Origin of the sequence: Rhizobium sp. Leaf453, from assembly GCF_001425605.1 — a bacterium.
In the GTDB taxonomy this organism is placed as follows: domain Bacteria; phylum Pseudomonadota; class Alphaproteobacteria; order Rhizobiales; family Rhizobiaceae; genus Pararhizobium.
Window position 1 is genome coordinate 1 of record NZ_LMRG01000003.1, and the last position, 57,671, is coordinate 57,671.

General features: G+C 61.4%; 43 protein-coding genes, 1 tRNA gene and 1 pseudogene (1 of these 45 running past the window's edge). 21 read left to right on the top strand and 24 right to left on the bottom strand.

Annotation, left to right across the window (positions count from 1 at the left end; all coding sequences use genetic code 11):
* Positions 1 to 160: 160 nt before the first annotated feature.
* The 9 genes from ASG68_RS05715 to ASG68_RS05755 form a co-directional block, all read right to left on the bottom strand.
* Positions 161 to 1,354, bottom strand: coding sequence for a saccharopine dehydrogenase family protein (locus ASG68_RS05715; RefSeq protein WP_062603943.1), 1,194 nt, complete (start codon positions 1,352 to 1,354; stop codon positions 161 to 163).
* Positions 1,355 to 1,471: 117 nt separating this feature from the next.
* The gene (locus ASG68_RS05720; RefSeq protein ID WP_082478556.1) at positions 1,472 to 2,977 is read right to left on the bottom strand and encodes an aldehyde dehydrogenase family protein; all 1,506 of its coding nucleotides are present in this window, start codon (positions 2,975 to 2,977) and stop codon (positions 1,472 to 1,474) included.
* A 181-nt stretch (positions 2,978 to 3,158) separates the two neighbouring features.
* Positions 3,159 to 3,506 carry a cupin domain-containing protein gene (locus ASG68_RS05725; protein ID WP_062577481.1) on the bottom strand — a complete coding sequence of 116 codons (348 nt, stop codon included), beginning with the start codon at positions 3,504 to 3,506 and terminating at the stop codon, positions 3,159 to 3,161.
* An 88-nt stretch (positions 3,507 to 3,594) separates the two neighbouring features.
* Positions 3,595 to 3,951: a cupin domain-containing protein gene (locus tag ASG68_RS05730; RefSeq protein WP_062577483.1), complete on the bottom strand. Its 357-nt coding sequence runs from the start codon at positions 3,949 to 3,951 to the stop codon at positions 3,595 to 3,597.
* The gene (locus ASG68_RS05735; protein ID WP_062577485.1) at positions 3,944 to 5,236 is read right to left on the bottom strand and encodes a nucleotide disphospho-sugar-binding domain-containing protein; all 1,293 of its coding nucleotides are present in this window, start codon (positions 5,234 to 5,236) and stop codon (positions 3,944 to 3,946) included. The genes ASG68_RS05730 and ASG68_RS05735 overlap by 8 nt, the downstream gene beginning before the upstream one ends.
* A 32-nt stretch (positions 5,237 to 5,268) precedes the next feature.
* Positions 5,269 to 6,333, bottom strand: coding sequence for an ABC transporter ATP-binding protein (locus ASG68_RS05740; RefSeq protein WP_062577487.1), 1,065 nt, complete (start codon positions 6,331 to 6,333; stop codon positions 5,269 to 5,271).
* Positions 6,330 to 7,121 (bottom strand): ABC transporter permease, encoded by a 792-nt coding sequence (locus ASG68_RS05745; protein WP_156373954.1) that lies wholly within the window; start codon positions 7,119 to 7,121, stop codon positions 6,330 to 6,332. The genes ASG68_RS05740 and ASG68_RS05745 overlap by 4 nt, the downstream gene beginning before the upstream one ends.
* 5 nt (positions 7,122 to 7,126) lie before the next feature.
* On the bottom strand, positions 7,127 to 7,963 hold the full coding sequence (locus ASG68_RS05750; protein WP_062577491.1) for an ABC transporter permease: 837 nt from the start codon (positions 7,961 to 7,963) through the stop codon (positions 7,127 to 7,129).
* A gap of 187 nt (positions 7,964 to 8,150) precedes the next feature.
* Positions 8,151 to 9,206 (bottom strand): spermidine/putrescine ABC transporter substrate-binding protein, encoded by a 1,056-nt coding sequence (locus ASG68_RS05755; RefSeq protein WP_244484118.1) that lies wholly within the window; start codon positions 9,204 to 9,206, stop codon positions 8,151 to 8,153.
* A 308-nt stretch (positions 9,207 to 9,514) separates the two neighbouring features.
* Between ASG68_RS05755 and ASG68_RS05760 the strand changes: the two genes are divergently transcribed.
* From ASG68_RS05760 to ASG68_RS05770, 3 genes are read left to right on the top strand one after another with little or no spacing between them, the layout of a single operon-like run.
* A complete protein-coding gene (locus tag ASG68_RS05760) occupies positions 9,515 to 10,444 on the top strand; it encodes a GntR family transcriptional regulator (RefSeq protein ID WP_062609159.1) in 930 nt (309 codons plus the stop codon).
* A 14-nt stretch (positions 10,445 to 10,458) separates the two neighbouring features.
* Positions 10,459 to 11,724: a glycosyltransferase gene (locus tag ASG68_RS05765; protein WP_062577498.1), complete on the top strand. Its 1,266-nt coding sequence runs from the start codon at positions 10,459 to 10,461 to the stop codon at positions 11,722 to 11,724.
* Positions 11,725 to 11,736: 12 nt separating this feature from the next.
* A complete protein-coding gene (locus ASG68_RS05770; RefSeq protein WP_062577500.1) occupies positions 11,737 to 13,215 on the top strand; it encodes an aldehyde dehydrogenase family protein in 1,479 nt (492 codons plus the stop codon).
* Positions 13,216 to 13,268: 53 nt separating this feature from the next.
* Here the strand turns inward: ASG68_RS05770 and ASG68_RS05775 are convergent, their stop codons facing one another.
* Positions 13,269 to 13,487 (bottom strand): hypothetical protein, encoded by a 219-nt coding sequence (locus ASG68_RS05775; RefSeq protein ID WP_062577733.1) that lies wholly within the window; start codon positions 13,485 to 13,487, stop codon positions 13,269 to 13,271.
* 170 nt (positions 13,488 to 13,657) lie between these two features.
* Here ASG68_RS05775 and ASG68_RS05780 point away from each other — a divergent pair, with 170 nt between their 5' ends.
* On the top strand, positions 13,658 to 15,178 hold the full coding sequence (locus tag ASG68_RS05780; RefSeq protein ID WP_062577501.1) for an FAD-dependent monooxygenase: 1,521 nt from the start codon (positions 13,658 to 13,660) through the stop codon (positions 15,176 to 15,178).
* 7 nt (positions 15,179 to 15,185) lie between these two features.
* Here the strand turns inward: ASG68_RS05780 and metH are convergent, their stop codons facing one another.
* From metH to ASG68_RS05800, 4 genes are all read right to left on the bottom strand, one after another.
* Positions 15,186 to 18,959 (bottom strand): methionine synthase, encoded by a 3,774-nt coding sequence (metH, locus tag ASG68_RS05785; RefSeq protein ID WP_062609160.1) that lies wholly within the window; start codon positions 18,957 to 18,959, stop codon positions 15,186 to 15,188.
* A gap of 159 nt (positions 18,960 to 19,118) precedes the next feature.
* The gene (locus ASG68_RS05790; protein WP_062577735.1) at positions 19,119 to 20,276 is read right to left on the bottom strand and encodes an AGE family epimerase/isomerase; all 1,158 of its coding nucleotides are present in this window, start codon (positions 20,274 to 20,276) and stop codon (positions 19,119 to 19,121) included.
* A 54-nt stretch (positions 20,277 to 20,330) separates the two neighbouring features.
* A complete protein-coding gene (locus ASG68_RS05795; RefSeq protein ID WP_062577504.1) occupies positions 20,331 to 20,822 on the bottom strand; it encodes a heme-degrading domain-containing protein in 492 nt (163 codons plus the stop codon).
* An 18-nt stretch (positions 20,823 to 20,840) separates the two neighbouring features.
* A complete protein-coding gene (locus tag ASG68_RS05800; RefSeq protein WP_062577505.1) occupies positions 20,841 to 21,737 on the bottom strand; it encodes an ROK family protein in 897 nt (298 codons plus the stop codon).
* Between the two features lie 201 nt (positions 21,738 to 21,938).
* On the opposite strand from ASG68_RS05800, the gene ASG68_RS05805 reads away from it, so the two are divergent.
* A tRNA-Arg gene (locus ASG68_RS05805) sits at positions 21,939 to 22,015 on the top strand.
* Between the two features lie 221 nt (positions 22,016 to 22,236).
* On the opposite strand, the pseudogene ASG68_RS05810 reads toward ASG68_RS05805, so the two are convergent.
* Positions 22,237 to 23,465, bottom strand: a pseudogene (locus tag ASG68_RS05810) (cystathionine gamma-synthase family protein).
* A gap of 118 nt (positions 23,466 to 23,583) precedes the next feature.
* Positions 23,584 to 25,335 (bottom strand): cation:proton antiporter, encoded by a 1,752-nt coding sequence (locus ASG68_RS05815; RefSeq protein ID WP_413813992.1) that lies wholly within the window; start codon positions 25,333 to 25,335, stop codon positions 23,584 to 23,586.
* A 236-nt stretch (positions 25,336 to 25,571) separates the two neighbouring features.
* On the opposite strand from ASG68_RS05815, the gene ASG68_RS05820 reads away from it, so the two are divergent.
* The 12 genes from ASG68_RS05820 (at position 25,572) to ASG68_RS05870 (ending at position 40,248) form a co-directional block, all read left to right on the top strand.
* Entirely contained in the window at positions 25,572 to 26,159 is a 588-nt protein-coding gene (locus tag ASG68_RS05820; RefSeq protein ID WP_062577508.1) for an ANTAR domain-containing response regulator, read from the top strand.
* A gap of 34 nt (positions 26,160 to 26,193) precedes the next feature.
* Positions 26,194 to 27,492 (top strand): ABC transporter substrate-binding protein, encoded by a 1,299-nt coding sequence (locus ASG68_RS05825; RefSeq protein WP_062577509.1) that lies wholly within the window; start codon positions 26,194 to 26,196, stop codon positions 27,490 to 27,492.
* A gap of 356 nt (positions 27,493 to 27,848) precedes the next feature.
* Entirely contained in the window at positions 27,849 to 29,255 is a 1,407-nt protein-coding gene (locus ASG68_RS05830; protein WP_062577511.1) for a CmpA/NrtA family ABC transporter substrate-binding protein, read from the top strand.
* 35 nt (positions 29,256 to 29,290) lie between these two features.
* The gene (locus ASG68_RS05835; protein WP_062577512.1) at positions 29,291 to 30,376 is read left to right on the top strand and encodes an ABC transporter permease; all 1,086 of its coding nucleotides are present in this window, start codon (positions 29,291 to 29,293) and stop codon (positions 30,374 to 30,376) included.
* Positions 30,377 to 30,386: 10 nt separating this feature from the next.
* Complete coding sequence (locus ASG68_RS05840; RefSeq protein ID WP_062577513.1) at positions 30,387 to 32,150, top strand: ABC transporter ATP-binding protein; 1,764 nt, start codon at positions 30,387 to 30,389, stop codon at positions 32,148 to 32,150.
* Between the two features lie 5 nt (positions 32,151 to 32,155).
* Positions 32,156 to 34,606, top strand: coding sequence for a nitrite reductase large subunit NirB (gene nirB, locus ASG68_RS05845; protein WP_062577515.1), 2,451 nt, complete (start codon positions 32,156 to 32,158; stop codon positions 34,604 to 34,606).
* Positions 34,606 to 34,941 carry a nitrite reductase small subunit NirD gene (gene nirD, locus ASG68_RS05850; RefSeq protein ID WP_062577517.1) on the top strand — a complete coding sequence of 112 codons (336 nt, stop codon included), beginning with the start codon at positions 34,606 to 34,608 and terminating at the stop codon, positions 34,939 to 34,941. Before nirB ends, nirD begins: the two co-directional genes overlap by 1 nt.
* A gap of 245 nt (positions 34,942 to 35,186) precedes the next feature.
* On the top strand, positions 35,187 to 37,844 hold the full coding sequence (locus ASG68_RS05855; protein ID WP_062603950.1) for a nitrate reductase: 2,658 nt from the start codon (positions 35,187 to 35,189) through the stop codon (positions 37,842 to 37,844).
* Entirely contained in the window at positions 37,816 to 39,306 is a 1,491-nt protein-coding gene (gene cysG / locus ASG68_RS05860) for a siroheme synthase CysG (protein WP_062577521.1), read from the top strand. The genes ASG68_RS05855 and cysG overlap by 29 nt, the downstream gene beginning before the upstream one ends.
* Positions 39,306 to 39,617: a hypothetical protein gene (locus ASG68_RS05865; RefSeq protein ID WP_062577522.1), complete on the top strand. Its 312-nt coding sequence runs from the start codon at positions 39,306 to 39,308 to the stop codon at positions 39,615 to 39,617. Before cysG ends, ASG68_RS05865 begins: the two co-directional genes overlap by 1 nt.
* A gap of 74 nt (positions 39,618 to 39,691) precedes the next feature.
* On the top strand, positions 39,692 to 39,829 hold the full coding sequence (locus ASG68_RS31125; protein WP_156373946.1) for a hypothetical protein: 138 nt from the start codon (positions 39,692 to 39,694) through the stop codon (positions 39,827 to 39,829).
* 206 nt (positions 39,830 to 40,035) lie between these two features.
* On the top strand, positions 40,036 to 40,248 hold the full coding sequence (locus ASG68_RS05870) for a hypothetical protein (protein WP_062577524.1): 213 nt from the start codon (positions 40,036 to 40,038) through the stop codon (positions 40,246 to 40,248).
* A gap of 18 nt (positions 40,249 to 40,266) precedes the next feature.
* On the opposite strand, the gene ASG68_RS05875 is transcribed toward ASG68_RS05870, so the two are convergent.
* Positions 40,267 to 40,683, bottom strand: coding sequence for an META domain-containing protein (locus tag ASG68_RS05875; protein WP_244484119.1), 417 nt, complete (start codon positions 40,681 to 40,683; stop codon positions 40,267 to 40,269).
* 154 nt (positions 40,684 to 40,837) lie between these two features.
* Between ASG68_RS05875 and dxr the strand changes: the two genes are divergently transcribed.
* Positions 40,838 to 42,031: a 1-deoxy-D-xylulose-5-phosphate reductoisomerase gene (gene dxr, locus ASG68_RS05880; RefSeq protein WP_062577528.1), complete on the top strand. Its 1,194-nt coding sequence runs from the start codon at positions 40,838 to 40,840 to the stop codon at positions 42,029 to 42,031.
* A 3-nt stretch (positions 42,032 to 42,034) separates the two neighbouring features.
* Here dxr and ASG68_RS05885 read toward each other — a convergent pair whose 3' ends face one another.
* The 5 genes from ASG68_RS05885 to ASG68_RS05905 form a co-directional block, all read right to left on the bottom strand.
* Positions 42,035 to 43,153 (bottom strand): serine hydrolase domain-containing protein, encoded by a 1,119-nt coding sequence (locus ASG68_RS05885; protein ID WP_062577530.1) that lies wholly within the window; start codon positions 43,151 to 43,153, stop codon positions 42,035 to 42,037.
* A 90-nt stretch (positions 43,154 to 43,243) separates the two neighbouring features.
* On the bottom strand, positions 43,244 to 44,461 hold the full coding sequence (hemA, locus tag ASG68_RS05890) for a 5-aminolevulinate synthase (protein ID WP_062577532.1): 1,218 nt from the start codon (positions 44,459 to 44,461) through the stop codon (positions 43,244 to 43,246).
* 224 nt (positions 44,462 to 44,685) lie between these two features.
* Positions 44,686 to 45,483, bottom strand: a complete 798-nt coding sequence (locus ASG68_RS05895; RefSeq protein ID WP_062577534.1) for an FAD binding domain-containing protein — start codon at positions 45,481 to 45,483, stop codon at positions 44,686 to 44,688.
* A 17-nt stretch (positions 45,484 to 45,500) separates the two neighbouring features.
* The gene (locus ASG68_RS05900) at positions 45,501 to 47,849 is read right to left on the bottom strand and encodes a xanthine dehydrogenase family protein molybdopterin-binding subunit (RefSeq protein ID WP_062577536.1); all 2,349 of its coding nucleotides are present in this window, start codon (positions 47,847 to 47,849) and stop codon (positions 45,501 to 45,503) included.
* A 121-nt stretch (positions 47,850 to 47,970) separates the two neighbouring features.
* On the bottom strand, positions 47,971 to 48,459 hold the full coding sequence (locus ASG68_RS05905) for a (2Fe-2S)-binding protein (protein ID WP_062577539.1): 489 nt from the start codon (positions 48,457 to 48,459) through the stop codon (positions 47,971 to 47,973).
* A 454-nt stretch (positions 48,460 to 48,913) separates the two neighbouring features.
* Between ASG68_RS05905 and ASG68_RS05910 the strand changes: the two genes are divergently transcribed.
* Positions 48,914 to 49,168: a glycine zipper domain-containing protein gene (locus ASG68_RS05910; protein ID WP_062577541.1), complete on the top strand. Its 255-nt coding sequence runs from the start codon at positions 48,914 to 48,916 to the stop codon at positions 49,166 to 49,168.
* Between the two features lie 66 nt (positions 49,169 to 49,234).
* Here the strand turns inward: ASG68_RS05910 and ASG68_RS05915 are convergent, their stop codons facing one another.
* On the bottom strand, positions 49,235 to 50,527 hold the full coding sequence (locus tag ASG68_RS05915) for an NAD(P)/FAD-dependent oxidoreductase (RefSeq protein WP_062609169.1): 1,293 nt from the start codon (positions 50,525 to 50,527) through the stop codon (positions 49,235 to 49,237).
* A gap of 34 nt (positions 50,528 to 50,561) precedes the next feature.
* Complete coding sequence (locus ASG68_RS05920; RefSeq protein WP_062577543.1) at positions 50,562 to 51,911, bottom strand: glutamine synthetase family protein; 1,350 nt, start codon at positions 51,909 to 51,911, stop codon at positions 50,562 to 50,564.
* Between the two features lie 298 nt (positions 51,912 to 52,209).
* Here ASG68_RS05920 and ASG68_RS05925 point away from each other — a divergent pair, with 298 nt between their 5' ends.
* Entirely contained in the window at positions 52,210 to 54,132 is a 1,923-nt protein-coding gene (locus ASG68_RS05925) for an autotransporter assembly complex protein TamA (RefSeq protein ID WP_156373948.1), read from the top strand.
* Between the two features lie 97 nt (positions 54,133 to 54,229).
* A protein-coding gene (locus ASG68_RS05930) for a translocation/assembly module TamB domain-containing protein (protein ID WP_062577548.1) crosses the window boundary here: on the top strand, positions 54,230 to 57,671 show its 5' portion. 2,279 nt of this gene lie beyond the right edge of the window; 3,442 of the gene's 5,721 nt are visible here — the first part of the coding sequence; it begins with the start codon at positions 54,230 to 54,232; the stop codon falls past the right edge of the window.

Here is a 57,671-nt window from a genome sequence, read left to right on the forward strand (position 1 = left end):
CGACATTTCCAAAAAAATGAACTTTCTTACAAGTTACTGAAATTAAACACGAATTTCAAACAACAACCCAAAAACATAGGAATCCGGCGCACAATCACAAAATCCAAAGGGCAATTTCTTGCCCAAATGGTCAAATTCGCGTGGGCGTGAAAAAGGCGCCCTAAAGCGCCTTGATGCTGCTTCTCACCCGGAACTTCCGCTTCTCCAGTTCAGGGAAGAAATCGGCTGCCGTGAAGTATTCTTCCGGCGCCCAGACGCCAGGTCGCTTCGGGTTCTTCAAAACCAGCTGTGCTGCAATCGACGCGCTCATAGAGGTGCCGGCGTCGACATAGGGCGCATACATCTCGTCCGGTGTGACGATCACCTCATAACGGACCTCGACCGGCTTGCCGTCCTTCAGGCCCCTTCCGATGGCGAAATGGATTTCCGAGCTTTCCTGCTGCGGGATCCGGTGCGGATTGCGGGCGATATTGCGCTGTATGACGGCGTTGAGCACATCGAGCGGCTTGACGGTGACACCGCCGACCTCGACGGGATCGTTGAAATCACCGAAACCCGCCTTCACCAGACCGACCCAGGCTTCATGCTCGCGGTGCGGCAGATGCAGTTTCCAGGTGAACTCGCGAATACCCTTGTCTCGAATGCCGTCGGCAAGCGGCACGGTCAGCTGTTCCGAATGCGGCGAATACATGAATTCGCAACGCCCCCAAGGCTCCGGCAGGTCGATGACTTCCCTGCCCCCCATCGGCGGGCACTCCACATGACGACCGTCGAGGAACTGCGTGCTCGGATGCGCATATTCGGCCAGCACGGTCGAGACGCTGTAGGGCGGCATCAGGATCGGGTTCTCCTCGCCGGTCAGTTCCGCCGCCCAGTAGAGATTGATCTTCTCGATCGTGTCGAGTTCATCGGCGACCGCGCGGCAGATGACGTTGGACATGCCGGGATCGGCGCCGACGCCGACGACGGCGGTGACGCCCGCCGCCTTGAAGCGCTCGTGTTCGGCGATCTGCTTGACGGTGAAGGTGCCGAGGCCGCCGAGATCCATATAGGCGACGCCTGCCGCAAGCGACGCTTCAAAGATGCTCATCTGGAAGCCGAGCAAGGTCGGCACGCAATTGATGCAAAGATCAGCACCCGAAATCGCCTCGGCGAGACGCGCGGGGTCGGTCACGTCAAGATCGAACAGGTCCAGCCGGGGATCGCCCAGATCGGCAACCAGGCTTTCCATGCGCGGACGCGATGTGTCGCAGATGCGGATCGTGGTGATATCGACGATCGCGCGGTCGGAGACGAGATCACGGACAATACCGGCACCCATCAGGCCGGCGCCACCGAGAATGGAGATTTTCATAACTTGGGTGTCCTTTTCGAATTCTCGCCCGGCGGGCCATCAAGAGCGTGTCAGGAGCGACGCTCCCCTCATCCGGCGCATCGCGCCACCTTCTCCCCGATGGGGAGAAGAGAAACTTCAGACGTGCTTGCGCCCGCCTTCCTCGTAAAACCAATCGTCGGGATAGGGGTACCACCATTCGTGGATCACCGGCTTGTGGTCGATGATCACCATCTTCGAGCGGCGGAAGGCATCGAGTCCCTGGCGGCCGAGTTCGCGCCCCATGCCGGACGCTTTCCAGCCGCCGAACGGCAGTGCATCGTTGTCGATCATCGGGTTGTTGACCCAGACCATGCCGGATTCGAGGCGCTCGGCCGCTTCCATCGCCTCCTCGAGGCTGGTGGTGAAGACCGAAGCGCCGAGGCCGAAGGGGCTGTCATTGGCAAGCCGTACCGCCTCGTCGAAATCGGCGACACGGGCAATCGCGGCGACCGGACCGAAACATTCCTCCTGCATGATCGCCACGTCCGGCGTGCAACCGGTGAGGATCGTCGGTTCATAGAACCAGCCGACCGGTTCACTGTCGGGGATCTTTCCGCCGAGAACGACGGTCGCGCCCTTGGCCTTGGCATCCTCGACCAGGCGGATGACCTTGTCGCGCGCGGCCTTGCTCACCAAGGGACCGATCTCAGCACGCGTCAGGCCATTGCCGACGCGTAAGCGCCGTGTCTCGGCGGCAAACTTCTCGATGAAGGCGTCATGGATGCTGTCGACAACGAAGAAACGTTCGGCCGAGGTGCAGACCTGACCGGACAGATGGAAGGCGGCCGTGACAGCACCGGCGGCGGCGACATCGAGCGGCGCATGGGCGGTGATGATCATCGGATCGCTGCCACCGGCTTCGATGACGGCCGGCTTCATCTGGCTGGCTGCAGCGGCAGCGACTGCCTTGCCGGCCCCCACCGAGCCTGTGAAGGCGACGGCATGCGTCAAAGGCGAGGCGATCAGATATTGTGCCACATCGGCACCGCCGGGAACACAGGCGATCAGCCCCTCTGGCAGCGGTTCGAACACGCCCATGAATTCCAGCGTCGAAAGCGTCGTCGCCAGCGCCGGCTTGATGATGCAGGCATTGCCAGAGGCAAGCGACGCCGCGACCGTCCAGCACATCAAGAGGATCGGGAAGTTGAACGGCATGATGTGGACGCTGGTGCCCAGAGCCTCATAACGGGCATACTGGAACGAGCCTTTCTGTGTCGTGCCCGCCACCTTGCCGGCCTCGTCCCGCGCCATTTCGGCGAAATAACGGAAAGCGCCGGCACAATTGGCGACTTCGCCGATCGCTTCGGGATAGGGCTTTCCCATTTCCCGCGACATCAGTTCGGCGCAGATCCGCATGTCCGTCGCTTCAATCCGGTTGGCGATCCGGTGCAACACGGTCGCGCGGCTCTTGGCGTCCAGACGCTTCCATTCCGACTGGGCCGTTTTGGCAGCCAGCAGCACGGCATCCAGTTCGGCCGCCGTCGTTTCCGCGAATGTACCCTCCGGCTGAAGTGTTGCCGGATTGACCACCGTGTGGCGTTCACCCCTGGCGGCGATATAGACCGGATGCCGGTAGAACACGGGTTCGGCTGGATTGAACATGGGTTTTTCCTGTTAACGCATTTGCCTTGGCGAAATCCCCCTCACCCTGCCCTCTCCCCGCTGGGGAGAGGAGGTCCAGAGATCGCCGCGCTACTCTTCTCCCCAGCGGGGAGAAGGTGCCCGAAGGGCGGATGAGGGGCTTCTCGCTCAAGACGCGCGGAAAGCCCTCCCTCCCGATCCCCTACCGGATCATGTAAACCTTCTTGATCGTCTCATGCACGGTGCAGACGCCCTTCCAGTCCTGGGGGAAGAAAGCGGCCGTATCGGGCGTGATCTCGATCACCTCGCCGCTCTCGTGCACATAGGTGCAGCGGCCTTCGAGGAAATGGCAGAACTCGTCGCGGGTGACGTGGCAATTCCATTTGCCGGGCGTGCAGATCCACAGGCCGCATTCGGATTGCCCGTCCGGCCCCTTGTGGATCAGCTTGCCGGTCGTGCGGCTTTCGCCCTCGATCATCGTCGGGATGATGCCCCAGTCCTTGAGGTCGGTCTCGTCGAGCGGGTTGCGCATCAGCGGTGTTGCGGTCATCGGATGTTTCCTTTCGTTTTTATTCAGGCAGTTTCCGCGCTCACAAGAACAGCCGAAACACTGCCGCAGTAATGTCGAGACAGGCCGGTCAGACCAGCATGTAGATATTGCGCATGGTTTCGATCACATGGCATTCGCCGGTCCAGCCGCCGGGAAACATCACCACCGTGCCCGCCTCGACCTCGATCACCTCGCCGTCATCGGAGCGGTAAACCGCACGGCCGGCGACAAAATGGCAGAATTCGTCGCGCGGAATCGACAGGCGCCAGCGGCCGGGCGTGCAGACCCAGATGCCGGATTCCGGCTGGTTGTTCGGCCCCTTGTGGACAAGCCGGCCTGTCGATTTCGACTGGCCTTCGACACTGTCGGGTTGCAGGCCCCAGTAGACGAGATCGTCGTAGGTCGAGGCATTGTAGATGTGGGGAGCGGAGGATGGTTCAGCCATCGAACTTCCCCGTCTTTGCAAGCTGGTCGAGAATGCCGGCCGCCTTCTGCGGGCCATTCTGGGCCTGCATGTGGGCGCTGGTGGCTGCCAGTTTCGCCTTCATCGCCGGATCGTTGACGCAGGCATCGAGTTTGGCCGCCAGTTCCGCGTCCGTCCAGTCGTAGCGTGGCATTTTGAAGCCGTGGCCGGTTTCGTCGACGCGGGTGGCGTTGTCGTGACCGTCCCAGACATAGGGCATGATGATCGCCGGCTTGCCGAAATAGAGGCACTCGGTGAACGAGTTGTTGCCGCCGTGATGGATGGCCGCATCGACCTGCGGGATGACGGAGGGCTGCGGGAACCAGCTTTCGACGATTATATTGCCGGGCAGATCGCTATACTGATCCTTGTAGTCACCGACATTGACCAGCGCGCGATGGGGCAGCTTGCCGATAGTCGCGATCAGCCGTTTCAGCAGATCGGTATCGCCGGCACCAAGACTGCCGAAGGATATATAGAGAAGAGGCTTGTCATTGTTCTCGGCAAAGACAGGAACCTCGTAGGGCTTTTCCTTGCGCACGCAGCCTTCGAGATACTGGAACTGTCTTGGGTCGAGCGGATGTTCGCGCTCGAACTTCACCGATTCAGGATAGAGCAGCAGGTTCATGAACGGCGATGCTTCGAAGAACTGGCCGATCGGATAGGGCGCCTCGCCGGTCGAGGCGAGGAAGCTGTTGAAATCGTCGTGGATCGGCTTGATGACCTCCTCGAATTTCCTGCGATAGGCGGCATGGCCCGCGAGATCGTCCTGGCGGCATCCGGAGAGGTGCGGTGGGATCTTCGGGTCCTCGATCTCGTTTTCCGAGCAGGAGATGATCCGCACCCACGGCTTGCCGAACTGCTTGATCGCCGGAAACAGGATGACATTGTCGACACAGATCAGGTCCGGTTTGATCTTCGCGAGAACACCGGGCAGGTCCTTCTGCGCCCATTTGGCGCTGTCGACGATCGCTTCCCAGCAATCGCGGACATAGTTCTCAATCTGGTCATAGGGGCTCTTGCGGAAATTCGGGATATGGCCGTTGATGAAGTCTTCCCAGAATTTCGCCATCTGCTCGGGCGGCATCGGCGCCGACAGGTTGACCGGGTGGGCCTCGAAACCATAGCCCTTGTAGACATCGACAAAGCCGGGGTCGGATAGGAAGACCGCCTTGTGGCCGAGCGCTTCGACGGCCTGGGCAATGCCGACGGAATTCAGCGCCGGGCCGAAGGCTGCTTCGGGAAAGAATGCAATCGTCTTGGACATGGGTTCCCTCTTGTTCTTGTTTGGGCCGTGGCTTACGCCGCAGAATGGAAAAGCCGCGCCTTGGCGGCATCAATGCCGAGCCCGATCCGGTCGCCCGGTCGGTAGCGGGCACCGGTTTCGGCAGAAACACGGACTTGGATGGCGTTCGGAGATGCAGCGGTACGCACATGCAGCACCCGGTCAAGGCCGTGATAGGCGATCTCCTCGATCACCCCATTGAAGCCCGCATCGGCGCTCGCAACAGTGATGTGCTCAGGCCGCACGGCAAGCGATGCCGAACCGCTGCGGTCACTTGGAACGGGAAGCCGCAAACCGGGAGCCTCGAACTGGCCCGCAGGGGAAACGGCGCCTTCGATGAAATTCATCACGCCGATGAAATTGGCGACGAAGGGGTCGGCGGGCTGTTCGTAAATCTCTTCCGGCTTGCCGCATTGCAGGAGACGCCCATCTTTCAGGATCGCCATGCGGTCGGCCATGACCAAGGCTTCTTCCTGATCGTGGGTGACGATGATGAAGGTGATGCCTGCTTCGTGCTGCATGCGCTTCAGCTCAAGCTGCATCTTTTCGCGCAGCTTCTTGTCGAGCGCACCCAAAGGCTCGTCGAGCAGCAGCACCTTCGGACGCTTCACCAGAGCTCGGGCTAGCGCCACACGCTGCTTCTGGCCGCCGGACAGTTGCTCCGGTTTGCGGTCCGCGAAGCGCGCGAGATCGGTCGTTGCGAGGATTTCATCGACGCGGCGGTCGATTTCGGTGCGCGACAGCTTCTCCATTTCCAGCCCATAGGCGAGGTTCTTGCGCACGCTCATATGCGGGAACAGCGCATAGGACTGGAACATCAGGTTCAGCGGCCGCTTTTCCGGCGGCAGCGGCGAGATGTCCTGACCTTCCAGCAGCACGCGCCCGGCGGTCGGCATCTCGAAGCCGGCCAGCATGCGCAGAAGGGTCGTCTTGCCGCAGCCGGAAGGCCCGAGCAACGCGAAGAACTCCTTCTCGCGGATATCGAGCGAGACGCGATCAACCGCCGTGATCGGCCCGTAATTCTTGACGATCTCCTCGATCTTGAGGATCGGTTTTGCAGATGGTGCAGCAGCAGTCATTGGATCTGTTCTTTATTGAGCCATTGCGAAAGCAGGAGCGCCGTGGCGCTGACCGCCATGACGATGGTTGCGAGCGCATTGACTTCCGGTGTGACGCCGAAGCGGATCATCGAATAGATCTGCATGGGCAGCGTGATCGACGAACGGCCGGCACCGGCGGTGAAGAAGGCGATGATGAATTCATCGACGGACAGGGTGAAGGCGAGCAGCGCGCCGGCGATGATCGACGGCAGAAGCACCGGGAATGTGACCCGCCAGAAGGTCGTCCAGCCGGACGCGCCGAGATCGCGCGAGGCTTCGACGATCGAAAAATCGAAATGCTTCAGCCGCGCCCTGACGACGGAGCAGACGAAGGCCAGATCGAAGATGATGTGGCTGAGGATGATCGTGTGCAGCCCCATCGTCAGGTTCAGCCGAGAGAAGAAGGTCAGCAGCGCCACGGCCAGCACGATATCGGGAATGACCATTGGCGCAAAAGCGAGCGCTTCGAGCCCGTTGCTCTTGCGGGCGCGGGTTTCCATGCCGATGGCAAGCAGCGTGCCGAGCACCGTGGAAATCAGTGTCGCGAAGATGGCGACGACCAGCGTGTTCCAGGCGGCATGCAGGATTTCGTTGTTGCCCATAAGCGCGGCATACCAGTGCGTCGAGAAGCCGGACCACGAGGTCGGAAGACCCGACTCGTTGAAGGAGAGCATCACCAAGACCGCGATAGGCAGATAGAGGAAGCCGAAAACGAGGAGAAGAATGATACGGCCCGGAAGGCGCTTGGGGGCAATGCCGCTGGACATGGACATTAGGCAGCCTCCCCCTTCCGCTCGCCGCTGGCATGGGACGTGGCGCGCGCCTGCAGGAACAGCAGCGCCACCATGATGGCGATCAACACCATGCCGAGCGCGGCGCCGAAGGGCCAGTCGTTCGCGGTCAGGAACTGGTCATAGACGAGATTGCCGATCATCTGGAAGCGGCCGCCGCCGAGCAGCGCAGGCGTCACGAAATTGCCGATCGACAGCACGAAGACGAAGACCCCGCCGGCTGCCACGCCCGGAAGCGTCAGTGGCAATGTCACCCGCCAGAAGGTGCGGAAGGCGCCCGCTCCGAGATCGCGCGAAGCTTCCATCAGCTCCGGATTGAGCCGGGAAAGCGTGGAATAGATCGCGAGGATGACGAAGGGCAGATAGTTGTAGACGAGGCCGGTGATGACGGCCGCTTCCGTATAAAGCAGCGACAGCGGCTCGCCCTGATAGCCGAGATACGAGATAAATCCGTTCAGCAGCCCTTCGCGGTTCAGCAGCACGATCCAGGCATAGGTGCGGATCAGGTAATTGCTCCAGAAGGGCAGGACGGCGAAAAACAGCAGCATCGGCTGGCGCACTCGCGGCGCGCGGCTGATGGCGTAGGCCGCGGGATAAGCGATCAGGATGGCGAGAACGGTGGTCGTCAGCGCGATCCGGGCCGAATTCAGGAAGATTTTCGCATAGAGCGGATCAAAGACGCGGACGAAATTTTCAAGGGTGAAGGTATATTCGATGCCCCCCCAGGTACCACGCTGGAAGAAGGCGTAGCTGAGAACGAGCAGGCACGGCGCCACCATGAAGGCAAGAAGCCACAGCACGGCGGGTGCCGCCAGCATATTGGGTCTTGTCGTTTGATAGGCCACGCAAAGCTCCGCCGCGACCGGAACAGCCGGCTACGTCTACTACTGATCTGTCTTTACTGTCTGAAACATGATCCCGTGGCGGCGAGCCGCCACTCAGCCGCCACGGGTTGGTGGGCTACACGACGCCCCTGACGTCGCACCGCCACACAGTACAATGGGCCTAGTTGGCGGCCTTGATCTCACTGACGGCGCGGGAATATTCCTTCTGCGCGTCGCCCAGGTCACGAAGAAGCTCGTATTTCGTAAGCTCCGCCGCGGTCATGCCCATATTCGGATATTGTTTGACCAGATCCGGGCTGAGGCTTTCCATGGCGGCCTTGTTCGGCACCTTGTAGAGAATGTTCTCCGCTGCCCAGGCATGATTCTTGGCATCGAGAATGAAGTTGATGAACTTCATCGCCTCGGCCTGCTTTTCAGAGTTCTTCGTGACGACGATGGTATCGACCCAGAGATCGGAACCTTCCTTCGGCACGACGAACTTGATGTCCTTGTTTTCGGTGATGCCGTAGTTGCACCAGCCATCCCAGGCGTGAACAAGCGAGGCCTCGCCGGAAACCAGCTTCGAATAGAAGGTCGTGTCGTCATAGGCGAGCAGCGTCTTTTTGGCTTCGATCAGCAGGTTCTTGGCTTCCTCGACCTTGGCCGGATCGGTCTCGTTGACCGAATAGCCCTTGGCCAGCAAACCGGCGGCCATCAGCCAGCGGTCGGTGGCGAGCATGGTGGTCTTGCCCTTCAGGTCGTCGGAAGGCGCCAGCAGATTCATCCAGCTATCCGGCGCGTTCTTTACGACATCCGAGCGGTAGCACAGGCCGGTCGTGCCCCAGGTATAGGGAACGGAAAAGGTCGTACCCGGATCATAGGCAAGAGCCGCCGCTTCCGGATAAAGATTGGCGAGGTTCGGCACCGCAGCCTTGTCGATCGGCGCCAGCATGCCCTGATGGTTCAGGATTTCCGCAAACGGCGAGGAGACGAACACGATGTCATAACCCTTGCCCCCGCCGGCCATCAGCTTGCCCATGACTTCTTCATTGGTCGCATGATTGACGACCTCGATCTCAAGCCCGGTCGCCGCCTTGAAGGTCTCGGCGATGTCCTTGGCCATGTAGCCATCCCAATTGGATATCACCAGATCGGCCGACATCGCCGTTCCCGCCGCAAGGGTCATGGCGGACGCCGCGACAAGACCGGCCAGGCGCAATTTCACTGACGTTTTCAAGGACATCTCCCGTTGCTGGCGCAATCTGGACGCCGGCTGGGCCAAGCGTTCGTGGTCTGCGCTAAATCCATCGTCCCGGGAGGTCTCGCGATCCGACGCTCAGCCTGTCCCGAGGGTTCAACCTCTGTTCCCGAAGCGGCCCGCCGGTTATCCGGTCTATGTGTTCGCTTCGGCAGGCAGTATTATTTATAAAAAAAATACGTCAATACAGAATCGTGCACACCATGAAAATTTAACAAATGCCCTTGCGAAGCCGCCAATGACGATGCAGCATAAGCTCAAATATATGGAATGCAGGGCGATTGATGATGGGCACGGAGACAAAGAAGGTAAATCATCGCCATGTCGAACTGGCGCAGAAAATACTTGATATTGCCACTGAACGCGGAATGAGCCGCGGTGAGCGACTGCCGGAACAGGCACTCGCCTCCCGCTGCAACGTCTCCCGCACACCGATCCGCAAGGCACTACAGTTCCTCGCCGAAAAATCCCTCGTCACGGCGGAAGTGGAAGGCGGCTACCTTCTGGCAATCGACCCCGCCACCTTTCCAGGACTGGAGGATATTGCCGAACCGGCCGAAGAAACCGAACTTTACAACGCTATCCTGCGTGACGTGGCGGCCGGGAGGATCAGTGATTCCCAGACGGTCGCCAGCCTGCAGCGCCGCTATGAGGCGTCGCGCAATGCGGTGCAGAACGCGCTGACGCGACTGGCGGAAGACAATCTCGCCGAGCGCGCCGCCGGCCAGCAATGGCTGATCAAACAATTCGCCATCAGCGGTGATGCTATCGCCAAGAGCTTCGAATACCGGCTCTCCTGCGAGCCGCTTGCGCTGACCATGCCCGGCTTTCGCCGCGACATTGCCGCCATCACCTCCCTGCGCCAGTCGATGGAAATCCTGCGCTCGATGACCGAAAGCAGCTTCGACCAGAAACTGTTCGAGCGCACCGATTTCGATTTTCACATGCTGATCGCCAAAAGCTGCGGCAATCCCTTCATGTCGGAGGCGCTGTCGAGCCATCACCGCCGCCGCCGCTCCAGCCAGCCACCGGTCCATGTCAACGCTTTCCGGCTGATGCAATCGAATATGGAACATATCCAGATGCTTGAGCAGATCGAACGCGGCCAGCTTGATCTTGCGGCCGACCTGATGCGCGTGCATATCCAGCTTTCCCATTCCCAGCGACCTCGCCTTGCCGGACGCGGCGTTCCGCCCATCTTCAAGGTCGTCGGCTAGATAGCGGTGCATGCATGACCCAGCCCAAGGTGATCGCCTTCTTTCCGGAAGCCAGTTACGGCGCCGCGCTGAATTGCGTCGGCATCGCCCAGGAACTGCGCCGGCTGGGCGCCCGCCCGGTCTTCATCTGTCATCCCGGCTTTCGGGGCGTCTTCAGTGAATACGGCTTTCCGGAATACCAGCTGCAATCGGCAGGCGCCGAGAGCCAGACGGATTGGACCGACTTCATCAACCGGCATCAGGACGCCTTTCGCCAGACGCCGCTGGAACAGGTCAAAAGCTATGTTGCGCCCACCTGGGACGCCATTGTCGATACGGCAATCTCGGCCGAGGAACCGCTTCGCCAGCTTCTGGCGCAATTGAAGCCCGCAGCCATCGTGCTCGACAACGTCGTCATGTTTCCGGCCATCGCCAATGCCGGCGTGCCGTGGGTTCGTGTCATCTCCTGCGCCGAGACGGAACTGCCAGATCCGCAGGTACCGCCCTACCTTTCCGGCTGTGGCGACAGGCCGAGTAGCGAATGGGCGGCTTTTTCCCGCGCCTATTCCAAGGCCGTGGCACCGGCGCAAAAGCGCATGAACACCTTCCTCGCGGAATGCGGTCTCAACTCGTTGCCGCCGAGCGAATTCCTTGAAAACTCGCCCTTCCTCAATCTCCTCCTCTCGCCCGATATCGTCCGTTTCGATCGCCAGACACCCCTCGATCCGAAAAAGTTCATTTATCTCGATGGCTGTGTCCGGCAGGAGGCGCCCTATACGCTGCCGCACTTCGCTTCGCATCAGGATGCACCGCTGGTGCTGACCAGCTTCGGCAGTCTCGGCGCCATGGACGTCTCGATGATCAAGCGGATGATCGGCGTCTTCGAGACCCTGCCCTATCGCTTCATCGTCAATGTCGGTCCCTGGCGCGAAGACTATTCCGGCATTCCGGACAATGTCTTCCTCGACAGCTGGTTTCCGCAACCGTCCGTCGTCGAGCAATCGAGCCTGTTCATCCATCACGGCGGTAACAACAGTTTTTGCGAGGCGCTCTACTTCGGCGTCCCATCGCTGGTCATGCCATTCTGCTGGGATGGTCATGACAATGCCCGCCGGGCCGAAGATGTCGGCGTCGGCAGGCGGCTGGACCGATACCGCTGGAGCGACACCGAACTGGCGTCGACCATCACCGGCCTGCTCGACAATCCCGCCCTGCGCGATAAATTGTCCACCAACTCCACAGCGATGAAGAAAGCCGCCGGCGTGACGGTGGCAGCCCAGGCCATTCTCGACCTGATCTGAAAAGGACGCGACATGCAGGACAGGCTTTATATCGACGGCGAATGGGTGACGCCTGAACGAGGCGGTACGTTCGATGTCATCAATCCCGCGACCGAAGAGGTGATCCACAAGGCGCCGGCCGGGACGAGCAGCGATATCGACAAGGCCGTCAAGGCCGCCCGCTACGCCTTTGATACCGGACCATGGCCACATTTCACCGGCGCTGAACGCGCCGTCTACCTGCGGGCGATCGCCACGAAAATCACCGAAAAGCGTGAATTTCTGGCGAAACTCGAAGTTCTCGACAATGGCAAGCCGCTGCCGGAAGCGCTCTGGGATATCGACGATGTCGCCGGATGCTTCACCTATTACGCGGGGCTGGCGGAAGAACTGGACGCCCATCCGGAAGAGACCATCCCGCTCAGCGAGCCGCGCTTTTCCTCGCGCGTGGTCCGCGAGCCGATCGGCGTCGTTGGCGCGATCACGCCATGGAACTATCCGCTGCTGATGGTGGCGTGGAAAGTGGCGCCTGCGCTGGCCGCCGGCTGCACCATGGTGCTGAAACCGTCCGAACTGACGCCGCTGACCGCGCTCGAACTCGGCGTCATCGCCGAGGAGGCGGGTCTCCCGGCCGGCGTACTCAACATCGTCACCGGCACCGGCATGCAGGCTGGCGAACCGCTGACGGAGCACCCGCTGGTCGACAAGCTGGCCTTTACCGGCTCTGTTTCCACCGGCCGCAAAGTGATGATGGCGGGCGCGCAGGATATCAAGAATGTCAGCCTCGAACTCGGCGGCAAATCCCCCTTCGTCATCTTCGCCGACAGCGATATCGAAAAGGCCGTCGAGTGGATCATGTTCGGCATCTTCTGGAACCAGGGTCAGGTCTGTTCGGCCACCTCACGGGTTCTGGTCGAAGCAAGCATCTACGATGCCGTTCTTTCGCGGCTCTGCGAGGAAGCTGCGAAAATCAGGATCGGCAACGGCATGGAGGATGGAACGCTGCTCGGCCCGATCGTTTCCAAGGGTCAGTATGACAAGATCCTGTCGGCGATCGAGCATGCCCGCATCGACGGCGCGACCGTCTCGCATGGCGGCGGCCGCCCCGCCGGGCTGAACAGCGGTTACTTCCTGGAGCCAACCGTACTGACCGGCATGAGCGAAGGCAGCTATGTCTGGAAGGAAGAGATTTTCGGCCCGGTCGTCTGCGTCAAGCCGTTCAAGGATGAGGACGATGCCATCCGCATGGCCAATGACAGCCGCTTCGGCCTCGCCGCCGCTGTCATGTCCAAGGACGTCATTCGTGCCGAGCGCGTCGCCGAAGCCTTTCGAGCCGGCATCGTCTGGGTCAACTGCTCGCAACCGACCTTCGTCGAAGCGCCCTGGGGCGGCTACAAGCAATCCGGCATCGGCCGCGAACTCGGCCGCTGGGGCTTATCCAACTATCTGGAGACCAAGCAGATCACCCGCTTCAACAGCGACGAGCCTTGGGGATGGTACATCAAGAACTGAAGCATGCGCGCTCATGCGTCTTTGGCTGAACGTGTCCTTATCAGCATCTCACATCAGTCGATTCGTTTGAATGTCCATTTGACGACGTAATCGCCGTTGCGTTTCACCTTCGTCTTGGTCCGCAAACGCACCGGTCCACCAAGCGCGGCTTCCGCGTCCTCGAAGGCCTGGCGGGCTTCAGCCATGGCACGGTGGTAGACGCTGTTGTCGCGTTTCGGGCTGTCGGCGATCGCTTTGAGAAGGGCGACGGTGTCGAGCTTGTCTTCCACCATGATAATATGTTCCTTCCCGGTCTGAACGTCCGCCTCGTCATGAACGGGCACTGGTCCATATATCAAGCGGCGAGCGTTTCTCAATCGGAACCTCCTGCCTTGAAACCGTAGACGCTTGCCACCGAAAGCCGTAAATAATCCCATCAGATTTATTCCGGGAGAGGTTCGTCATGGCTGAAGCAGACGTTCTGGTTGTCGGAGCAGGCCCGACGGGCCTCGTCATGGCGCTCTGGCTCAATGGGCAGGGAATCAAGGTTCGAATCATCGACAAATCGGAAGGCCCCGGCGAAACCTCGCGGGCCATGGTCGTCCATGCCCGCACCCTGGAACTCTACCGGCAGTTGGGGATCGGCGACGCCGTTGCGGACGCCGGGCGGAAATCCACCGGCATCAAGATGTGGGCCGGCCGCAGGCCGCGCGCCAACATTTCGTTCGGCGATGCCGGCGAAGACATCACGCCCTATCCCTTCGTGCTGGTCTATCCGCAGGACCTGCACGAGCGCTTTCTCGTCGAGCAGTTGCGAAAAAGCGGCATCGAGGTGGAGCGGCGGACGGAGCTTGTGGATTTCACCGATGACGGCAGCATCGTGACAGCGCGCTTACGCGGCCCTGACGGGCAGGTCGAGACCTGCGAGACGCGCTATCTAGCCGGATGCGACGGCGCCCGGTCTGTGGTCCGCAAGACGCTCGGCGCCAGTTTCGAAGGCGGTACCTATGATCAGCTGTTTTACGTCGCCGACGTGGAAGCCGAGTCCGACAAGACCGACGGCGAAGTCACCATCGTCTTCGAAGGTCCGGAATTCATGCTGCTTCTGCCCTATGGAACCGACAAGACCCGGCTGATCGGAACGATCCGCGAGGATCGAATCGACAGGGACAAGGCACTCACCATCGAGGATGTTGGGCGTGAGGCAATCAGCGCCATCGGGCTCGTCATCAACAAGGTCAACTGGTTCTCCACCTACCGCGTCCATCACCGGATCACCGAACGTTTCCGGCATGGCCGCGTCTTCCTACTGGGCGATGCCGCGCATGTGCATAGTCCGGCGGGCGGACAAGGCATGAACACCGGCATCGGCGATGCCATCAACCTCGCCTGGAAGCTCGCGGCCGTGCTGAAGGGCCAGGCCGATGACAGCCTTCTCGACAGTTTCGAGCTGGAGCGGCCAGTTTTCGCGCGCAAGCTGGTCGAGACGACCGACCGCGTTTTCAGCGCCGTAACCGCACAAGGCAGCATCGCGGAATTCATGCGCACCCGCGTCGCGCCGATCTTTGCGAAAGTGGCCTGGAGCCTCGATCCCGCCCGCGAAGCCATCTTCCGCCTAGTCTCGCAGACGACGCTGGACTATCCGGAAAGTCCCTTGAGCGTCGGCAAGGCCGGAAAGGTCGAGGGCGGCGACCGGCTCCCCTTCGTGCGGTTCGACGGGCGCGACAACTATGATTCGCTCTCGGCTATCGCCTGGCAGGTCCATGTCTATGGCGCAGCTTCGGCGGAACTCAAGGCAGCTTGCGCCGACCACAACATCCAACTGCACGCGTTCGAATGGCGAGAGGAATTCGGCGACGCCGGCCTTGCTCGCGATGCGATCTACCTGCTGCGGCCCGACACTTATGTCGGGCTCGCCGATCCCTTGGGAAGTGCGGACCGGCTGAACGGCTATCTGGCCGAACGGGCGATCCGTCCGGCCTGATTCGCTGCTATTCGGCTGCTTCCACCTTCGGGGCCGGGACGTAGTTGAGGATCGGCCCCAGCCAGCGCTCGACCTCATCAATCGGCATGTCCTTGCGGGTAGCATAATCCTCGACCTGATCACGCTCCACCTTCGCGACACCGAAGTAATAGGCGTCGGGATGGCCGATATAGAGGCCGGACACCGATGATCCCGGCCACATGGCAAAGCTCTCGGTCAACGTGACGCCGATTTCCTCTTCCGCCTTCAGAAGACTGAAGAGCGTGGCCTTTTCCGTATGGTCGGGCTGGGCCGGGTAGCCCGGCGCCGGCCGGATGCCGGCATAGGGCTCGCCGATCAGGTCTTGCGGGCCGAAAGCCTCGTCGGCTGCGTAGCCCCAGAGCTCCTTGCGGACAAATTCATGCATGCGTTCGGAAAAGGCTTCGGCGAATCGATCCGCCAGCGACTTGACCATGATCGAGGAATAATCGTCATTGGCACGCTCGAACCGTTCTGCAATCGCCACTTCCTCGATGCCTGCGGTGACAACGAAGCCCCCGATATAATCGCGGACACCGCTGTCCGCTGGTGCGACGAAATCCGACAGCGCGACATTCGGCCGGCCATCCCGCTTGGCCATCTGCTGGCGCAGGGTAAAGAAGGTCGCAAGCTCGTCGCTGCGGGTTTCGTCCCTGAACAGACGAATATCGTCCTCGACGGTACCGGCCGGCCAGAAGCCGACGACTGCCTTCGGCGCGAACCATTGTTCCGCGATCACCTTGGCGAGCATGGCCTGTGCATCGGCAAACAGCTGACGGGCAGCCTCGCCCTGCCGCTCATCGTCGAGGATTTTCGGATAGACGCCCTTCATCTCCCAGGTCTGGAAGAACGGCGTCCAGTCGATATACTCGGCCAGTTCTGCAAGATCCCAGCCCTGAAACACGCGCGTTCCAAGAAAGGATGGCGCCTTCGGCTGATAAGTGCTCCAATCGACCTTCTGGCTATTGGCGCGGGCCTTTGCCAGCGGCAGGCGCTGTTTTTCCAACTCGTTGCGGGCGTGAGCGTCAGCAACCTTCCTGTATTCGGCCCGCACGGTCTCGATGTAACCATCCTTCATCTCCGGCGACAGCAGGCCGGAGACGATGCCGACGGCGCGGCTCGCGTCCGTGACATAGATCGCCTGTCCCTGATGGTAGCGCGGATGAATCTTGACAGCGGTATGCACGCGGCTGGTCGTGGCACCGCCGATCAGTAGCGGAATATCCAGGCCTTCGCGTTCCATTTCGGCCGCTACATGCGCCATCTCGTCGAGCGACGGGGTGATCAGGCCGGATAGACCGATAATATCGACCTTGCGCTCGCGCGCGACTTTGAGAATCTTCGACGAAGGAACCATGACACCGAGATCGATGATCTCGTAATTGTTGCAGGCCAGCACGACGCCGACGATGTTCTTGCCGATATCGTGGACATCGCCCTTCACCGTCGCCATCAGCACCTTGCCGGCACTCAGGCGTTCGCCCTCGCCACCGCCTGCAAGGCGTTCGGCTTCCATGTAAGGCAGCAGCACGGCGACGGCCTGCTTCATCACGCGAGCGGATTTCACCACCTGCGGCAGGAACATCTTACCCGCGCCGAAGAGATCGCCGACCACGTTCATGCCCGCCATCAGCGGACCTTCGATCACATGCAGCGGCCGCTCGGCATTGACGCGCGCCTCTTCCGTGTCGGCATCGATAAACTCGGTGATACCGTTGACCAGCGCGTGCTCCAGCCGTTTTTCGACCGGCCATTCGCGCCATTTCAGATCGCGCTCCTTTGCTTCCTTGCCGGCAGCGCCTTTGAAGCGCTCTGCAAGCTCCAGCATCCGCTCGGTCGAATCGGGACGGCGGTTGAGGACGACGTCTTCGCAGGCTTCCTTCAGTTCCGGTTCGATCTGGTCGTAGACGGCAAGCTGGCCGGCATTGACAATGCCCATATCCATGCCCGCCTGGATGGCGTGATAGAGGAACACGGCATGCATGGCCTCGCGCACCGGCTCGTTGCCACGGAAAGAGAAGGACAGGTTCGAAACGCCGCCGGAAACATGCACATGCGGCAGCGTCGCGATGATCTCGCGCGTCGCTTCGATGAAATCGACGCCGTAATTGTTGTGTTCCTCGATACCGGTGGCGACGGCGAAAATGTTCGGGTCGAAGATAATGTCTTCCGGCGCAAAACCTGCTTTTTCGGTCAAAAGCCTGTAGGCACGCGTGCAGATTTCGACCTTGCGGGCCTGCGTATCCGCCTGCCCCTGTTCATCGAACGCCATGACCACGACGGCCGCACCATAGGCGCGGCAAAGCCGGGCGTGATGCAGGAACGCCTCCTCGCCTTCCTTCATGGAAATGGAGTTGACCAGTGGCTTGCCCTGGACGCATTTCAGCCCGGCCTCGATGATCTCCCATTTCGACGAATCGATCATGACAGGCACGCGGGCGATATCCGGTTCGGCCGCGATCAGGTTGAGGAACTCGACCATGGCCTGTTTCGAATCGATCAGGCCCTCGTCCATGTTGACATCGATGATCTGGGCGCCGTTGGCCACCTGGTCGCGGGCAATATCCAGCGCTTCGGAATAATTGCCTGCCGTGATCAGTTTGCGGAACTTGGCGGAACCCGTGACGTTGGTGCGTTCGCCGACATTGACGAAGGGAATGTCCTTGGTCAGCGTGAACGGCTCCAGTCCGGAAAGCTTCATCAACCGCGGTACGTCCGGGATGACGCGTGGGGCATGCCTGGCCACAGCCTCGGCGATAGCGCGGATATGGGCGGGCGTCGAGCCGCAGCAGCCGCCGACAATATTGACCAGCCCCTCACGGGCAAAATCCTCGATCTGCGCCGCCATCTCCTCCGGCGTTTCGTCATAGCGGCCGAATTCGTTCGGCAGGCCGGCATTCGGATAGGCGCAGACGAAGGTATCGGCAACGCTGGAAATTTCGGCGAGGTGCGCACGCATGGCGTTTGCGCCGAGTGCGCAGTTCAGCCCGATGGTGAAAGGATCGGCGTGGCGCACGGAATGCCAGAAGGCCGTCGGTGTCTGGCCGGAAAGCGTACGTCCGGAAAGGTCCGTGATCGTGCCGGAAATCATCACCGGCAGCCGCACGCCCTTCTCGACAAACACTTCCTCGGTCGCAAAAATCGCTGCCTTGGCGTTCAGCGTGTCGAAGATCGTCTCGATCAGGATGATATCTGCGCCACCATCAATCAGACCCCGCACCTGCTCGGCATAGGCGATCCGCAGGTCATCGAAGGTAACGGCGCGAAAGCCGGGATTGTTCACATCCGGAGAGATCGAGGCGGTTCGGTTTGTTGGCCCGAGCGCGCCGGCAACAAACCGGCGCTTGCCGTCCACCTGCTGCGCGCGCAAACCGGCGCGGCGGGCAAGACGGGCACCGTCGCGATTGAGTTCATAGACCATCGCTTCCATGCCGTAGTCGGCCTGGGCGATGGAGGTCGACGAAAACGTGTTGGTCTCAAGGATATCAGCGCCAGCAATGGCATAGTTGTAATGGATTTCTTCGATCGCACCGGGCTGGGTGAGCGTCAGAAGGTCGTTATTGCCCTGCAGGTGGCATTCGCAGGCTGCGAATCGATCGCCGCGAAAATTGTCCTCACCCAGCCCTAGCTGCTGGATTTCCGTCCCCATCGCGCCATCCATGATCAGGATGCGTTCGCGCGCCGCCGCCTTCAGTGCGGCCATGACCTCGGATCCATCCGGTTGCGGGAATACGGCGCCGAAAAGGGCTTCGATGGCGGACATGGGAAATCTCCCGTTCTGAAAACGACAAAACTCGAATTTCAGAATTCACATAAAGATATCTTTATGTCAACATATGATTGCCGCAGATTATCTCCTTAAACGCAAACGGCCCGCGTCTGGAAGAAGCGGGCCGTTCAAAACGAAGACGGAAAAATTGGCTCAAAGCCTCTTCAGGCAATCGTCCAATTCATAGATCGCACAAATGATATGGTAGAACGTGCTGGCGGGCGCCGGCTCGTCGATGAAGCTGCCGTCTGCCTTCTGCTTGTCGCGCCAAAGGCCCTTCACCGGCGTATCGAGAAAGCGCATGAGCGCCGTAGCGGCCCGCACGGCCGAACGTAGATAGCGTTCGCGCTCTTCGCCTTGAGTGAGTGTCGCAAATCGGATCGATGCCTTCAGCCATTCCGTCTGCGGCCAGAGACGGGCAATCGGATCGTGAACCGAAAAGTCGTCCAACAGCGTCATGACGACGACTTCGCGCGGCTGAGCGATGCCGTACTGCTCACCGATCTCAAACAGTCGGCGCGCCTTGACCAGTGCATCCGCGTTACCGCGCCGCTCGCCCCAGCGCAGCAGCAGCCAAGCCCATTCGAACTGATGACCTGGCTCGACGATCCGTCCCTTGTCACCGGGCATCGGTGCCCAGTCATGGTCGAAGAATTCACGCAACGCGCCAGTCTCTGCATCGATGAAATGATCCATGCACAGCGTGGCGATCTCGTCGGCGAGATTGGTCCAGGCGACGGTGTCAAAACCATCAACGCTTTCGCAAGCCAGGCAGGCCTCGAACAGATGCATGTGCGGATTGGAACCGAGCGGCAGACGCGACGGATTGTCTTCCTCGAAACCGATTGTGGGATGCTTGCAATGGGCCTCGAGCTTTTCGCGCAGCGTATTGCTGCGCTCGATCATCTCCGCTTTCCGCTCCGGGAAAACCTGCGCCAGATAGGCGAAGGAGAGCAGTGCGAACGCCTGATTGTAAAGGTCGAAGGATGGGTCAAGCAGATTACCATCCGCATCCGCCAGCGCGCCGAAAAAGCCGCTCGGCTGCAGAAAGACGCGATCGAAATAGGCTGTGCCGGAGGTCGCAAGCGTCTGCCAGTCACCAGTCCAGCCACGGCGTCCCGCTTCGGCGAAGCAATAGACCTGACGGGGCTGGACGCGTGACCGGCGGTTTGCGCGCGCCGGCTCGCCGGTCATGTCGATGGTTTCGACAAAGCCGCCACCGGGGCCGTCAAAACCCTTTTCCTGCCAGAGCGGCAACGCCGCTCCGGTCAGCCATTCGTTCAGCGTTGCGGAAAAGCCTGCAATATCCATCGGCAAAAAATCCATTCCAGCAAATGCGCTTTGAAAATATCGATAGACCCGGGATTACGCCAGCTTTAGCGCGTCATTGTCCTTGCCGAGGATTTGAGACAATGCCTCGACGACCATATTGTGGTCCTCGCGCTGCGGCAGGCCGGAAACGGTGACGGCACCGATGCAGCCCGTGCCCCTGACGACAATCGGGAAGCTGCCGCCATGCGGTGCGTAATCCGCATCCGGCAGGCCGAACTTCGCCTGGATCGTGCTGTCCTGCTTGGCGAGCGACAGGCCGACGGCATAGCTGCTCTTCAGGAAGCGGAAGACGCAATTGCGCTTGCGGCGCACCCAGTGCGGGTTGTCAGGCGTCGCGCCCTCGAGCGCCGTATAGAAGACCGGCATCGAAAACAACGTGACGTCGATCACCACGCCCAACTTTCGCTCGACAGCCATCTCCCGCAGCAAAGAGCCCAGCGCCCAGCCGCTTTCGAGATTGAAACTTTCGAACTGCAGCTCGCTTTCCTGAACGGCGATCCGCTCCAGATCCGCTTCGATACCCATGTGTCCCCTATCCTTTTCTCAGTCTTTCCAGAGCCAGGCCGCGCCACGCACGCCCGAGCTGTCACCATGCACGGCCTTGCGGATCGGCGTTTCGAAGCTGTCTCCGAAAATGTATTTGACGATCAGGTCCGGCAATTCATCGTAGATTTCATCGACATTCGACATGCCGCCACCCAGCACGAAAACATCGGGATCGACGACATTGGTGAGAAGCGCGAGACTGCGCGCCAGCCGGTCGACGAAACGCTGGTAGACGGCGGTCGCCACCGGCTCGCCATTGCGCTTGTCGGCAATGATATCGCGGCCGCGCCTGTCGACGCCCGTTGTCGTGCGATAGTCGAGCTCAAGACCGGTGCCACAGGCATACATATCGAGGCAGCCGTGCTTTCCACACCAGCACTTGGGTCCCGGATATTCCTCAGGCGTCATCCACGGCAGGGGATAATGACCGATCTCTGCCGCAACACCCTGATAGCCGGCATGCACATGCTTGCCGATGGCGAGGCCACCGCCATGGCCGGTGCCGACGATGATGCCGAATACCGTGTGCTCATCCTTGCCCGCGCCATCCACCGCTTCTGACACCGCGAGACAATTGGCATCGTTGGCCAGCCGGACCTCGCGGCAGAGCGCGGCCTGAAGATCACGGCCCAGCGGCTGGCCATTCAAAAGCACGGCATTGGAATTGCGCACGATGCCGGTGCGCGGATTGGGGCTACCTGGAATGCCGATGCCGACGGTACCGCGTTCTCCGGCCATCTGCTCGGCCGTCGCTACAAGTTCCTGCACGGCGCGCACGCAGGCGTCATAACCGCTGTTGGGCGTAGCGATCCGGTGCCTTGCCCTTGTTGCGCCATCGCGATCGAGCGCAATGACTTCCATTTTCGTGCCGCCCCAATCAATTCCAATGAACATGCTGGATCAAACTCTTGTGCGTCTCGTTGTTAAGCGGCACCGTAACGGCCGGGTCTCCTCCCCGTTGCGCCGCACCCTGCTTAACATCGGAAAAGCATCCGGCGCCAGCCCCACACAGGCGCGTCACGGAAAAAGCAGCGGGCGGGTACGCAGGAAAACACTTGGCTAAAGCTCAAGCCTTTTGTATGGGTTCTTCCGGTCGGTCCCATAGCTCAGCAGGATAGAGCGCAGGATTCCTAATCCTGAGGCCATTGGTTCGAATCCAATTGGGATCACCATTCTTCCAGCCGACCGGCAGGCGACATTTCCCAAACCTACTGATTGATGAGATCGGTCCGCCCAAAGAAAAAGGCCGGGTGAAAACCCGACCTCTCCGACCCGTCTCGACAACAGCTGCCAGTTCATCCGTGGTCAGCCGCTGGAAACGAATTCCATGAGCGCAATATGGCGCAGCAATGTAACCGTTTCAAGACACAACGAAAAATCAGGAAATTTCCCGTCACGCCGCGTCCAGCGCCATGGTGAGATCTGCAATCAGGTCGTCCGGGTGCTCTATCCCGATCGACAGGCGGATGGTGGATTCCAAGACCCCGATGCGCTGGCGGACATCGATCGGCACGCCGGAATGGGTCATACTGGCCGGGTGGCTGGCGAGCGATTCCGTTCCGCCAAGGCTGACGGCGAGCTTGAATATCTGCAGCGCGTTGAGAAATTTGAACGACGCAGGCTGCCCGCCGCGGATGTCGAAGGAAAATGTCGAACCGGCGCCGGTGCATTGCGCGGCAAAGGTCTTGCCGAGCGGCGACTGCGGATCGTGATAGGGCAGATAGTGGATGCCCTCGACATTCGGATGATCTCGCAGGAAATTCGCGACTTCCAATGCATTGCTGTTGGCCTTCTCCATGCGGATCGACAGCGTTTCCAGCGAGCGGCCAAGCATCCAGCAGGAATGGGGGTCGAGCTGCGTGCCGATGGCGCCGCGCAGCGCCTTGACCTGTTTCATCACTGCTTTGGAGCCGAGTGCTGCACCCGCGATCAGGTCGGAGTGACCGCCGACATATTTGGTCAGCGAATACAGCGAAATATCCGCGCCATGTTCGATCGGCCGCTGAAAAACCGGACCGAGCAGGGTGTTGTCGCAGGCGACAACAGGCGTATGCCCCTGCGCCTTGCCGATTCTGTCGGCGAGCCTGCGGATCATCGCGATATCAACGAGACTGTTGGTCGGGTTGGCCGGCGTTTCGATCAGGATCATCGAGACGCGGCCCTTGGCCATCGCCGCCTCCGCCGCCGATTGTACGCTCTCTTCATTGACGCCATCGGCAAACCCGACCGCTGCAACACCAAGGTTCAGGAAGGTCCGGGCAAGCAGCGTCTCCGTGCCGCCATAGAGCGGCTGCGAATGAAGGATCGCATCACCGGGTCGCACGAAGGCGAGCAGGGTCGTGGCGATCGCCGACATGCCGGAGGAAAACAGCGCGCAGCTCTCCGTACGCTCGAACACCGCCAGCCGGTCCTCAACGATTTCGCTGTTCGGATGATTGAAGCGGGAATAGACGAGGCCCGCCCCTCTTCCGCGGACTTGAATACAAAGGTCGAGGTCAGGAAGACGGGCGGCTTGACTGCGCCCTCGGAGAGTTCCGGGTCGTAGCCGTAGTTCAGCATCAGCGTTTCGGGATGAAGCTTGTGATTGCCGATATGGGTCTTGGAGGGATGCGGCGCAGTCATGGCGGTCTCCGGCTTCAATGCGACTTTCAGAAGTCTACATCAAAGCCGCATGCCGATTATTGCCAATGCGGCCCGCATTTTCGGTGAAAATTGCATTCCCGCTTAAACCGCGCAAGTTTCATTCCGAGGCGCCACCATTGGTCTCGCGCACCACATTCATCTGTTTTCGTTCGCGCGCCATGTCGCTGACGACGGTGCGAAGGCGGGGATGGCGCGCCATGAACATATTGAAGTCACGGCGGTCGAGCTTGAGGAACTGGCAGAAATCGACGGCGATCACGTCAGCCGTACGCAGCCCGCCGCTGAGAAGCGCCATTTCGCCGAAGAACGCGCCCGCCTCCAGCGGAACAGAGCCGGCTTCCAGGCGCACCTCCACCGTGCCCGCCGAGATGAAATACATGGCGTCACCCCGCTCGCCGACGCGGATCACCTTGTCGCCCGGTTCAGCGGAGTCCGGCCGAAACAGGAGAAGCAGTTCTTCCAACGCATGCTCATCGACCTGCGAGAACAGGGGGAACATGCTGACCAGTTGCTGCTTCTTTAGCTGTTGCTGGCTTTCCTTCTCCTCCACCCGCGCCTTGACGATCTCGAGTTCGCGGCTGAGGGCGGCCAGCTTGCTTGCGCCGTGGGTTGCGACGAATGTGGGGGCGGTCTTGCCAAGCATGGCCTTGAGTTTGCCGGCAGCCCAGAAAAGCAAGGGGTTGAGCGTGATCGAGAGGATCGCGCCGGCGAGAATGAGATCGTGTCCCTCCTGCGACAGAAGACCGAGCGAGATGCCGAGTCCCGCCACGATGAAGGAAAATTCACCGATCTGCCCGAGGCTCGCCCCGACTGTCAGCGCCATCGACATGGGATAGCGCAGCGCCAGCACGACACCGATGGCGATGATCGATTTGCCGAGCGTGATCAGCGCCACGATTGCAAGGACATTCAGCGGTTGCTGAATCAAGATATGCGGATTGAACAGCATGCCGACGGAAACGAAGAACAGCACGGAAAAGGCATTCTGCAGCGGCAGCGAATCGGCAGCCGCCCGGTGGCTCAGATGCGATTCGCTCATGATGACGCCGGCGAAGAAGGCGCCGAGCGCGAAGGATACGCCGAAGATCGCGGCTGACCCGAAGGCCAGCCCCACGGCGGTCGCAAGCACCGTCAGCGTGAACAGTTCGCGCGAGCCGGTCCGCGCCACCAGCGTCAGGATCCAGGGTACGATCCGTGGACCGAGAATGATGGCGAGCGCGGCAAAGGCCGCAAGCTTCACCACCGTCATGGCAATGGTCAGCATGACATCCATGCCGCCGCTGGCCGGCGTGGCATGAGAGTTTGCAGCGTGAGACACCACAGCCTCGCCATCGCCCAGCACCTGCGCCAGGATCGGCAGCAGAACCAGCGCCAGCACCATGGCCAGATCCTCAACGATCAGCCAGCCGATCGCGACGCGTCCATTCGGCGAATTGACGAGATTTCGCTCCTCCAGTGCCTTCAGCAGTACGACGGTACTGGCGACGGAAATGCTCAGCCCGAAGACAAGCCCGGCGCCGAGGCTCCAGCCCCACAGCGTGGTCAGTCCCATGCCAAGCAGCGTCGCCAGAACGATCTGGCCGATCGCACCGGGAATGGCGACACCGCGCACCGCGATCAGGTCCGAGGCGGAAAAGTGCAGACCGACACCGAACATCAGCAGGATTACGCCGATTTCGGCGAGTTGCGCGGCCATCGCGCTATCGGCGGCGATACCCGGCGTAAACGGCCCGATCATGATGCCGGCAACGAGATATCCGACAAGCGGCGGCAGGCGAAGTCGGTCGGCGCAGTAGCCAAAAGCCGCCGCCAGCACGAAGCTGACCGCGACGGTCGTTACCAAAGCCATATCCTGATGCACGCGCTACTCCCGACTGCCAAGCTCATTCGTCACTGCAATTTCTCCATCGTAAGCCGTCTATTGCCAGCCGATAAAGGTGCAGATTGAAAAAAGGCAGTTTATTTGCTCGAAAGCCATGACAGTCCAGCGTGCGGAAACCATAATTGCCTATTTTTTAATGCAAGGATATAATCGCTACTAATATAGGCATTGCCAAGATTGCTGCACTGCGTCATGTATGCGCCATGGCTTATCTGGACCTCACCATTCTTGTGATCGACGAGAACGCGATTCGTGCGTCCATCATCGAGGAAGGACTGCGTGAAGCAGGACATGCCAAGGTCACTGTGGTGCATGAGGTCAACGGCATCGCACGGATCATCGAGACACTGCAGCCGGATGTCATCTTCATCGACCTCGAAAACCCGAACCGGGACATGATGGAGCACCTGTTCCAGTTGACGCGCACGCTCAGCCGGCCGATCGCCATGTTCGTGGATCGGTCCGACACAGCCTCCATCGAGGCAGCGGTCGATGCCGGCGTGTCGGCCTATATTGTCGACGGCCTGAAGAAGGAGCGCGTCAAGCCGATCCTCGACATGGCCGTCAGTCGCTTCAACGCCTTCTCGCGTCTGCAGCGGGAATTGGCAGATGCCAAGTCGGCGCTGGAGGAGCGAAAGATCGTGGAGCGCGCCAAGGGAATCTTGATGAAAATGCGAGGCCTTTCGGAGGAGCAAGCCTATGCGCTGCTGCGCCAGACAGCCATGAACGAAAAGAAGAAATTGTCCGACATCGCCCAGAGCGTCGTCACCGCCGCAGGGCTGTTGATGTAACAGTCGGATTGCCCAGGGAGGCAGTGGAGTGAACATGATGTCGAAATCCTCGGATCCCTCCGGCGGCCCGCGCGGCGGCAATAGCCATGTCGCGGCACCCGGCCGACTGACCGGGGAAGGCCCGCGCACGCTGCGCGCCGGCTTTATTCCGCTGGTCGATGCATCGGTGCTGATCGCGGCAGCGGAATTTGGCTTCGCACAGAAGGAGGGCATCCTGCTCGATCTCGTCCGCGATGTATCCTGGGCCAATGTGCGCGACCGCCTCGCCTTCCGGCAGTTCGACATCGCCCACATGCTGTCGCCCATGCCAGTTGCGTCGATGCTGGGCCTCGGCTCCAATCCGTCACCGACCATCACCCCGTTTTCGCTCGGCCGCGGTGGCAATGCCATCACTCTGTCCACCCGTCTCTATGCACGCATGCGACAGGAGACCGGCATAACGGAAACCGCAGGCGCGCTGGAAAATGCCCGGGCGCTGGCCACGGTAATCAGGGGCATGAAGGCACAGGGCGAATCCCTGCCGACGCTCGGTGTCACATACCCCTTCTCCTCGCACAATTATGAATTCCGCTACTGGCTGGCGGCCGGCGGCATTGATCCGGACAACGACATCAGGCTCGTCGTTGTACCGCCGTCGATGACATCGGATGCGCTCGCCGCCGGCGCCATTGACGGCTTCTGCGTCGGCGCGCCCTGGAACATGGTCGCCTCCGAACGCGGCGTCGGCCGCATTGTCGCAACCAAGCAGGACATATGGCCGTCGGCACCAGAAAAGGTGATCGGCATGCGGCCGGACTGGGCGGAGACCCACCCGGAAACCGTATCCCGCCTGATCGTCGCGCTCGACGCCGCCGCACGTTGGTGCGATGATCCCGGCAATCACGACGCGCTGTCCGAAGCGCTGGCGGACAGCCGCTATATCTCCGCACCGATCGGCATCATCCGCCGAGTGCTGGCTGGCGAGTTCAATCTCGACGCGCGCGGCAACAAGCGCGTCATCACCAACTACTTCACTTTCCACACCGGCGCCGCCAACTATCCGCGACCAAGTCAGGCGCTGTGGCTCTACAGTCAGATGGTCCGCTGGGGGCAGGCGGAGCTTTCGCCCGAGGGCATGGCCGCCGCCGCGTCCGCCTACAGGCCGGACATCTACCGATCAGCCCTCGGCCCGGAGGCCGCGCCGGCGAATGCCGACGCGCGGATAGAGGGAGCGTCAGACGGTGATCGCTTCCTGGATGGGCAGGTCTTCGACCCCGATGCGATGGCTGCCTATATCGCCGCATTTCCAGTCAAAGCCGAGATGCGGAACATACGTTTCGGCGAGGAAATCTGACCGACCGTCCTTTCGCATTGCACAAAAATTCCACTGCGATGTCGGCAACGCAAAAGCAAAAGCCGAAATTTTTTGCACGAAAACATGGTGGTTAAAATTTAGGCGAACCCATGAATTCCGTGAAAAATCATTCGATTTCAATATCCTAATATTTCGTCTCAAAACTGGCATGCGCATTGCATGACATAAATCGTAGCGGTCAATGGCGACCGCTGTAAGCCGAGCCCGGAGACATGGGTTCGCAGTGACACCGACGTCGCAAGGTTTTTGCAGTCCGGGATGGATCATCCCGAAGGCGCAATCTCCGAGCGGCGTTTTTTATTGCCCATTTTCCTGTAGCCCGAGGGGACCGACGGATGACCGATAAATTGACGGATGCCATGAAGACAGTGCTGGCCGGGGCGACGGCCATCTGTTCCGCCCTGACAATCGGCGCCTTTGCCACGCACGCGTCCGCCGAAACACTGTCGCTTGAGAAAGACGAACTGAAACTCGGCTTCATCAAGCTGACCGACATGGCGCCGCTGGCGATTGCCTATGAAAAGGGCTTCTTCGAGGACGAAGGCCTCTATGTCACGCTCGAGCCGCAGGCCAACTGGAAGGTCCTGCTCGACCGCGTCATCACCGGCGAACTCGACGGCGCCCACATGCTGGCTGGCCAGCCGCTCGCCGCAACCATTGGCTATGGCACCAAGGCGCATATCGTCACGCCGTTTTCCATGGATCTCAACGGCAACGGCATCACCGTCTCCAATGCGATCTGGGACATGATGAAGCCCAACGTGCCGGCCGGCGCCGATGGCAAGCCTGCACATCCGATCAAGGCCGACGCCCTGAAGCCAGTCGTCGACAAGTTCAAGGCTGAGGGCAAGCCATTCAATCTCGGCATGGTCTTCCCGGTTTCCACCCATAACTACGAACTGCGCTACTGGCTGGCATCCGGCGGCATCAATCCCGGTTACTATTCGCCGGCCGACGTTTCCGGCCAGATCATGGGCGACGCGCTTCTGTCCGTGACGCCGCCGCCGCAGATGCCGGCAACGCTCGAAGCCGGAACGATCCTCGGCTATTCCGTCGGCGAACCCTGGAACCAGGCCGCCGTCTTCAAGGGCATCGGCGTTCCCGTCGTCACCGACTATGAAATCTGGAAGAACAATCCGGAAAAGGTGTTCGGCCTGACAGAAGAGTTCGTTGAGCAGAACCCCAACACGACGCTCGCCTTGACCAAGGCACTGATCCGCGCAGCGCAGTGGCTTGACGAAAACAACAATGCCAACCGAGCCGAGGCCGTCGAAATCCTCTCCCGCAAGGAATATGTCGGCGCCGACGCCAAGGTCATCGCCAATTCCATGACCGGAACCTTCGAATACGAGAAGGGCGACAAGCGCGACATCCCGGACTTCAACGTCTTCTTCCGCCATAACGCCACCTATCCCTTCTACTCCGACGCCATCTGGTACCTGACGCAGATGCGCCGCTGGGGCCAGATTCCGGAATTCAAGGACGACGTCTGGTACGCCGAAACGGCCAAGTCCGTCTACAAGCCTGATGTCTACCTGAAAGCCGCCAAGATGCTGGTCGAGGAAGGCAAGGCCAAGGATGCCGACTTCCCTTGGAACAGCGATGGCTACAAGCCAGCGACCACCGATTTCATCGACGGCGTCAGCTACGACGGCAAGCAGCCCAATGCCTACATCGACAGCCTGAAACTCGGCCTTAAGGGCCAGCAGAAAGTCGAAGGCTCCGAGATCGTCGGCGGCTGATCCACCTTTTCCCGATACCTACAAGGCAAGCTTAAATGGCCCACGCAACCGATAGCATCGATACCGGCAAGCTCGACAGCGCCATGCGCCGGGAACGCCTCTTCCAGCGCATCAACAAGGCCGCCACCTGGCTCAACATTCTCGGACTCGGCTGGGTAACGCCGCTGCTGAGGATCGCGGCAGGCGACAGTGTTCGCGAGCAGATGGCGGAAATCCGCAAGACGCTCATCATCCCGCTCGCCGGCATCCTGTTCTTCCTGGTTGCGTGGGGCGTTCTCGCCCCGACGGTCAAGACATCGCTCGGCGCCGTTCCCGGCCCGGTCGAAGTCTTCGAACAGGCCGGCGCCCTCTGGGACGATCACTTCGCCGAGCGTGAAAAGGCCGCCGCCTTCTACCAGCGCCAGGACGAGCGGAATGCCAAGCTCGTTGCCGAAGGCAAGCCGGATGAGGTCAAACACCGGACCTATACCGGCAAGCCGACCTATCTCGACCAGATCCTGACGTCGTTGCTCACCGTCGGCCTCGGCTTCCTGATCGGCAGCGTGATCGCCATTCCGCTCGGTATAGCGTCTGGCCTGTCGCGCACCATCAACGGCGCGATCAACCCGCTGATCCAGATCTTCAAGCCGGTCTCTCCGCTCGCCTGGCTGCCGATCGTCACCATGATCGTCTCGGCGCTCTACGTGAACCCGTCCGACCTGCTGCCGAAGTCGCTGGTGATTTCGGCCGTCACCGTCACTCTCTGTTCGCTGTGGCCGACGCTGATCAACACCGCGCTCGGTGTCGCGTCTATCGACAAGGATCTCGTCAATGTCGGCAAGGTTCTGCAGCTTTCGACGGCAACGACGATCCGCAAGCTGGTTCTGCCATCCGCCCTGCCGCTGATCTTCACTGGCCTGAGACTCGCACTCGGCGTGGGCTGGATGGTGTTGATCGCCGCTGAAATGCTGGCGCAGAATCCGGGCCTTGGAAAATTCGTCTGGGATGAATTCCAGAACGGCTCGGAGACCTCGCTCGCCCGCATCATGGTCGCGGTTCTCACCATCGGCATCATCGGCTTCGCCCTGGACCGCATCATGTACGCACTCCAGTCCGCCTTCACCTTCTCGGCCAATCGCTAAGGGAACGATGATGACCATTCTCGAACTCAGCGACGTCTCGAAATCCTACGGCCAGGGAAAGAGCCGCAATGACGTTCTCACGAACGTCAACCTGAAGGTGAAGGAAGGCGAGTTCATTGCCATTGTCGGCTTCTCCGGCGCGGGCAAGACCACGCTGATCTCTCTCCTCGCCGGCCTCATCAAGCCGGATTCGGGCGTCGTTCTCTTCAACGACAGGGAAATCACCGGCCCCGGCCCGGAACGCGGCGTGGTGTTCCAGTCCTATTCCCTCATGCCCTGGCTGACGGTCGATCAGAACGTGTCGCTTGCCGTCGACAGCGTCTTCAAGTCGAAGACCAAAACTGAACGTCGGGACATCGTCTCGCGGTATGTCGCCATGGTCGGCCTTGCCCATGCCAGGGACCGCAAGCCCGCAGAACTTTCCGGCGGCATGCGCCAGCGCGTTGCCGTGGCACGCGCCTTGGCGATGCAGCCGCAAGTCCTGCTGATGGATGAGCCTCTTTCGGCACTTGACGCGCTCACCCGCTCGAAGCTGCAGGATGAGTTCGCCGCGATTTCCGAACAGGAGAAAAAGACGATCATTCTCGTCACCAACGATGTCGACGAGGCGATCCTGCTGGCCGACCGCATCATTCCGCTGACGCCCGGCCCGAATGCAACGCTTGGCCCGAGCTTCGATGTCACCCTGTCGCGCCCGCGTGACCGTGCCGAAATGAATTCCGACCCCGACTTCATCCGCCTGCGCGCCGAGGTTACTGCTTATCTGATGGATGTTGGCGCCGACCGGAATACGTCTGTCGGTCGCATCATCGAACTGCCGAACGTCATCCCGATCACCCAGAAGCCGATGAAGGACAAGCTGCCGGCGGCTTACGAGCGCGCCGCCCGGACCGTGGTCGAACGGCGCTTCGTTGAATTCTCGGAGGTCCGCAAGACCTATGCGACGCCGAAAGGTCCGCTGACCGTCGTCGATGGTTTCGACCTGAAGATCAACAAGGGCGAATTCATTTCGGTCATCGGCCATTCCGGCTGCGGCAAGTCCACCGTCCTGTCGATGGCGGCCGGCCTCAACTCGATCTCCGGCGGCGGCATCATTCTCGACGGGAAGGAAATCTCCGGCGCCGGACCCGACCGGGCTGTCGTGTTCCAGTCGCCCTCGCTGATGCCTTGGCTGACGGCCCGCGAAAACGTGGCGCTGGGCGTCGACCGGGTCTATCCGACCGCGTCGCCCGCCGAACGCAAGGACATCGTCGAATATTATCTGGAGAAAGTCGGCCTCGGTGATTCCATGCACCGCGTCGCCGCCGACCTGTCGAACGGCATGAAGCAGCGCGTCGGCATTGCCCGTGCTTTCGCGCTCTCCCCCAAGCTGCTGCTGCTCGATGAGCCCTTCGGCATGCTCGACAGCCTGACCCGCTGGGAACTGCAGGAAGTCCTGATGGACGTCTGGGCGCGCACCAAGGTCACGGCCATCTGCGTGACCCATGATGTCGACGAAGCGATCCTGCTCGCCGACCGCGTCGTGATGATGTCGAACGGCCCGAACGCCCGCATCGGCAACATCATGGACGTCAATCTGCCACGCCCGCGCAGCCGCAAGGCCCTGCTCGCCCATCGCGACTACTACGCCTATCGCGAAGAACTCATCGACTTCCTCGAAGCCTATGAGGGCGGGGCCAACCCTTCGCCCGAACACCTCGAAACCATCCGTCAGAAGCGTGCCGCCCGTCTGGACGAGACCGGCAGCGCTCTTCCCAGAACAGCAGCGGAGTAACCGACATGACCCAGAAACTCGTCGTCATCGGCAATGGCATGGCGCCCGGGCGCATGCTGGAGCACCTGCTTGAACAAGCCCCCGGACAATACAACGTCACGATCTTCAATGCCGAACCGCGCGTCAATTACGACCGCATCATGCTTTCCCCCGTCCTGTCGGGCGAAAAGACCTATGAGCAGATCGTCATCCACGGCGACGGCTGGTACATCGAGCATGGCATCACCCTCTACAAGGGCCACAAGATCGTCGCCATCGACCGCGACAGGAAGACCGTCACCTCCGATCACGGCGTCACCGAAAGCTACGACAAGCTGGTCATTGCCACCGGCTCCGTCCCCTTCATCATCCCGGTTCCCGGTAAGGACCTGCCCGGCGTCATCACCTACCGCGACCTCGACGACGTGCAGGCCATGCTGCTCGCCGCCCAGTCGCGCGAAAAGGCAATCGTCATCGGCGGCGGCCTGCTCGGCCTCGAAGCGGCGGCGGGTCTCGCCTCGCGCGGCATGGATGTTACCGTCCTGCATGTCATGCCGACACTGATGGAGCGCCAGCTCGATCCGGCCGCCGGCTACCTCCTGCAGAAGGCCGTCGAGGAACGCGGCATCAAGGTCATCTGCAAGGCCAACACCAAGGCGATCATCGGCGATGGCAGGGTCGAGGGCATCGAACTCGACGACGGCCGGATCATCCCGGCGACGCTGGTTGTCATGGCTGTTGGTATCCGCCCGAATTCGGGCCTCGCCCGGGAGGCAGGCCTCGCTGTCAACCGCGGCATTGTCGTCGATTCCGGCATGCAGACATCGGATGGCGACATCCTGGCGCTCGGCGAATGCGCCGAGGTCGGCGGCATGGTCTACGGCCTCGTTGCCCCGCTCTACGAAATGGCGCGCATTGCCGCATCGCATCTGGCTGGGGACCGCTCGCCCGCCTTCGTTCATTCCGATACGCCGACAAAGCTCAAGGTCACCGGCATCAACCTCTTCTCGCTCGGCGATTTCGCCGATGGCGACGACCGCGAGGAGATCGTGCTGCGCGATGCCACCGCCGGCGTCTACAAGCGGCTGGTGCTGAAGGACAACCGCATCATCGGCACCGTGCTCTACGGCGAAACCGCCGATGGCGCCTGGTTCAACGACCTGAAGAAGAAAGCCACCGATATTTCCGAGATGCGCGAAACGCTCATCTTCGGACAGGCCTACCAGGGAGGGTCCCCGCTGGACCCTACGGCGGCCGTTGCAGCCTTGCCGGATGATGCGGAAATCTGCGGCTGCAACGGCGTTTGCAAGGGCAAGATCACGGGTGCGATCACATCCAAGGGCCTGACGTCGCTGGACGATGTCCGCGCCCACACCAAGGCTTCCGCCTCCTGCGGTTCCTGCACCGGCCTGGTCGAACAGTTGATGACCATCACGCTCGGCGAAGCCTACAATCCGGCCGCCGTCCAGCCGATGTGCAAATGCACCGAACTCGGCCATGACGATGTCCGCCGCCTGATCAAGGCGAAAGGGCTGAAGACGATCCCGGCCGTCATGCAGGAACTGGAATGGAAAACCTCCTGCGGCTGCGCCAAATGCCGCCCGGCGCTGAACTATTACCTCGTCTGCGACTGGCCGGATGAGTACGCCGACGACTACCAGTCCCGCTTCATCAACGAACGCGTCCACGCCAATATCCAGAAGGACGGCACCTATTCGGTGGTTCCGCGCATGTGGGGCGGCGTGACCAATGCGGGTGAACTGCGCGCCATCGCCGATGTCGTCGACAAGTTCGAAATCCCGCTGGTCAAGGTCACCGGCGGTCAGCGCATCGACCTTCTCGGCATCGAGAAGGAAGACCTGCCCGCCGTCTGGGCCGATCTCGGCAAGGCCGGCTTCATCTCGGGCCAAGCCTATGCCAAGGGTCTGCGCACGGTGAAAACCTGCGTTGGTTCCGACTGGTGCCGCTTCGGCACGCAGGATTCGACCGGGCTCGGCATCCGCATCGAGAAATTCATGTGGGGTTCCTGGACACCGGCCAAGCTGAAGATGGCCGTGTCCGGCTGTCCGCGAAACTGCGCCGAAGCGACCTGCAAGGATATCGGCGTCATCTGCGTCGATAGCGGCTTCGAAATCCACTTCGCGGGTGCGGCCGGTCTCGACATCAAGGGCACGGAAGTGCTTGGCCTCGTGAAAACCGAGGACGATGCGCTGGAGCATATCGTGGCGCTCACCCAGATGTACCGCGAGCAGGCCCGCTATCTCGAGCGCATCTACAAATGGGCCAAGCGCATCGGCCTGGAGGAGATCCGCCGCCAGATCATGGGCGATGCAGAGAAGCGCCAGGCCTACTACGACCGCTTCGTCTTTTCCCAGAAATTCGCCCAGGTCGATCCCTGGTCGGAGCGCGTCTCCGGCAAGGACAAGCATGAATTCCGGCCGATGGCGACGGTTGGTTATCCGGAAGCTGCGGAGTGATGGACATGAACTGGATCGCAATCGGCAACATTTCCGACATCCCGCTGCGCGGCGCGCGCTGCGTCAAGACCCCGCAGGGCAAGATCGCAGTGTTCCGCACCAGCGAAAACGAGGTCTTCGCCATCGAGGATCACTGCCCGCACAAGGGAGGACCGCTGAGCCAAGGCATCGTCCACGGCAACGCCGTGACCTGCCCGCTGCACAACTGGGTCATCTCGCTCGAAACCGGCAAGGCGCTGGGTGCCGATGAGGGCGAGGTGCGCACGATCCGGGTGCGCAACGACGACGGCGCGCTCTCCATCGCGCTCGAAAGCCTGATGATGGCGGCGGAATGACCTGATGACAGTGCTCGTGGCAGTACCCCCCTCTGTCGCTTCGCGACATCTCCCCCTCAAGGGCGGAGATGGGACCGCGCATGCCGCCTCGCGTGGTGAACTCAACGCTCTCAGCGCACAGATCGCCAATGGAGGACGAAGATGGCGCTGCGCGCTCCCGATCTCTCCCCTTGAGGGGGAGATGTCAGCAAGGCTGACAGAGGGGGGTGAAAGCCACGAGTACGGAATGACCGGAGGACACGCCCATGTCCACTGAAACCAAAACCACCTGCCCCTATTGCGGTGTCGGCTGCGGCGTCATTGCCAAGGTCGATGACATCGGCACGGTGACCGTCAAGGGCGACCCAGATCACCCCGCCAATTTCGGCCGGCTCTGTTCCAAGGGCTCGGCGCTCGCCGAAACCATCGATCTCGACGGACGTGTACTCCATCCCCAGATCGGCAGGCAGCGGGCAAGCTGGGATGAGGCGCTGGATCTTGTCGCCACCCGTTTCTCAGAAACCATTGCCGAGTATGGCCCGGACTCGGTCGCCTTCTACGTCTCCGGCCAGTTGCTGACGGAGGACTACTACCTCGCCAACAAGCTGATGAAGGGCTTCATCGGCTCGGCCAATATCGACACCAATTCGCGGCTTTGCATGTCCTCGTCCGTCGCCGGCCATCGCCGCGCTTTCGGGGCGGATACGGTTCCCGGTACCTATCAGGATATCGAACTCGCCGATCTCGTCATCCTCACCGGATCGAACCTCGCTTGGTGCCATCCGGTCATCTACCAGCGCCTCGCCGCCGCCAAGGCCGCCCGGCCGGGCATGAAAATTGTCGTCATCGACCCGCGCCGCACGATGACCGCCGATATTGCCGACATGCATCTGGCGATCCGCCCCGATGGCGATGTCGCGCTCTTCATGGGCCTGCTCGCCCATCTCACCAGCACCGCCGCGATCGACCAGAACTATATCGGCCGCCATACCAACGGTTTCGCCGGAGCTTTCGCAGCCGCGTCGGCTCTGGATATTGGCGAACTGATGGAACGCACCGGCTTGCCGTCGATGCAGCTCCGTCAATTCTTCCGGCTATTTGAGGAAACCGAAAACGTCGTCACCTGCTACAGCCAGGGCGTCAACCAGTCGGCCTCCGGCACCGACAAGGTCAATGCCATCATCAATTGCCACCTCGCCACCGGCCGCATCGGCCGGCCGGGCATGGGGCCTTTTTCGCTCACCGGCCAGCCGAATGCCATGGGCGGCCGCGAGGTCGGCGGTCTCGCCAACATGCTTGCTGCCCATATGGCGATCGAGAATGCCGAGGATTGCGACCGCGTCCAGCGTTTCTGGGCCTCGCCGGCCATTGCCCGCAAGCCCGGCCTGAAGGCGGTCGATATGTTCCGCGCAGTCGCCGACGGACGCATCAAGGCACTCTGGATCATGGCGACAAACCCGGTCGTCTCGATGCCGGATGCCGATGCCGTCGCGGCCGCGATCGCCGCCTGTCCCTTCGTCGTCGTCTCCGACGTGCTGCAGCAGACGGACACGACACCGTTCGCCCATGTGCTCCTGCCCTCGCTCGGCTGGGGCGAGAAGAACGGCACGGTCACGAATTCCGAACGCCGCATTTCCCGCCAACGCGATTTTCTTGGCTCCCCCGGCGAGGCGAAGGCCGACTGGTGGCAGATGGCCGAAGTTGGACGCCGCATGGGTTTTGCCGGCGCGTTCCCCTATTCCTCCGCCGCGGAAGTGTTTGCCGAACACGCCGCCCTCTCGGCCTTCGAAAATATGGGAAGCCGTGATTTCGACATCGGCGCACACGCGCGGATCGCGCCCGACACCTATGATGCGCTGATGCCATTCCAGTGGCCGCAGCCGCAACATGAGGCACCACGCGTGACCCGCTTCTTCGCGGACGGAGGCTTCTTCCACCCAGACCGCAAGGCCCGTTTCATCGCGGTCGCTGCACCTGTTTCCGACCGCACCAGCCCGGATTTTCCGCTGACCCTGAACACCGGCCGCATCCGCGACCAGTGGCATACGATGACACGAACCGGAAAGAGCGCCCGGCTCTCCGCCCATATCGCCGAGCCTTATGTCGAAATTCACCCGCGCGATGCGATGGAAAACGGCATTGCCAGCGCGGCCCTTGTCGAAATCGAAAGCCTCTATGGCAAGGCCGTCGTGCGTGCCCTCGTCACCGACCGGCAGGCGCGGGGTAGCCTGTTCGTGCCGATGCACTGGAACGGCCAGTTCGCCGCCAAGGCGCGGATCGACACGGTCGTTGCGCCACTGACCGATCCCGTATCCGGCCAGCCGGCCTCGAAGAATGTCGCGGTGGCGGCGCGGCGTTTCCCGGTTTCGCATTACGGTTTCGCCGTCTCCACCACCAAGCCCGAGCATCCGGGCAGCGCCTATTGGGCGATGGCGAAGGCCGAAGGCGGATGGCGGATGGAGCTTGCCTTCGATGACGCGCCGCAGGATTGGACGGCCTGGTGCCGGGCACGGTTCGACATCCCCACTAACATCGAACCCCTCGGCTATGCGGATGCGCAGACCGGCGATCTGCGCCTTGCCTTCTTCGACGGCAACCGGCTGCTGGCCGCCCTTTTCATCGCTCGCCAACCCGTCGCCGTCGCCCGCAACTGGGCAATCGAACAGCTCACCGCTGCGCATACGGAAATGGCCAAACGTTTCGCTGTCGTTGCGGGACGCCCAGGTGCCGGCCGCATGGATCCCGGCGCCACCGTCTGTTCCTGCATGAATGTCGGCGTCAACCAGATCATCGCCGCCGTCCGCGGCGGATGTCACAGCGTCGAAGCCGTCGGCAAGGAAACCAATGCCGGCACCAATTGCGGCTCCTGCCGCGGAGAAATCAGGGGGATCATCGATGGATGTCTTGCAGCTGCTGCCGAGTGACCGCAATGCCACGCCCGCCCGCATGGCGCCGCTCGCCAAGCTTCCGATCTTCTGGGCGCTCGAAGGGAAGCGCGTCATCGTCGCAGGCGGATCGGACGCCGCCGCCTGGAAAGCGGAACTGCTGGCCGCCTGCGGCGCCGAGGTGCATGTCTACGCCGAGGACCTGGGCGAGACCTTCGCCAGCCTCATCGCCCGCGACACGCAATCGAGCGAAGGCAGGTTCCATCATCACGCCATGCATTGGTCGCCACAGTCGTTTGCGGGCGCGGCTATCGCCATCGCCGACTGCGAAGACGAATCGACAGCCGCCACCTTCCATACTGACGCTTGCAAGGCCGGCGTTCCCGTCAATGTCATCGACAAGCCGCACTATTGCCAGTTCCAGTTCGGTTCGATCGTCAACCGTTCCCCCGTCGTCGTGGCCATCTCGACTGACGGCGCTGCTCCAATCCTTGCCCAGGCAATCCGCCGCCGCATCGAAACGCTGCTGCCGCCATCATTGAAGTCATGGGCAACGCTGGCGCATACGATCCGAGAAAAGGTCAATTCTCGGGTGAGCCCCGGCGCCCCACGCCGCGTCTTCTGGGAGAAATTTGTGGATCGCGCCTTCGGTCCTGAACCGGAAGCCGGTACGGAACACGACCTTCTTTCTTCAGCCGAGAGGCTGGAAACATCCGTCCGAAACTCTGTTGGCCAAGTCACACTGGTCGGCGCCGGTCCCGGCGATTCGGAACTGCTAACGCTCAAGGCGGTTCGTGCCCTGCAGGCCGCTGACGTCATCCTGTTCGACGATCTCGTCTCCGACGAGGTGCTGGAGCTTGCCCGTCGCGAGGCCAAGCGGATGCTGGTCGGAAAACGCGGCGGCCGCGAAAGCTGCAAGCAGGAAGACATCAACGCCACGATGGTCTCGCTCGCCAAAGCGGGAAAGCGCGTCGTCCGCCTGAAATCCGGCGATCCGATGATCTTCGGTCGCGCGGGCGAGGAAATCGCCTGCCTGGAAAAGGAAGGCATTCCCGTCGATGTCGTGCCCGGCATCACATCGGCCAGCGCCATGGCCGCACGGCTCGGCGTTTCGCTGACGCATCGCGATCATGCACAGGCCGTCCGTTTCGTTACTGGCCATTCCCGCGCTGGACACCTGCCAACCAATCTCGACTGGCAGAACTTGGCGGAGGCCGCGACCACGACGATCTTCTACATGGGCGGACGCACTGCCGGCCAGATCCAGACCCGGCTCTTGTCTGCAGGCATGGATGACCTGACGCCCGCCGTCGTCGTCAGCGCGATCACCCGCGAGAACGAAACACGCTGGGTCGGAACGCTCAACGGCCTTGCCGACGCAGTCGCGCGGATCGGCGTCGATAATCCGGTGTTGATTGGGATCGGCAACGCCTTTTCGCATGCTCGAAAGACCGCAGAAGAGCCATCGGCAAATTTCACCGCACGGCAGGCTTCAGTCTGATGCAGATACTCGCAACGCTTCTCCTCAGTCTCGCCATTGCCTGCAGCTGGAGCCGGTTCCGGACGATCTTTTCCCAGACGACCGACACCGCGATCCTGCTGTCGCCCGCTACGGCGCTTGCCAGTACCATCTGCCTGACGGCCTCCGCCCTCGCCTTTGCCAGTCAGGATATCCGCATCGGCCTGGTCACCATCGCACTCGGATTGGTCTTGGCAGCCCTTCTCAGCGATAGTCGCATAAGCCCGTCTGCGCGCGTAACCGTCGCCACGATCAGCCTGCTTGGTTACGCCATTCTGAGTGTTGCGCACTGAACCTGTGCCGCAACATGACGGAACAACCTGTCCATCCGCACGTTTGCACGGATGCTTGAACAGGAAATGATGTAATGCAAATGGCCATGCGCGCTGTCTTTGTGGTGATTGTTGGATCGATCCTCAGCATCCTCGCGATCAAATATGCCGAGAACGACCTCGATACGGCAGTCCCCATGCTCGATCCTGCGGCGGTTTCACAGCCGACGTGAGCCGTGTCTTAAGCCTAATCGCCACCGGCAGACAAAAAGAGCCTTGCTGAAAAATCGCCACATTCGAAAGCCACCCGTATCGCCTCCGGGATTCCGCTGGATCATCGTAAGCGCGGCTACATTTTATGGAGGATGGAGCTGACGGGCTGCTCCCTTCGCGTGCGGGAATGATGTATGTTTCAGAATGGGATGGGGGAGGATAGCGTATGAAGCAATGGCTAAACGAACCGATGCTTCCACACCATGTGGAGCTTTGCCAGCGCGTGTTCGATACCGCACGGAAAGCCCGCAAGATTTCCGCCGACAGCGATGCCAACAATCCTGTGGCCGCCTTGGTGCTGACGCTCTACCGTCACGGCGTCTGGGATGAGGCCGAATTGCTGAAGCGCACGCTGAGGGCGCTGGACGAAAAATCCTGATCCGCGCTTGATGCCCGGCTAGTTCGCAACCAGCCGAAGCGCGGTTTTCGAATCCGCTCCGGCAAGGAAGAGCTTGGTCTCCTCCACTCTCCATGAAAGACCGTGCTTCAACACCTCGAAGAACTTGCCTTCCTGATCCATCACGGCGGGCACACAGATTTTCCGAGTCGCGCCTGGCGGCGAAAACGTGATCTCCTTGCCGGATAGCCCGAACGTTCCGGTATAGCTGTTGCAGCCCGCAAAGCCGGCATAAGTGCCGTCGTCGTTGATCTCCAGCGTCGTTTGCAGGAAGTCGATGACACCACCGCCGTTGATATCCTCCGCGAGCCATTGCCCCACCAGTTCCGTCGGTACGGAGCCTGCGGACACGGTCGATACCGACGCCGGATCGATCAGCACGCAGCCACAGCCGAGAAACAGGGCAAGTTTCAGCACGGGGCATCCTTTCCGGCAGACGATCAGTGTGATCATCGCGTTTGATTCGCATCCTGCGACCTTATCGCCCTCCCCTTGTTCGAAGCCACCCTTGTTGACATTCGCGTTCACCTGTAGAGCCTAGCAAATAGAAAAAGAACAACGGGATTTGGCCATGACTTCCGGCGCCGCCGACACACGCCGATTGACGATCTTGGGCTCGACGGGCTCGATCGGCACCAGCACCCTCGACGTGATCAGACAGCTTGGCGGGCGCGAGCGGTTCGAGATCGCCGCGCTGACCGGCAGTGGCAATATCGATCTTCTGGCCGAACAGGCAAAATCCTTCGGTGCGGAACTGGCTGTTACGGCGGATGAAGGCCAGTATGAAAATCTGAAGTCGGCGCTCGCCGGCACCGGCATCGAGGTCGCGGCGGGTCGCAATGGCCTGATCGAGGCGGCCGAGCGCAATGCCGGCTGGGTCATGGCCGCCATCGTCGGGACGGCCGGCCTTGCCCCGACACTGGCCGCCGCCCGGCGTGGCGCCGATATCGCCCTTGCCAACAAGGAGTGCCTCGTTTCCGCCGGCGACCTTTTCATCCGGGCCGTTTCCGAGGGCGGCGGCAAGCTGCTGCCGGTGGATAGCGAACACAATGCCATCTATCAGGTGCTGGAAGAGCACCAGCGCCATGCCGTCGAACGCATCATCCTGACCGCGTCCGGCGGCCCGTTCCGCAAGTCGTCACTGGCGGAGATGCGCGACGTTACCGCCGCCACCGCCCGCGCCCACCCCAACTGGTCGATGGGCCTGAAGATTTCCATCGACAGCGCATCCATGTTCAACAAGGCGCTGGAAATGATCGAGGCGAAGCACCTGTTCCGCATGCGCCCGGACCAGATCGAGGTCATCGTCCATCCGCAATCGGTGATCCATTCGATGGTCGGCTACAGCGACGGTTCGGTGCTGGCGCAACTCGGCTGTCCGGACATGCGCACCGCAATCGGCTATGCCCTCTCACACCCCGCCCGCCCGCAGCTCGACGTGCAGCGGCTGGATTTCGCCAAGCTGTCCCGGCTGGATTTCGAGGCTCCGGACGAAGAGCGCTTTCCGGCGCTGCGGCTGGCGCGGCTGGCGATGGAACGCGGCGGTGCCCAGGGCGCCATCCTTAACGGCGCCAAGGAAGTGGCGCTTGAGGCCTTCATCGGCGGCCATGTCGGCTTCCTGCAGATGGCGGAAATCACCGAAACGGTGATGGATGCGTTATCGGGCCTGCCGGCGGCAACGACGATGGACGATGTCTTCCTCGCCGACGAGGAGGCCCGGCGGATCGCGAGAACCGAGGTCGAGCAGACGGCCGCGGCGGCCTGACCCTTACCCCTCGTAAACGGCGCGCATGATGCGATCGGGGAATTGCCCCATGCAGCCCTCGACGGCATTGTTGGTCATATTGAGAACCGTCAATTCTTGGACGGGATCGATGAACCAGTTGTGGCCATAGACGCCACCCCAGCGGACGGTGCCCGGCGATTGCGGACTCATCGCCGCCCAAGGCTCCAGCACCACAGCACCGAAATAGCCGAAACCGCAGCCAGGATCCGAGCGCAGGTCGCCGATCCGGTTGCTCAGCGCCATCCCGACCGTTTCCGGCTTCATCACGCCCTTGCCGCCCCGCCGCAGCGCTTCAAGGAAGGTCATGATGTCATCCGCTGTCCCCGCCATCCCGGCGCCGGCGGATTGGTATGCGTGCGGATTGAAAATCCGCGACGGCGAGAAACCAACGGACCCCTCCGCGTCGCCATTGGGGAAATAGGGATCGGGCATTCGGATCGCCACAGGATTACCATCCGCATAGGGCGTCGCCAGCCGCTGGACATCAGTCACATGAAAGCGAGTGTCAGCCATACCCAGAGGCCCGGCGACATGCGCGACGACCGCCTCTTCAAGGCTTGATCTGCTGACGGCGGCGATCGCAGCGCCGAGAATGTCGGTGGCGATCGAGTAATTCCACTGCGTACCGGGCGTGAATGCCAGTGGCAGTTGATTGAGGCGGCTGAAGTTGCCTGCGAAATCAAGATCCGTATTCGACAGGCCGCAATTGACAGCAAGGTCCGCTGGCAGATGCTCAAGCGCCGGATCGTAAGTCAATCCCGACGTATGCGTCAGGAGATGATGGATGCTGATATCAGCCGCCGCACCGTCTGGCGCCTTCGGCTGGAACCACGGCAGATATCCCGAGACCCTGTCGCTAAGACTCATCATACCCCGGTCGATCATGGCAAGCGCGGCTGCCGCGACAATGGGCTTCGTAACCGATGCCAGACGGAAGATCGTATCGAAGGTTACTGGTTTTCCGGCCTCCCGATCGGCAAAACCGGCGGCGCGGCGGAAGATCGGCTCGCCATGCTGGAAGCCGAGCACGACGGTGCCGGTAATCCGACCCGACTGCAGAGCCTCGTCGATGACTTCATTCAGTCTTTGCTCGACATCCATGACTGGGCTCCAAAGCAGGTTTCAAAACAAAAATGCGGACCATCTCTCGACGATCCGCATTTCGATTTCAAGCCCGCGATGCAGCGGTAATCAGGCAACGGCCCTTGCCAGCGCACAACGCGACCAGAGCTGGTGAAGCGCTCCAACCAGATGGTCGATATCCGCATCCGAATGCAGCGGCGTCGGCGTGATACGCAGGCGCTCGGTCTTCTTCGGCACGGTCGGATAGTTGATCGGCTGGACGTAGACGCCGCAATTGTCGAGCAGCAGGTCCGAGATCCACTTGCACTTGGCCGCATCGCCGACAATCACCGGAACGATGTGGCTGGGGTTGTTGAGGTGCGGAATACCATTCTTGTCGAGCAAATTGCGCAGGCGGCGGACGCGTTCCTGATGGGCGAAGCGCTCGACCTGGCTGACCTTAAGGTGCTGGATCGAGGCAACGGCACCGGCCGCCAGCGCCGGTGGCAGCGCCGTCGTGAAGATGAAGCCGGAGGCAAACGACCGGATGAAATCGCAGAGGGCGGCCGAAGCAGCAATGTAGCCGCCCATGACGCCGAAGGCCTTGCCGAGCGTGCCTTCGATCACCGTCAAGCGATGCATCAGGCCTTCGCGCTCGGCAATGCCGCCGCCGCGCGGACCATACATGCCGACGGCATGGACTTCATCGAGATAAGTCATCGCACCGTACTGGTCGGCGAGGTCGCAGATTTCCTTGATCGGCGCGATATCGCCGTCCATCGAATAGACGGATTCGAACGCAATCAGCTTCGGCGCGCGCGGATCGGCTGCCTTCAGCTTGGCTTCGAGGTCAGCCACCGAATTGTGCTTGAAGATCACCCGCTCGCACTTGGAGTGGCGGATGCCTTCGATCATCGATGCGTGATTCCCGGCGTCCGAAAAGACGATCACACCGGGAATCTTCGAACAGAGCGTTCCGAGGGCTGCCCAGTTGGACACATAGCCGGAGGTGAACAGCAGTGCGGATTCCTTGCCATGCAGATCGGCAAGTTCGCGCTCGAGAAGAACGTGGTAGTGGTTGGTGCCAGAAATATTCCGGGTGCCTCCCGCACCCGCGCCACACTGGTCGATGGCGAGTTTCATCGCCTCGGTGACCTTGGGATGCTGGCCCATGCCGAGATAGTCGTTGGAACACCATACGGTGACGTCCTGCTTTTCGCCTTCAGCGTTGTAGCGGGTCGCCTTGGGAAATTGTCCCCGCTGGCGCTCCAGATCGGCGAACACGCGGTAGCGGCCTTCCTGATGCAGGCCGTCCAACTCGCCTTTGAAGAAACTTTCGAAATCCATCATCGTCTCCAGAACCTTGCCGTCTTTTTGATCCAAAGACCGTCTGCGTCAACCTCTGCGAGGGTGATCGCGGCCAAGTGCGGCAAAAGGCCCCTAATTTTGAACAGTTCCAAACTATCCTTACCGGTTTTCATTCCATCCGACATGATTTGAGTCAAGTCACTAGAAGAAGGGACGGGTTGCCCCGTCCCTATATTCTGTTTCAAAAATAATACGGAAATGCCTTACGCCGCCGCGACTGCGCGCTTGGCCATCACTTTTACGAGATTGGCGCGATACTCCGAACTGGCATGGATGTCCGAGAGCAGATCGGACGCATCGACCGTCACACCGGCGAGCGCATCCGCCGACCAGTTTGTAGCCAGCGCCGCCTCGATGCCATCGTGACGGAACACGCCGTCGGCGCCTGCCCCGGTCACCGCCGCGCGGACCTCGCCGTTGCCACGGCGCGCGACGAAGACGCCCGTCATGGCATAACGCGAGGCCGGATTGCGGAACTTGGCATAGGCCGCTTTTTCCGGAGCATCGAAGGTAACCGCGACGATGATCTCTCCCTCTTCCAAGGCCGTTTCGAACAGGCCGGTAAAGAAGTCTCCCGCCTTGATCTCGCGCGCATTGGTAACAACGACGGCATCAAGCGCCAGAAGTGCCGCCGGATAATCCGCTGCCGGGTCATTGTTGGCCACCGAGCCGCCGATCGTTCCCATATGGCGGACATGCGGATCGCCGATATGATGGGCGAGATCGCAGATCGCCGGGCAGACGGCCTTCAGTTCCACCGAGGACGCCACGTCATAATGCGTCGTTGCCGCACCGATCCGCACGCTTCGTCCGTTCACCGAGATCCCCTTGAGGTCCGGAATATGCCGGAGATCGACGAGATCGCTCGGGGATGCGAGACGCTGCTTCATCGTCGCGATCAGCGTCATGCCACCAGAGAGATATTTGCCCTCCTCGGTCCCGGATTTCAGTTTGACCGCATCCTGAACCGAGGATGCACGGTGGTAGTTTGTCGCGTACATGGTTTTCTCCTCCGGGTTCAGTTGGCGGCGTTGATCGCGGACCAGACCTTCTGCGGCGTTGCCGGCATGGTCAGGCTGTTATTGCCGATCGCATCGGTGATGGCGTTGATCAGGGCCGGCGGCGAGCCGATCGCACCCGCCTCGCCGCAGCCCTTGATCCCCAACGGATTGGAGGGGCATGGCGTGTTCTGGTGAGACAGCTTGAAGGACGGCAGGTTGTCGGCACGCGGCATGGCGTAATCCATGTAGCTCGCGGTGATCAGTTGGCCGTTCTGCGGATCGTAATGCACGTTTTCCAGCAGCGCCTGACCGATCCCCTGCGCGATGCCGCCATGCACCTGGCCCTCGACGATCATCGGATTGATGATATTGCCGAAATCGTCGGCGGCGACGAACTGGATGATCTCCGTCGTGCCAGTTTCCGGATCGACCTCGACCTCGCAGATGTAGCAACCGGCCGGGAAGGTGAAGTTGGACGGATCGTAGAACGCGCCCTCCTTCAATCCCGGCTCCATGCCGGCCGGAAGGTTGTGCGCGGTGTAGGCGGCCAGCGCCACCTGGAACCAGGGCAGCGCCTTGTCCGTACCGGCCACCTTCAACTCGCCGTTCTCGATGACGATGTCGCTTTCGTCAGCCTCCATCAGGTGGGCAGCGATCTTCTTGGCCTTGGCCTCCACCTTGTCGAGCGCCTTGACCACGGCCGACATGCCGACGGCGCCGGAGCGGGAGCCATAGGTGCCCATGCCCATCTGCACCTTGTCGGTATCGCCATGAACGATGTTGACGCTGTCGATCGGAACGCCCAACCGATCGGCGATCAGCTGGGCAAACGTGGTCTCATGCCCCTGGCCATGGCTGTGCGATCCGGTCATCACCTCGATCGTGCCGACGGCATTGACGCGAACCTCAGCCGATTCCCACAGGCCGACACCGGCACCGAGCGACCCGACCGCCGCCGACGGCGCGATGCCGCAGGCTTCGATATAGCAACTCATGCCGATGCCGCGCTTCATGCCGCGCCGGGCGGCCTCCGCCTTGCGGGCGGCAAAGCCGTTCCAGTCGGCGGTTGCCATCGCGGCTTCCAGCGACGCTTCATAATCGCCGGCGTCATAGTTCATGATGACAGGTGTCTGGTGGGGGAAGCTGCGGATGAAGTTCTTTCGGCGCAGTTCGGCCGGAGAAATGCCGAGTTCACGCGCCGCCGTCTCCATCGTGCGTTCCAGAAGGTAGGTCGCTTCCGGCCGCCCGGCGCCGCGATAGGCATCGACAGGAACGGTATTGGTATAGACCGTCCGCACATTGGCGTGGATGGCCGGAATGGCATATTGGCCGGACAGCAGCGTCGCGTAAAGATAGGTCGGTACCGCCGAGGAGAACAGCGACATGTAGGCGCCGAGATTGGCGATCGTATCGACCTTCAGCCCGGTGACGCGATTGTCCTTGTCGAAGGCCATCTTGACCGTCGAGACATGATCACGGCCATGCGCATCCGTCAGGAAGGCTTCTGTGCGATCGGACGTCCATTTCACCGGAACGCCGGTCTTCTTGGAGGCCCAAAGACAGACGATTTCTTCCGGATAAATGTAGATCTTCGACCCGAAACCGCCGCCGACATCCGGGGCGATGACGCGCAATTTGTTTTCCGGCGCGACATTGTAGAAGGCGCTCATCACCAGCCGCGCCACGTGCGGGTTCTGGCTTGTGGTGTAGCAGGTGTAATGATCCTCGGCGCTGTCGTAGATGCCGAGCGTGGCGCGCGGCTCCATCGGGTTCGGCGCCAGCCGGTTGTTGTGAAGCTTGATCTCGGTCACGTGAGCAGCTTCGGCAATCGCCTTGTCGGTCGCGCCGCCATCACCGATCTGCCAATCGAAGATCAGGTTGTTCGCAGCCTCTGGATGGATCTGCGGCTGGCCGGCTTCCAGCGCCTTGACCGCTTCGGTCACGGCCGGAAGCACATCGTAATCGACCACCACGGCTTCCGCCGCATCGCGCGCCTCGCCGAGCGAGTCGGCCACGACGATGGCAACCCCGTCGCCGACGTAACGGACGGTATCATGGGCCAGCGGACGCCAGGCGCCCATGTTCATCGGCGAACCATCCTTGGAGTGGATCATCCAGCCGCAGATGAGATTGCCTATCCCGTCGGCCTGCAACTGCTTGCCCTCCAGCACGCCAATCACGCCGGGCATGGCACTCGCGGCGGAGATATCGATGCTCTTGATCTTCGCGTGGGCGTGGGGGCTGCGTACGAAGAACGCATATTTCATGCCCGGAACGCTCATGTCGTCCGTGTACCGGCCCTTGCCGGTGAGAAACCTTTTGTCTTCCTTGCGCGCAACGCTGGCGCCAATGCCTTCAACACCCATGCTTCATCTCCTCCAGAAGAGCGAATAGCGAATAGTGAGTAGCGAATGGGGAGAGTTCGAACCGCGACTGTGCCGCGCAGCGGCCATCTATTCGCTATTCGCTACTCCCTAATCGCTTGCCTCATTCGGCAGCCTGCTGCACGCCACCCATTTCGGCGGCAGCGGCAAGGATCGATTTGACGATATTGTGGTAGCCGGTGCATCGACAGATATTGCCGTCGAGTTCGGCGCGAACGGTGGCTTCGTCGAGATTGGCGCCATGGCGGCGGATCATGTCGACGGCGGTCATCACCATGCCCGGCGTGCAGAAGCCGCACTGCAGGCCGTGGTTGGCCTTGAAGGCCGCCTGAACCGGATGAAGGTCGCCACCACCGGCCAACCCCTCGATCGTGGTGATCGTCGATCCCGCAGCCTGGGCTGCCAGAATCGTGCAGCTTTTCACCGAACGGCCATCCATATGGACGACGCAGGCGCCGCACTGGGTGGTATCACAGCCGACATGGGTTCCCGTCAGCGCCAGGTTTTCCCGCAGGAAATGCACCAGCAGGGTGCGGTCCTCGCACTCGGATCCGACCTGCCGGCCGTTGACCGTCATTTTCACTTTTGCCATCTCGCTCCTCCGAGGTTGGTCGTACCAACACGAGCGGCTGTCGGGCAGATAATTCGTTCCCGCGACAGAACCGCGTCAACTTTCATGCCATCACCGCGGGGCCTTCTCCTCAAAGCGCTACGGCATTCGCATCATTTGTCTTTTTTCGGCTTGCCGCAACCGCTACTTTCAATCTGGTTTGAAAAATCTCACGGGGCTTGAAATTTACTCCAACTCTGATGTGGTTGGACGCAGCTGTGCCACAGGGAACTGCGTCTTCAGCGTCCGTTCAGCTTCTATGCTATTCTCTTGTGATCACGGGGATTTTGCAGGATGTCTGTAGACTTTCGCAGACAGCCATTTATCTTCGAAATTGCAAGTTCGACCGGAGGGGGCCTGAACCGCCCACCCTCCATCTCAGGGGAGAAACGGACAGCGCGGACATCAGATCCTTCGCGTCCAGATTGGAGAACCAATGAAAAAGGCCATCGTGCTTGTGCTGCTCGCTTTATCCGTCGCGAGTTGCACGCAGACTGAAAAGGGTGCCGGTATCGGCGCGGTTTCCGGCGCTATCATCGGCGGCGCGATCACCGGTGACGTGCGCGGCGCAGCCGTCGGCGCGGCAATCGGCGGCGTTTCCGGCGCTGTCATCGGCCATGTCACCGAACAGCCCGGCCAGTGCTACTACCGCGACCGCTACGGCCGCCGCTACATCGACGATTGCCCGTGATATAATCTGCTGGTTGCTGCCAGCCCGAATGGACCCCGGAAAGCTGAAACAGCTCTCCGGGGTTTTTCATGCGCTCAGCTTTTCCCGCTGCTGGAAAAACCACATGGCCAGGGCAAGCGCCTGATTACCGAGAAAGCGCCCGATCGGCAGCCGCCACTGATGCGCACTGGCAAAGACATCGAAATCCCGCGGATCTCCCGTCATGGCCGCCGCCATGATTTCACCGACGATGTGTGAAGTCGCGACACCGTGGCCGGAATACCCCTGCGCATAGAAGACGTTTTCCGTGACACGGCCGAGTTGCGGGATGCGATTGATGCTGATGCCATCCTGTCCCTGCCACGCGAAATCGATGCGGATGCCTTTTAATTGCGGGAAGGTTTTCTCGATCGCGGGACGCAATGTCTCCGCGACATCCGAACTCTCCCGCCCGGTATAATTCGTGCCGCTGCCGAACAACAGGCGCCTGTCGGCGGTGAGCCGATAGTAGTCCAGCACGAACCGGGTGTCGTAGACGGCCAGATCCCGGGGATTGAGCGCATGGGCGACCTCATCCGAAAGCGGCTCGGTGGTGACGATGCCGAGCGTAGCGGGAAAAAGCAGGCCGGAAAGCTTGCCGCGTGCCAGCCGGTGTGAGGCATTGCCGGCGATCAGCACCTTGTCGGCGCGGACACTGCCGCCGTCGGTAATGAGTTCGACGCGTTTGCCGTAGCGGATTTCGTTCACCCGGCTGTCCTCAAAAATCCTGGCACCGAGGCTACGTGCAGCATTTGCCTCGCCAAGGCAGAGGTTGAGCGAATGAACGTGCATGTTGCGGCGATTGATCAGGCCGGCGGCATAGAGGTCCGTGCCGACGACATCGCGCACAGCCGATCCATAGACCATCTCTACCTCATCGCCCATGCCATGCGCGACGGCAGCCTTGTACATGCCCTCCAGTTCCGGAATATGCGAGGGCTTGAACGCCGCATGCATATGGCCGGATTTCAGGTCGCAGCGGATCGCATATTTCTCGACGCGGCGGCGGATGATGTCGTGCCCGCGCCAGCGCAGGTTCCAGACGAAATCCTCCGCGCCAGCCCCCAGGACACGACGGAATTGCTTGAGCATGGCCTGATCGCCCGAGAGCGACCCGGTGATCTGACCGCCATTGCGGCTGGAGGCGCCCCAGCCGATGCGGTTGGTTTCCAGCAGGGCGACAGAAAGGCCCTTTTCCGCAAGCTCCAACGCGGTCGCAACGCCCGTAAAACCGCCGCCGATGATGGCGACATCGACGTCGAGGCTACCGGCGAGCCGCCCGAACGGTTCGACCGGATTGGCGGTGGCGGCGTAGTAGGACTTGCAATAGTTTTCGGCCATGGCGGACTTCTTCGGCATTTGTATTTGGAGATCGTCAGACACTGACCCGATAGGTCGAGATTTCGAAATCGGTCACCTGTGCGGCAAAGACGTCCTGCTCCTGTTGCTTGCAGGCCGCAAAGCAGGAAACAAACTCCGGGTGCAGGATCCGGCCCAGGCTCTCCGTGGCCGAAAAACGCTCCAGCGCTTGGCGCCAATCCTTGGCGATCTTCGGCAATTCCAGCTCATGCGAATTGGTCCCGACGGGCTGAGGCGGGCTCAGCTTTCGGGTAATGCCATCGAGCGCGCCGCCGAGAATCGCAGCGAAGACAAGGAACGGATTGGCGTCGGCACCGGCGACACGATGTTCGATCCGCCGGGCGACGTGCGGGCCTGCCGGAATGCGCAGCGCTGCCGTGCGGTTTTCATAGCCCCAGCCGACCGTGGTCGGTGCCAGTCCGCCCGGCGCGAGACGGCGGTAGGAATTGAGATGTGGGGCAAAGACCAGCGTCATATCCGCCATGCTTTCCAGCAACCCGCCGACAGCCGACAGCATGAGATCGGATCCACGCTCCGTGCCGTCATCGAAAACATTGCGACCATCTGCGTCCAGCATGGAAAAATGCACATGCAGGCCGTTGCCGGCATAGCCGGGATAGGGCTTGGCCATGAAGCAGGCAAGGGAGCCATGGCGGCGGGCGACGTTGCGGATGATATGCTTGAAGTAAAGGGTGTCTTCCGCCGCCTTCAGTGCATCCGGCTGGTGCATGAGGTTGAATTCGAACTGCCTCGGCGCCCCCTCGGCGATCGCCGCATCCACCTCGATCCCGCAAGCCGCAGCGACCGCGCAGACCTCGTCGAGAAACGGCCCCACCTCGGCCAGTTCCTCCAGCGAATAGATATTGTCGATATCCTTCGGCGGACTACCCGGACCGCCGGATGCGGGCGTCGGCCGATCCTGATCGGGATCGATCAGGTAAAACTCCAACTCCGCCGCGACGACAGGCGTCAGGCCGATCGCGCTGTAGCGTTCGAGAATGTCGGCCAGCAGATGCCGCCCATCGGCGAAATAGGGCTGACCATCCTCCTTGCTCATCCACATCGGCAGGACCGGTCCGGCAAAACCGAGATTAAGGGGACCACGGCCGGTCGGGACACAGACCCCATCCAGATCGCCGCGCTCCATGGTCAATTTTGTGCCGGCGACATCGGTGCCCCAGATATCCACGCCGATGGACGAGAGCGGCATGCGAATGCCGTCCTTCTTCAGCTTGCCGATCTTGCCGGCGGCGACGCGCTTGCCGCGCAGGATGCCGTTCATGTCGGTGATGGCAGCATAGGCATGGCCGTCCGGCACCTCGATATCGGCCTTGTCTGTCAGCGAAATACGAGGTGCGGTGTTCATTCCCCAAGCTCCATGCTTTGTGTCTGGCCGACCATACTGGAACTCCTTTGGGGAGCAAGCGGCGACACCTACTGTCGATGTCAAAACGATTGGTGACAGACGATAGAATCGATCCGACATCGTGGCTTTTTGTTTCCGACGCGTCACAGTCGCCTTGGTTTTTCAACAAAATCCGGCTTCGAGTCTTCATCAATCGGACAATGCTGTGTAGGGTCGCCGCTCATCAGGGGCGACCCTGTCATGCAATGAGACGTTTGCCATGACGGCGGGCGAATGTTGAAACTGGCCTGGACAGCGAATGCGGAAACGAATGCGTCTGCCGATTGTGGGTGTTGCGTATCGGAAGGCTGGCACTGCTTTTGCGGTCGCGGCTCTGGTTGCCTGCGGCCCGCTTTCCGTGTCCAACGCCTATGCCTTCAAGATTTTCGGCATGAGCTTCTTCGAAAAGGAAGAGGAAGCGAACCCGGTCGTCGATCCCGTCAACTACAGCCTGACATTGACCGAAAATTCCGGCGACGAGGACCTGAAGGAAGCGCTGGAAAACAGCTCCCGCCTTTTTCAGGACAAGGACGAACCGGTCTCCGGAAATCTGGGCCTTGCCATCAAGGCTCGCGACGATCGCGACCGGCTGCTGGCTGCGCTCTATGAGCAAGCGCGCTATGGCGGCGTCGTGACCGTGACAATCAACGGCCAGGACATCGACAGCCTGCCGCCGGATCCCGTATTCCCGAATGATACCCCCGTTCCCGTCGAGATCACCGTCACACCCGGCCCAACTTTCACCCTCGGCGAGGTCGTGCTGAAAAGCGATGCCGTGGGCAAGCGGCCGGATGAATATCTGAAGCCGGGCAGCCGGGCGGACTCGACCCTGATCATCAAGGCCGGCGAAAAGGTCGTCGAGGACTTGAAGGAAGAAGGCCGACCGCTCGCCAAGCTCACCGACCGCAGCGTCGTCGCCGATCACGCCTCTAATACCGTCGACGTCACCATCGCGGCTGAAGGTGGACCGGTCGCGCCGGTCGGTGCTGTTTCCGTCGCCGGCACCAAGACGGTCGATCCCGAATTCGTCGCTGAATATTCGCGGCTGAACGGCGGCGATCCCTATTCGCCCGAGGAAATCCGCAAGGCATCCGAACGGTTGCGCCAGCTTGGCGTGTTTTCCAGCATCACCATCAAGGAAGCCACGGTCCTGGCGCCGGATGGATCTCTCCCGATGACGATCGAGGTCTCGGAAGGCAAGCACCGCTATTTCGGAGCCGGCGCACAATATTCGACAACGGATGGCTTCGGCATCCAAGGCTATTGGGGCCATCGCAACCTGTTCGGCCGGGCGGAATCGCTACGCCTCGAAGGCTCGGTCAGCCGAATCGGCGAAACCACCGATGTCGGCAGCCTCGACTATTCGGCGGGCCTGATCTTCGCAAAACCCGGCGCCTTCGGTCCGACCACCACCTTCAATGCCAGCCTGAAGGCGCAGCTTCTCGATCCAGACGCCTACAAGGCCACCATCTTCACCGGGGCTGCGGGCGTCACCGCCGAACTGTCACAGACCGATACGCTGTCGGTCGGCGGCGAACTGCAATGGGCCGATGTCGAGGATGCCTTCGGCACCAATGAATATCTGACGGCGGCGATCCCGATCGAATACATCCGCGACACGCGCGACGACAAGCTGAACCCGACGGAAGGCTACCGCGCTTCGATCAACGCCAAGCCGAGCTACGAGATCGACAGCCAGACCTTCTTCAGCTCCATTGAAGGCTCGGCGTCCGCCTATCTCGGCCTGGGTGAGGAAAACCGCTTCGTGCTGGCCGGCCGGCTCGGCATAGGCACGCTGATTGGCGGTGATGGCCTCGCTTCCATTCCAGCCAATCGGCGCTTCTATCTCGGCGGTGGCGGTACCGTGCGCGGCTACTCCTACCAGGAGATCAGCCCGCGCAACGGTGACGACGATATTCTCGGCGGCCGCTCCTATGTCAATGCCACGGTGGAAGCGCGCATCGGCATCACCGAAAAGATCGGCCTCGTTCCCTTTGTCGATGTCGGCACGGTTTCGGCGAAGACAGCGCCGGACTTTTCGGACCTGCGCGCCGGCGCCGGCCTCGGGCTGCGCTACAACACGCCCTTCGGACCGATCCGCCTTGATGTCGCGGTACCGCTCAACGCCTATCCCGATGGCACGAAATACGGAATCTATGCCGGGATCGGCCAAGCCTTCTGATTGCAGGCGCAATCGACACGACCTGGAACCGGATGCGAAGCCCCGGGTTCAGGCAGATGCAATTTCACCCCGACGCAACTTGCGCTATGGATGAACCATGAATCGTTTGCTCCGCTTTCTGAAAGTCGCCCTGCGCTGGTTGGCCTATCTCCTTGGCTTCTCGCTCGTTGCCACCGTACTTTTCGTACTGTTTGCCGGCTTCACGGCACCTGGCGCCCGTTTCGTGGCTATGATGATCGAGAAATATGCCTCGACCCCGGACCAGATCGTGCGCATCAACGATCCCAGTGCGCTGCTGACCGGTGATTTCACAGCCTCGAGCGTGACGCTGTTCGACAGCAAGGGCATTTATGCGGAGATTCGCGAGGTCGCGATCGACTGGTCGCCGACGGCCCTGCTCTCGTCCCGGTTCGAGGCAGCGAAGCTCTCCGCCGGATCCGTGCGCCTGGAACGGCTGCCGATCCCCTCGCAGGAAACACAGGAGGTCCGCGAGACCTTCGCCCTGCCGATCGACGTGCAGATCGACGCCTTCGACATCAAGGAAGTGGTGATCGGCAAGGAGATCGCCGGAGCCGACCAGTTCCTCAGCGCTCAGGGCAAGATCGACGCCACCAACGCAAGCATCGCAGCGGCCCTTGCGGTTGCGCAACGCGACCGGCCGGATGCCAAGGCCGTCGCCGACATCGTCTTCAATCCGGCCGGCAATGAGCTGAAGCTCGAAACCACCATCAACGAGCCGAAGGGCGGACTGCTGGCCAAGGCGATGCGCCTTCCCGGCGAGCCGGCACTGAGTGTCAGCGTGACCGGCGATGGCCCGCTTTCGAAATGGAAGGGGTCAGCGACGGCATCCCTCGATGGCAACCAGGTCCTGAAGCTCGACGGCGAACATACCCTGGCGCCAGACGGTTTCCGTACTGTAGCCCTGCAGGGTGGCGGTACGTTCAGCGATCTCTTGCCGGCCGCCTTCCGTCCGCTGTTTGCCGGCACGACCGAAATCGACCTCGCAGCAGCCATCGATGGCGGCAAGACCGTGCGCATCGACAGGGGCAATATCTCCACCGGTGCGCTGGCTCTCTCCGCATCCGGCACCTACAGCACCGCCGGCCAGAACGACCTGCAGGCAAGCCTCACCGGCAAGACGGCCCCGATCGACTTCCGGCTGCCGCTCGCTGAGGGCGAAGCGCAGCTGTCGATCAATTCCGCCAATGTCTCGCTGATCGGTGACGCCCAGACCGCCGTGCTCGACATCGGCGCCGATATCGGCAAGGCAACTTTGCCGCAGGGCGAGATCGAAGCCATCAAGCTGCACGCCTATAGCGACACCTTCAATCTCTCGACGAAGACAGGCCCCTTGAGAGTGACCGCCGAAACCGGCGCCACCCGCTTCGTGAACGCCGATATCGATCGCCTCGTCAAGGGTCCGGTCAAGCTCAACGGCACACTGTCCCTGACCCCGGAAACTGTGTCGTTCGATCCCGTCACGCTCGAAAGTGCCAGCGTCGGCGGCACCCTGATCGGCTCCTATACGATCGCCGAGGGGACCGTTGCCTCCGCCTTCAAGCTGTTCGCCATGCCCACGACGCTGCCGCCGGGCATCGCCTCGAAATTCGACACGACCATCGCCATCGCCGGCAATCTGGCCACCGGCAATGATGGCAGCGTCAATGTCACCGACCTCACCCTCGCATCCGGTACGGTCGAGGCGGCCGGATCAGTGGCGCTGCAGACGGGCGAACTCACCGCCGCCATCAGCGGCACCGTGCCGGAAATCGGCAAGCTTCTGGCCGACGCCAAGGGCATTGCCAAGTTCAGCGCCGATGTTACCGGCCCGCTCGATGCGCTGGCTGTGAAGGCTGAGGTCACTTCCACCGACGCGACGCTGGCCGGGCGAACCCTGAACGACCTCGCCGTCAATGCCGATGCGACCGTTGGCCAGAACGGGCCGAACGCCACGGTGACCGCAAAGGGATCGCTGGACGGACAGATGATCGACGCAAAGGCCGAAATCGCTTCCGCCAAGGGCGCGACCAGCATCCCCTCCATCGACGTGACGATCGGCGAGAACAAGCTGACCGGCGCGCTGGACCTGACCGCCGATTTCCAGCCGAACGGCACCCTGACCTTCAACCTGCCCGATCTCGGCCTGCTCGCCGCCATGGCCGGCCAGACCGCATCCGGCGACCTCGCCGGTTCCGCCAGTATCAAGAGTGACAACGGCGTGACCTCGGTTGCCGTGAAAGCCAATGGCTCCGGCATCACGCGCGGCGATCTGGTGATCACCAAACCGGCCGCCGACATCACCATTGCCGATCTCAAGGCGCTGGCGATCAAGGGCAATGTCACTGTCGAGACCGTGGCACAGGGCGACAACAAGCTCGCCGGCCTCAAGCTCGGTTTCGAGCAGCAGGGCGCACAAACCAATTTTGCCCTCGACGGCATCTATGACGATGCACCACTGACGGCGCGTGGCGATCTGCAGAGCGCGGCCGGCACGACGACGATCAACCTGCAATCCTTCGCTGCCGCACCGAAGAAGATTCCGCTTGAGCTGGCAGGCCCGACGACGATCGTCATTGAAAACGGCGCGGTTCGCCTGAGCCAGCTTGCTGTCAAGGCATCCGGCGGCACTGTTACTTTGGACGGCAGTGCCGGCGACACGCTCGACCTGACCGCGACGCTTGCGGGCATCGACGCCCGCCTCCCATTGCAGGGCGGTGAAGCTCATCTCGTACTCGACACGGGCACGGCCTCGATCAAGGGTACGATGCAGGCGGCCGATCTCGATGTGAAGGCCGATGTCGGCCAGCTTGCCTTGCCGCAAGGCCGGTTCGACGCCATCAAGCTGACGGCGCATAGCGATGCCTTCAACCTCACCACCCGCTCCGGCAAGGTTGCGACGACCATCGAAACCGGCGCGACACAGCTGACCAGCGCCGATCTCGACCGGCTGGTCAAAGGCCCGATCAAGGTGGCGACGACACTCGACGTCACGTCCGAGGCAATCGGCTTCAGCCCGGTCACCATCAGCAGCACCAATCTCGACGGCGCACTGGCAGGGTCCTTCGCCCTTGCCGACAATGCTGTCCGCACGACCTTCAAGATTTCGGCCAAGCCGGCAGCACTGCCCCCCGCAGCCGCGGCAAAATTCGATACGCCCGTCGATATCACCGGCAGGCTGGTGACCGGCCCGCAAGGCGCCGTCGATATCACCGACCTCAAGATCGCCTCCGGCACCATCCGGGCGGACGGATCGGTTTCGTTGAAGGAACAAAACCTGACGGCCGCGCTGACGGGCGCCCTGCCCGACCTCGGCAAGGTACTTGCCGATGCCAAGGGTACAGCCGAATTCAAGGTCGATGCGACCGGCCCGCTCGACAATCTCGGCGTCAAGGCCAACGTGACTTCCAGTGGCGCGACACTCGCCGGACGGACGCTCAGCGATCTCCAATTGGCGGTGGATGCGACCGCTAACCCCAGCAATCCGCAGGCCAAGATCACGGCAACCGGCGCACTCGGCGGCCAGGCGATCAATGTCAACG

Bases quoted from the DNA above. Each gene is read 5' to 3' on its own strand.
- ASG68_RS05715 (WP_062603943.1), bottom strand. From the start codon at position 1,354: ATGAAAATCTCCATTCTCGGTGGCGCCGGCCTGATGGGTGCCGGTATT.
- ASG68_RS05720 (WP_082478556.1), bottom strand. From the start codon at position 2,977: ATGTTCAATCCAGCCGAACCCGTGTTCTACCGGCATCCGGTCTATATC.
- ASG68_RS05725 (WP_062577481.1), bottom strand. From the start codon at position 3,506: ATGACCGCAACACCGCTGATGCGCAACCCGCTCGACGAGACCGACCTC.
- ASG68_RS05730 (WP_062577483.1), bottom strand. From the start codon at position 3,951: ATGGCTGAACCATCCTCCGCTCCCCACATCTACAATGCCTCGACCTAC.
- ASG68_RS05735 (WP_062577485.1), bottom strand. From the start codon at position 5,236: ATGTCCAAGACGATTGCATTCTTTCCCGAAGCAGCCTTCGGCCCGGCG.
- ASG68_RS05740 (WP_062577487.1), bottom strand. From the start codon at position 6,333: ATGACTGCTGCTGCACCATCTGCAAAACCGATCCTCAAGATCGAGGAG.
- ASG68_RS05745 (WP_156373954.1), bottom strand. From the start codon at position 7,121: ATGTCCAGCGGCATTGCCCCCAAGCGCCTTCCGGGCCGTATCATTCTT.
- ASG68_RS05750 (WP_062577491.1), bottom strand. From the start codon at position 7,963: ATGCTGGCGGCACCCGCCGTGCTGTGGCTTCTTGCCTTCATGGTGGCG.
- ASG68_RS05760 (WP_062609159.1), top strand. From the start codon at position 9,515: ATGGGCACGGAGACAAAGAAGGTAAATCATCGCCATGTCGAACTGGCG.
- ASG68_RS05765 (WP_062577498.1), top strand. From the start codon at position 10,459: ATGACCCAGCCCAAGGTGATCGCCTTCTTTCCGGAAGCCAGTTACGGC.
- ASG68_RS05770 (WP_062577500.1), top strand. From the start codon at position 11,737: ATGCAGGACAGGCTTTATATCGACGGCGAATGGGTGACGCCTGAACGA.
- ASG68_RS05775 (WP_062577733.1), bottom strand. From the start codon at position 13,487: ATGGTGGAAGACAAGCTCGACACCGTCGCCCTTCTCAAAGCGATCGCC.
- ASG68_RS05780 (WP_062577501.1), top strand. From the start codon at position 13,658: ATGGCTGAAGCAGACGTTCTGGTTGTCGGAGCAGGCCCGACGGGCCTC.
- metH (WP_062609160.1), bottom strand. From the start codon at position 18,959: ATGTCCGCCATCGAAGCCCTTTTCGGCGCCGTATTCCCGCAACCGGAT.
- ASG68_RS05790 (WP_062577735.1), bottom strand. From the start codon at position 20,276: ATGGATATTGCAGGCTTTTCCGCAACGCTGAACGAATGGCTGACCGGA.
- ASG68_RS05795 (WP_062577504.1), bottom strand. From the start codon at position 20,822: ATGGGTATCGAAGCGGATCTGGAGCGGATCGCCGTTCAGGAAAGCGAG.
- ASG68_RS05800 (WP_062577505.1), bottom strand. From the start codon at position 21,737: ATGTTCATTGGAATTGATTGGGGCGGCACGAAAATGGAAGTCATTGCG.
- ASG68_RS05815 (WP_413813992.1), bottom strand. From the start codon at position 25,335: ATGGCTTTGGTAACGACCGTCGCGGTCAGCTTCGTGCTGGCGGCGGCT.
- ASG68_RS05820 (WP_062577508.1), top strand. From the start codon at position 25,572: ATGGCTTATCTGGACCTCACCATTCTTGTGATCGACGAGAACGCGATT.
- ASG68_RS05825 (WP_062577509.1), top strand. From the start codon at position 26,194: ATGATGTCGAAATCCTCGGATCCCTCCGGCGGCCCGCGCGGCGGCAAT.
- ASG68_RS05830 (WP_062577511.1), top strand. From the start codon at position 27,849: ATGACCGATAAATTGACGGATGCCATGAAGACAGTGCTGGCCGGGGCG.
- ASG68_RS05835 (WP_062577512.1), top strand. From the start codon at position 29,291: ATGGCCCACGCAACCGATAGCATCGATACCGGCAAGCTCGACAGCGCC.
- ASG68_RS05840 (WP_062577513.1), top strand. From the start codon at position 30,387: ATGACCATTCTCGAACTCAGCGACGTCTCGAAATCCTACGGCCAGGGA.
- nirB (WP_062577515.1), top strand. From the start codon at position 32,156: ATGACCCAGAAACTCGTCGTCATCGGCAATGGCATGGCGCCCGGGCGC.
- nirD (WP_062577517.1), top strand. From the start codon at position 34,606: ATGGACATGAACTGGATCGCAATCGGCAACATTTCCGACATCCCGCTG.
- ASG68_RS05855 (WP_062603950.1), top strand. From the start codon at position 35,187: ATGTCCACTGAAACCAAAACCACCTGCCCCTATTGCGGTGTCGGCTGC.
- cysG (WP_062577521.1), top strand. From the start codon at position 37,816: ATGGATGTCTTGCAGCTGCTGCCGAGTGACCGCAATGCCACGCCCGCC.
- ASG68_RS05865 (WP_062577522.1), top strand. From the start codon at position 39,306: ATGCAGATACTCGCAACGCTTCTCCTCAGTCTCGCCATTGCCTGCAGC.
- ASG68_RS31125 (WP_156373946.1), top strand. From the start codon at position 39,692: ATGCAAATGGCCATGCGCGCTGTCTTTGTGGTGATTGTTGGATCGATC.
- ASG68_RS05870 (WP_062577524.1), top strand. From the start codon at position 40,036: ATGAAGCAATGGCTAAACGAACCGATGCTTCCACACCATGTGGAGCTT.
- dxr (WP_062577528.1), top strand. From the start codon at position 40,838: ATGACTTCCGGCGCCGCCGACACACGCCGATTGACGATCTTGGGCTCG.
- ASG68_RS05885 (WP_062577530.1), bottom strand. From the start codon at position 43,153: ATGGATGTCGAGCAAAGACTGAATGAAGTCATCGACGAGGCTCTGCAG.
- hemA (WP_062577532.1), bottom strand. From the start codon at position 44,461: ATGGATTTCGAAAGTTTCTTCAAAGGCGAGTTGGACGGCCTGCATCAG.
- ASG68_RS05895 (WP_062577534.1), bottom strand. From the start codon at position 45,483: ATGTACGCGACAAACTACCACCGTGCATCCTCGGTTCAGGATGCGGTC.
- ASG68_RS05900 (WP_062577536.1), bottom strand. From the start codon at position 47,849: ATGGGTGTTGAAGGCATTGGCGCCAGCGTTGCGCGCAAGGAAGACAAA.
- ASG68_RS05905 (WP_062577539.1), bottom strand. From the start codon at position 48,459: ATGGCAAAAGTGAAAATGACGGTCAACGGCCGGCAGGTCGGATCCGAG.
- ASG68_RS05910 (WP_062577541.1), top strand. From the start codon at position 48,914: ATGAAAAAGGCCATCGTGCTTGTGCTGCTCGCTTTATCCGTCGCGAGT.
- ASG68_RS05915 (WP_062609169.1), bottom strand. From the start codon at position 50,527: ATGGCCGAAAACTATTGCAAGTCCTACTACGCCGCCACCGCCAATCCG.
- ASG68_RS05920 (WP_062577543.1), bottom strand. From the start codon at position 51,911: ATGAACACCGCACCTCGTATTTCGCTGACAGACAAGGCCGATATCGAG.
- ASG68_RS05925 (WP_156373948.1), top strand. From the start codon at position 52,210: ATGCGGAAACGAATGCGTCTGCCGATTGTGGGTGTTGCGTATCGGAAG.